Annotated in this window: 43 protein-coding genes and 5 pseudogenes (2 of these 48 running past the window's edge); 22 read left to right on the forward strand and 26 right to left on the reverse strand. The window is 71.4% G+C overall.

The genetic code is table 11. The features are described 5' to 3' along the window. Window positions 1-156, forward strand: partial view of a thioesterase II family protein gene (locus ACSMX9_RS19400; protein ID WP_445395545.1) — the 3' portion only. Its footprint begins 519 nt before the window's first position; the window shows 156 of its 675 coding nt (coding positions 520-675); its start codon lies beyond the left edge, outside the window; it ends in the stop codon at window positions 154-156. 105 nt (window positions 157-261) lie between these two features. Here ACSMX9_RS19400 and ACSMX9_RS19405 read toward each other — a convergent pair whose 3' ends face one another. From ACSMX9_RS19405 to ACSMX9_RS19440, 8 genes are all read right to left on the reverse strand, one after another. Further along, window positions 262-1440, reverse strand: a complete 1179-nt coding sequence (locus ACSMX9_RS19405) for an acyl-CoA dehydrogenase (protein ID WP_445395547.1) — start codon at window positions 1438-1440, stop codon at window positions 262-264. A gap of 231 nt (window positions 1441-1671) precedes the next feature. Next, window positions 1672-2832, reverse strand: a complete 1161-nt coding sequence (locus ACSMX9_RS19410; protein WP_445395549.1) for a GNAT family N-acetyltransferase — start codon at window positions 2830-2832, stop codon at window positions 1672-1674. 103 nt (window positions 2833-2935) lie between these two features. Beyond that, window positions 2936-4165, reverse strand: a complete 1230-nt coding sequence (locus tag ACSMX9_RS19415) for an MFS transporter (protein ID WP_445395551.1) — start codon at window positions 4163-4165, stop codon at window positions 2936-2938. A gap of 496 nt (window positions 4166-4661) precedes the next feature. Further along, on the reverse strand, window positions 4662-5891 hold the full coding sequence (locus ACSMX9_RS19420; protein WP_445395553.1) for a DegT/DnrJ/EryC1/StrS family aminotransferase: 1230 nt from the start codon (window positions 5889-5891) through the stop codon (window positions 4662-4664). A gap of 14 nt (window positions 5892-5905) precedes the next feature. Then, window positions 5906-6511, reverse strand: coding sequence for an HAD family hydrolase (locus tag ACSMX9_RS19425; protein ID WP_445395555.1), 606 nt, complete (start codon window positions 6509-6511; stop codon window positions 5906-5908). Window positions 6512-6528: 17 nt separating this feature from the next. After that, complete coding sequence (locus ACSMX9_RS19430) at window positions 6529-8061, reverse strand: GMC family oxidoreductase (protein ID WP_445395557.1); 1533 nt, start codon at window positions 8059-8061, stop codon at window positions 6529-6531. A 25-nt stretch (window positions 8062-8086) separates the two neighbouring features. Next, the gene (locus ACSMX9_RS19435; protein WP_445395559.1) at window positions 8087-8881 is read right to left on the reverse strand and encodes an SDR family NAD(P)-dependent oxidoreductase; all 795 of its coding nucleotides are present in this window, start codon (window positions 8879-8881) and stop codon (window positions 8087-8089) included. Then, complete coding sequence (locus ACSMX9_RS19440) at window positions 8878-10041, reverse strand: sedoheptulose 7-phosphate cyclase (protein ID WP_445395561.1); 1164 nt, start codon at window positions 10039-10041, stop codon at window positions 8878-8880. The genes ACSMX9_RS19435 and ACSMX9_RS19440 overlap by 4 nt, the downstream gene beginning before the upstream one ends. Window positions 10042-10895: 854 nt before the next feature. Here ACSMX9_RS19440 and ACSMX9_RS19445 point away from each other — a divergent pair. The 4 genes and pseudogenes from ACSMX9_RS19445 to ACSMX9_RS19460 all read left to right on the forward strand — a co-directional run. After that, window positions 10896-12140, forward strand: coding sequence for an ROK family transcriptional regulator (locus ACSMX9_RS19445; protein WP_445395563.1), 1245 nt, complete (start codon window positions 10896-10898; stop codon window positions 12138-12140). Window positions 12141-12312: 172 nt separating this feature from the next. After that, the gene (locus tag ACSMX9_RS19450; RefSeq protein ID WP_445395565.1) at window positions 12313-12498 is read left to right on the forward strand and encodes a type I-E CRISPR-associated protein Cas5/CasD; all 186 of its coding nucleotides are present in this window, start codon (window positions 12313-12315) and stop codon (window positions 12496-12498) included. 96 nt (window positions 12499-12594) lie between these two features. Further along, window positions 12595-12885, forward strand: a complete 291-nt coding sequence (locus ACSMX9_RS19455) for a hypothetical protein (protein WP_445395567.1) — start codon at window positions 12595-12597, stop codon at window positions 12883-12885. Window positions 12886-13122: 237 nt separating this feature from the next. Next, window positions 13123-13281: pseudogene (locus ACSMX9_RS19460) on the forward strand (DUF255 domain-containing protein); the annotation flags it as partial. Between the two features lie 33 nt (window positions 13282-13314). On the opposite strand, the gene ACSMX9_RS19465 reads toward ACSMX9_RS19460, so the two are convergent. Both ACSMX9_RS19465 and ACSMX9_RS19470 read right to left on the reverse strand, forming a co-directional pair. Continuing rightward, a complete protein-coding gene (locus ACSMX9_RS19465; protein ID WP_445395569.1) occupies window positions 13315-13722 on the reverse strand; it encodes a type II toxin-antitoxin system VapC family toxin in 408 nt (135 codons plus the stop codon). Further along, entirely contained in the window at window positions 13719-13991 is a 273-nt protein-coding gene (locus ACSMX9_RS19470) for a hypothetical protein (RefSeq protein ID WP_445395571.1), read from the reverse strand. The genes ACSMX9_RS19465 and ACSMX9_RS19470 overlap by 4 nt, the downstream gene beginning before the upstream one ends. A 319-nt stretch (window positions 13992-14310) precedes the next feature. On the opposite strand from ACSMX9_RS19470, the gene ACSMX9_RS19475 reads away from it, so the two are divergent. The 4 genes and pseudogenes from ACSMX9_RS19475 (at window position 14311) to ACSMX9_RS19490 (ending at window position 19092) form a co-directional block, all read left to right on the forward strand. Then, the gene (locus tag ACSMX9_RS19475; RefSeq protein WP_445395573.1) at window positions 14311-14793 is read left to right on the forward strand and encodes a hypothetical protein; all 483 of its coding nucleotides are present in this window, start codon (window positions 14311-14313) and stop codon (window positions 14791-14793) included. A gap of 122 nt (window positions 14794-14915) precedes the next feature. After that, a pseudogene (locus ACSMX9_RS19480) lies at window positions 14916-15074 on the forward strand (DUF255 domain-containing protein); the annotation flags it as partial. A gap of 872 nt (window positions 15075-15946) precedes the next feature. Then, window positions 15947-16858: a hypothetical protein gene (locus tag ACSMX9_RS19485; RefSeq protein ID WP_445395575.1), complete on the forward strand. Its 912-nt coding sequence runs from the start codon at window positions 15947-15949 to the stop codon at window positions 16856-16858. Between the two features lie 161 nt (window positions 16859-17019). Further along, window positions 17020-19092 carry a UvrD-helicase domain-containing protein gene (locus ACSMX9_RS19490; protein ID WP_445395577.1) on the forward strand — a complete coding sequence of 691 codons (2073 nt, stop codon included), beginning with the start codon at window positions 17020-17022 and terminating at the stop codon, window positions 19090-19092. 161 nt (window positions 19093-19253) lie between these two features. Here ACSMX9_RS19490 and ACSMX9_RS19495 read toward each other — a convergent pair. Next, a pseudogene (locus ACSMX9_RS19495) lies at window positions 19254-19439 on the reverse strand (transposase); the annotation flags it as partial. A gap of 122 nt (window positions 19440-19561) precedes the next feature. On the opposite strand from ACSMX9_RS19495, the gene ACSMX9_RS19500 reads away from it, so the two are divergent. Beyond that, window positions 19562-20938, forward strand: a complete 1377-nt coding sequence (locus tag ACSMX9_RS19500) for an IS1380 family transposase (protein ID WP_445395579.1) — start codon at window positions 19562-19564, stop codon at window positions 20936-20938. A gap of 239 nt (window positions 20939-21177) precedes the next feature. Here ACSMX9_RS19500 and ACSMX9_RS19505 read toward each other — a convergent pair whose 3' ends face one another. Next, entirely contained in the window at window positions 21178-21744 is a 567-nt protein-coding gene (locus tag ACSMX9_RS19505; protein ID WP_445395581.1) for a Uma2 family endonuclease, read from the reverse strand. 230 nt (window positions 21745-21974) lie between these two features. On the opposite strand from ACSMX9_RS19505, the gene ACSMX9_RS19510 reads away from it, so the two are divergent. The 4 genes and pseudogenes from ACSMX9_RS19510 to ACSMX9_RS19525 all read left to right on the forward strand — a co-directional run bounded on the left by ACSMX9_RS19510 (window position 21975) and on the right by ACSMX9_RS19525 (window position 29937). Further along, window positions 21975-24107 carry a thioredoxin domain-containing protein gene (locus ACSMX9_RS19510; protein ID WP_445395583.1) on the forward strand — a complete coding sequence of 711 codons (2133 nt, stop codon included), beginning with the start codon at window positions 21975-21977 and terminating at the stop codon, window positions 24105-24107. Window positions 24108-24347: 240 nt separating this feature from the next. After that, the gene (locus tag ACSMX9_RS19515) at window positions 24348-25661 is read left to right on the forward strand and encodes a glycosyltransferase (RefSeq protein WP_445395585.1); all 1314 of its coding nucleotides are present in this window, start codon (window positions 24348-24350) and stop codon (window positions 25659-25661) included. After that, window positions 25658-27295 carry an ArnT family glycosyltransferase gene (locus tag ACSMX9_RS19520; protein ID WP_445395587.1) on the forward strand — a complete coding sequence of 546 codons (1638 nt, stop codon included), beginning with the start codon at window positions 25658-25660 and terminating at the stop codon, window positions 27293-27295. The genes ACSMX9_RS19515 and ACSMX9_RS19520 overlap by 4 nt, the downstream gene beginning before the upstream one ends. Before the next feature lie 109 nt (window positions 27296-27404). Next, window positions 27405-29937: pseudogene (locus ACSMX9_RS19525) on the forward strand (galactose oxidase-like domain-containing protein). Window positions 29938-29978: 41 nt separating this feature from the next. Here ACSMX9_RS19525 and ACSMX9_RS19530 read toward each other — a convergent pair. Next, window positions 29979-30728 (reverse strand): Mut7-C RNAse domain-containing protein, encoded by a 750-nt coding sequence (locus ACSMX9_RS19530; RefSeq protein WP_445395589.1) that lies wholly within the window; start codon window positions 30726-30728, stop codon window positions 29979-29981. Window positions 30729-31007: 279 nt separating this feature from the next. Between ACSMX9_RS19530 and cas6 the strand changes: the two genes are divergently transcribed. Continuing rightward, entirely contained in the window at window positions 31008-31697 is a 690-nt protein-coding gene (gene cas6, locus ACSMX9_RS19535; RefSeq protein WP_445395591.1) for a CRISPR-associated endoribonuclease Cas6, read from the forward strand. Window positions 31698-31848: 151 nt separating this feature from the next. Here the strand turns inward: cas6 and trhA are convergent, their stop codons facing one another. After that, entirely contained in the window at window positions 31849-32640 is a 792-nt protein-coding gene (gene trhA, locus ACSMX9_RS19540) for a PAQR family membrane homeostasis protein TrhA (RefSeq protein WP_445395593.1), read from the reverse strand. Between the two features lie 411 nt (window positions 32641-33051). Between trhA and ACSMX9_RS19545 the strand changes: the two genes are divergently transcribed. Further along, on the forward strand, window positions 33052-34902 hold the full coding sequence (locus tag ACSMX9_RS19545; protein ID WP_445395595.1) for a phosphoenolpyruvate carboxykinase (GTP): 1851 nt from the start codon (window positions 33052-33054) through the stop codon (window positions 34900-34902). Window positions 34903-35173: 271 nt separating this feature from the next. Here the strand turns inward: ACSMX9_RS19545 and ACSMX9_RS19550 are convergent. From ACSMX9_RS19550 to ACSMX9_RS19565, 4 genes and pseudogenes are all read right to left on the reverse strand, one after another. After that, window positions 35174-35563, reverse strand: a pseudogene (locus tag ACSMX9_RS19550) (SCO4983 family protein); the annotation flags it as partial. A gap of 106 nt (window positions 35564-35669) precedes the next feature. Further along, window positions 35670-36431 carry a L,D-transpeptidase gene (locus tag ACSMX9_RS19555; RefSeq protein WP_445395597.1) on the reverse strand — a complete coding sequence of 254 codons (762 nt, stop codon included), beginning with the start codon at window positions 36429-36431 and terminating at the stop codon, window positions 35670-35672. A gap of 143 nt (window positions 36432-36574) precedes the next feature. Then, window positions 36575-41065, reverse strand: a complete 4491-nt coding sequence (locus ACSMX9_RS19560) for a SpaA isopeptide-forming pilin-related protein (RefSeq protein ID WP_445395599.1) — start codon at window positions 41063-41065, stop codon at window positions 36575-36577. Between the two features lie 113 nt (window positions 41066-41178). Next, window positions 41179-42390: a pyridoxal phosphate-dependent aminotransferase gene (locus ACSMX9_RS19565; RefSeq protein ID WP_445395601.1), complete on the reverse strand. Its 1212-nt coding sequence runs from the start codon at window positions 42388-42390 to the stop codon at window positions 41179-41181. 125 nt (window positions 42391-42515) lie between these two features. Between ACSMX9_RS19565 and ACSMX9_RS19570 the strand changes: the two genes are divergently transcribed. Continuing rightward, a complete protein-coding gene (locus ACSMX9_RS19570; protein ID WP_445395603.1) occupies window positions 42516-43181 on the forward strand; it encodes an alpha-ketoglutarate-dependent dioxygenase AlkB in 666 nt (221 codons plus the stop codon). Between the two features lie 19 nt (window positions 43182-43200). Here the strand turns inward: ACSMX9_RS19570 and ACSMX9_RS19575 are convergent, their stop codons facing one another. From ACSMX9_RS19575 to ACSMX9_RS19600, 6 genes are all read right to left on the reverse strand, one after another. Beyond that, a complete protein-coding gene (locus tag ACSMX9_RS19575) occupies window positions 43201-43455 on the reverse strand; it encodes a hypothetical protein (RefSeq protein ID WP_351240022.1) in 255 nt (84 codons plus the stop codon). Between the two features lie 263 nt (window positions 43456-43718). Continuing rightward, the gene (locus ACSMX9_RS19580; RefSeq protein WP_445395605.1) at window positions 43719-44414 is read right to left on the reverse strand and encodes an HNH endonuclease; all 696 of its coding nucleotides are present in this window, start codon (window positions 44412-44414) and stop codon (window positions 43719-43721) included. Window positions 44415-44577: 163 nt separating this feature from the next. After that, window positions 44578-47124, reverse strand: coding sequence for a TerD family protein (locus tag ACSMX9_RS19585; RefSeq protein ID WP_445403035.1), 2547 nt, complete (start codon window positions 47122-47124; stop codon window positions 44578-44580). A gap of 186 nt (window positions 47125-47310) precedes the next feature. Next, window positions 47311-47718: a hypothetical protein gene (locus tag ACSMX9_RS19590; protein ID WP_445395607.1), complete on the reverse strand. Its 408-nt coding sequence runs from the start codon at window positions 47716-47718 to the stop codon at window positions 47311-47313. 76 nt (window positions 47719-47794) lie between these two features. After that, window positions 47795-49423, reverse strand: coding sequence for an N-acyl-D-amino-acid deacylase family protein (locus tag ACSMX9_RS19595; protein ID WP_445395609.1), 1629 nt, complete (start codon window positions 49421-49423; stop codon window positions 47795-47797). Between the two features lie 76 nt (window positions 49424-49499). Further along, entirely contained in the window at window positions 49500-50807 is a 1308-nt protein-coding gene (locus tag ACSMX9_RS19600; protein ID WP_445395611.1) for an alanine racemase, read from the reverse strand. 216 nt (window positions 50808-51023) lie between these two features. Between ACSMX9_RS19600 and ACSMX9_RS19605 the strand changes: the two genes are divergently transcribed. The 5 genes from ACSMX9_RS19605 (at window position 51024) to ACSMX9_RS19625 (ending at window position 55807) form a co-directional block, all read left to right on the forward strand. Next, the gene (locus ACSMX9_RS19605; protein ID WP_445395613.1) at window positions 51024-52154 is read left to right on the forward strand and encodes a sugar kinase; all 1131 of its coding nucleotides are present in this window, start codon (window positions 51024-51026) and stop codon (window positions 52152-52154) included. After that, window positions 52151-52999, forward strand: a complete 849-nt coding sequence (locus ACSMX9_RS19610; RefSeq protein WP_445395615.1) for an IclR family transcriptional regulator — start codon at window positions 52151-52153, stop codon at window positions 52997-52999. The genes ACSMX9_RS19605 and ACSMX9_RS19610 overlap by 4 nt, the downstream gene beginning before the upstream one ends. Then, window positions 52996-53406: a RidA family protein gene (locus ACSMX9_RS19615; RefSeq protein ID WP_351249840.1), complete on the forward strand. Its 411-nt coding sequence runs from the start codon at window positions 52996-52998 to the stop codon at window positions 53404-53406. Before ACSMX9_RS19610 ends, ACSMX9_RS19615 begins: the two co-directional genes overlap by 4 nt. Before the next feature lie 316 nt (window positions 53407-53722). Further along, window positions 53723-54346 carry a hypothetical protein gene (locus ACSMX9_RS19620; RefSeq protein ID WP_445395617.1) on the forward strand — a complete coding sequence of 208 codons (624 nt, stop codon included), beginning with the start codon at window positions 53723-53725 and terminating at the stop codon, window positions 54344-54346. Between the two features lie 129 nt (window positions 54347-54475). After that, entirely contained in the window at window positions 54476-55807 is a 1332-nt protein-coding gene (locus ACSMX9_RS19625) for an Nramp family divalent metal transporter (protein ID WP_445395619.1), read from the forward strand. A gap of 61 nt (window positions 55808-55868) precedes the next feature. Here ACSMX9_RS19625 and ACSMX9_RS19630 read toward each other — a convergent pair whose 3' ends face one another. Continuing rightward, entirely contained in the window at window positions 55869-57194 is a 1326-nt protein-coding gene (locus tag ACSMX9_RS19630) for a hypothetical protein (RefSeq protein WP_445395621.1), read from the reverse strand. Between the two features lie 83 nt (window positions 57195-57277). After that, window positions 57278-57671, reverse strand: the 3' portion of a protein-coding gene (locus ACSMX9_RS19635) for a carbon-nitrogen hydrolase family protein (protein WP_445395623.1). 317 nt of this gene lie beyond the right edge of the window; only the last 394 of its 711 coding nucleotides appear in the window; its start codon lies beyond the right edge, outside the window; the stop codon is at window positions 57278-57280.

Genomic DNA, 57671 nt, shown 5'->3' on the forward strand with positions numbered 1-57671 from the left:
GAGAACGACCGGTTGACCTCAACGAAGGGAATCCTGGAGTGGAGCGAACTGACCACCGGGGGGTGCGCCCACCGGGTGTTCCCCGGCGGGCACTCCGACCTCCTGGGCACACCGGAGTTCGCCCGCTGGGCACGCGCCGGGCACGACCGGCCGTGACAACCGCTGGTGGCGAGGACCGGAAGCGGTACCGGAGGGGCGATCCCCCGGCCGACGCGTGCGACGAGGGCACCGGGTCGGGCGTCCCGCCGTCCGCCCCCGCGGTCAGACCAGGTCGAGGAAGCTCCACCGGGCGTCCGGGCGGGCGCCGCTCAGCCACCTGCCGCAGTTCTGGAGCACGACCGGGCTCGACGTGATGTGCTGCGCGCCCGTGCCGAGGTCGCGCAGGAAGCGGTCGATCGGGCCGCGGCGGATCGCCGCCGAACCGGCCCAGCGGTGCACGGTCCGGCCCACCCCGGACACGGTCGAGGTCGTGTGGTTGAGCACGAGCCGGATCAAGGTGTCCTGTTCCGTGCTCGGCAACTCGCCGCTGTCCAAGGTCTGTTCGACGTCCTGCCAGACCTCGTTCGCCCAGGCCCGGGCGGCCCGCAGCCCCGCTTCCGCCGCCGCGTACTCGGCGTGGAACTGCGAGGTGTCGACCGCGGCGCCCCGCGAGCCGGTCCGTGCCGCGGCGACCCGCTTCATCTCGTCCAGCAGCCGCCGCCCCACCCCGAGGGTCCATCCCGTGTGCCCGATCGCGGACATGTTGACCAGGCCGAGCCGGTAGAGGGCGCCGCCGTTGCGCGGGGTGTCCGTGGTCGCGACATAGGTGTACTCGTGCGGGACGTAGGCATCGGTGCAGTGGTAGTCGATGCTGTGGGTGGCGCGCAGCCCGAGCACGTCCCAGTTGCCGTCCAGGCTGACCTGCGACTTCGGCATGGCGAGGACCCGCAACTCATCGGTGCCCTCGACCAGGATCGCGCTGTGGACGTGGGTGGCGTGCGCCATCCCGGAGGCGAACTGCCACTGACCGCTGACCCGGTAACCGCCCTCCACCGGCACCGCCCGGCCGGGGCGGGTGCCGTGCCCGGACAGCAGTGCGTGCTTCCCGTTCGACACGTCGGGGAACAGCTCGGCCGTCGCCTCCCCGCCGAGGTACGCCGCGGTGGTCCCGGTCATCATCTGCAAGGCGATCGCGGTCCATCCGGCCGCGGCGTCGTGGTAGCTCACCCGCTCCGCCGCCTCGATCAGTTGCCGCGGCGCGAACTCGTACCCGCCCAGGCTCAGCGGCAGTTCGGCCCGCACGATTCCGGTGGCGAACAGGGCCCGCGCGGTGTCCTCCGGAAGCCGTCCCGACTCCTCTGCCGCATCCGCCCGTTCGTCGAGGACCCCGCCGAGCGCGTCGATCCGTTCCAGCACCGTCGCCAGTTCCCCACTGACGTGCAACTGCCCCTGGTCACCCATGGGTTACCCCTTCTCGTGGCCTGTTCCCGATCCTCTCACGCAGGCTCCGAGCCGCCCCCGTCCCGAGTTCACCGCGCTCCCCCCGACCTGCGATCGGCCGAGGCCGGCGCGGCGCCGCCGCCCGCGCCCGGTCGGGCCCGTGCGCCGCTGCCGTGCCGACCGGCCTCCCGGACGGCACGTCCGGGAGGCACGAGTGGCGTGGCACGGAATCCCCGCTTCGCCCGGGGCGGTTCAGAACAGGTCGGGGAGCCAGGTGTGGTGCGAACCGGACATGGCGGTGAGGAGCTGACGGTCCTCCTCGGTGACGCCGTCCGCCTCGCCCCACTGCAGGAGGTGTTCCGTGCTGGCGGATCCGGCGTACCACGAGGTGAACAGGCCGGTGGGGAGGGTGACGCGCGGGTTCCGGCCGGTCACGGCCGTTGCCTTCCCCGATGCGATGTCGAAGGAGAGGTGTTCCTCGGCCCCGGAGGGCCCGAGGAGACGGAGGTCGAGGTGCCCCGTCGCGGCCTCCGGCCACGGTCGTTGTTCGATCGCCCCCGCAGGATCGAGCAGCTTCAGCATCCAGGGGTGCCATACCTGCTGGGTCGTCGTGTACTGGTCGGTCGTCCACAGGTGGGGAGCCAGCAGCGGTTGAGTGCCGGGCTGGAACCGGACCGTGGCTGCCTGGCTGCGCTGGTCGCTGATGAACGCGTTCGCGAGGCCGGCCGCCTCCGGGTCCCCTGCCCAGTAGTCGGTGATCTCCAGTTCGTGTCCCCAGGGTCCCGTCCGGGTGCGGGAGCAGCCGACGAGCGCACGGGCCCGACCCTCGGGATCGCTGATCTCGTACAGTCGCGGCCCCGTGGTCGTGTCCGGGTACTTCCACGTCCACCACCACGCGGGTCGGTCGACGGGGCCGTGCCAGGTGCGGGCGAGGCTGCGCTGGAGGGGATGCCCGGCCGACTCCGTGACGTCCGCGACCCGGTAGCCGTGCCGGACGGGGGGTGCGAAGGCGTCGATGGGCAGCTGACCGGTCGTCGCCGAGCCGGCCAGTTCCCACCCCCAGCGGCGGTACAACCCCAGCGAGGGGGTCCACAGGCTGCTGATGACCGCCCCGGCCGCCCGCTGCTCGGCCGTCACGTGTTCCAGCAGTCGGCGGGCGACGCCCCGGCCGCGTTGGTCGACGGCGACGCACACGGTGGAGATGCAGCAACTGGAGAGGGCCGCTCCGGCGAAGAACTGTCCGACGGGCAGAGCGGTGACTCCACCGATGACCCGTTGCCCGTCGAGGGCCAGCCGGACCGCGCCGTGGGTGTGGAGGACTTCGAGGTCGGTGAGTTCGGTGGCGAAGGCGCGATGGGCGAGCCTCGCGTACTCGGCCAGGTCGGCCTCGTGCCTGGGGGCGGTGATCTCCATCTGGTCGTCCTCCCGGTCCTCGTGCTGGCATGGGTCCGCCCTGCGAGTGGTCGCCCGTGGGCCGCGCAGGGTGAGGGGTGAGCGTGATGATGCGGGTGTTCCGTCAGGAACGGGGTGCGTCGACGGGCTGGTCGGTGGCGGCGAGCTTGAGGGCCAGGACCAACGCCGCGGCGAGCAGGGCGGGGCCGGCGAGGAAGGCGAGATGGATTCCGCTGACCGCGGCGACGGCGCTCAGCGTGAAGGGACCGAGGCCGGCGGCCAGCCCCTGGCCGAGTGCGAACAACGACATGGCGCGGTCCGTGCTCCCCTCGGCTGCTGCCAGGCCCCGGGAGACGGCGAGGGGGAAGTGCAAGGACATGCCCAGCCCGCAGACGAAGATCCCGGCCAGGGCACCGGGGCCGGTCAGCAACCAGAAGCCGGCGAACCCGGTCAGGGCCAGTGCCAGACTGCACACCAGCAGCCTTCCGGTCGGCCACCGCTGTGCGAGCCGGGTGCCGTAGAGCCGACCTGCGACCATGCCGATGAGCATCAGGGTGATGCCCATCGTGGCGGTGGACTGCGACAGTCGGGCGTGCACGCGCAGTTCCTCCGAGGCCCACACGACCATGCACATCTCGAAGCAGGAACAGGCCAGGAACAGGGCCCAGGCGGACCAGAACTCGGTGGAGAACCTCCGGCCGCGGGTGCCCGGGGCGCGGGGGGCGGGCGAGGCCGGGGGCAACTTCTGGCGTCTGCACACCCACCATGTGCCGATGGCCAGCGGAACGTTCAGCCAGAGGCCGAGGCGCCATCCTCCCGGCAACAGCGTGGCGGCGCCCAGAACGAGTGGGGCGAGCATGCCGACCCCGGCGCTGATCCCGTTCGCCTCGCTCATCGCGGCCGGGGCGAACGGGCCGTGGTGGTCGGACAGCGCCGCGGCGGTGATGTTCACGATGACGTTGCCGGCCCCTCCGATCACCACCGCGGCGAGGAGGGTGCTCCACAGCCACGGGCCGGTGCAGTACGCCGCGACGGCACCGGCCAGGGTGAGCAGGGCCGCGGCCTGCACCCGGGTCCGCCCCCAGCGCACCGCGGTCCTCGCCGTGGTCCAGCCCGCCGCCATGGCGCCGACGGCCAGCCCCGTGCTGTGAAGCGCTGCAACTGCATCGGCTAAGTTCCGGTCGTCGGCCAGCAAGGGGATGGACGGGCTGAATCCGTACATCGTGAAACCGAAGACGCACAGTTGCAGGTACAGCACAACGGTGAGCCGGTCGCGCTGGAGGCGTGGTGCCCGGGAAGCAGAGCGGGGGTCCGGAGACGCGGTGGTGGACTCGCGGTCGGTCGGTCCCGTCATGGAGTGCTGCTCCCTCCTTCCGGAACTCCGTGAGCGGCCGTCCGATCCCGTGCGGCCGTCGAGCGATCAGCCTGAAAGGCCCTGCGTGGTGCGAAGGGGGTGAGGTGCCGCCCGGCGATGCGCACGCCGGGACGGGCCCGCGTGCGGAGCGGGGATATACTTAAGTGTATTTCTTTTTTATATCCGCCGCCACATGTTCCGCACGGCTCCCCGTAGTTGAGGACTGCGCGACGTCCGCCCGGCCTCCGTGCGGCACGTCTCAGGTCCACCGGCCCGACCTGCGGCACGGACGGCCCGTCCGGTTCCGTGCCTCCGCGTCCGCCTGCGCAGCCGGGTGAGGAACTGCCGCCCGGCGGGCTCGCGCCCAGAGCCGTCGGGGAGTTCCCGGTGCACGGGCGGGACCGTCGGCCGGTCGTCCGGCCGACGGCCTTCCGGGAGCCACGGGGACTCGGGCCGTCCGCCGGCGTCGCCGCCGGATCGGGGGCCCCGCCACCCGTCAGCCCAGTACGGCGTCCACGGTCGCGGTGAACTGGTCGGCGGCCCGTTCGATGTCGGGCTCGGTGGCCTGGACGGTGACGCCGTAGCCCGCGCCGAGGTAGCTGTCCGAGACCCCGATGGAGATGGCCACGGCCCGGGCGAGGACGTCATCGGTGCGGGGAAGGCTGCCGCGACGGTAGTCGTGCTGGGATTCGGACCCCGGCCGGCGGAACGGGGCGGGCGACGTCCCGCCCTCGGTGAGGGCCGCGAGTTGGGACATGTTGCCGTAGTAGTGGCGTCCGGAGCCCAGCATGGTCTTCGTCCCGAGGGCGTCGGCGACCGCAGCGGCCTCGGCGGCACCGTCGAAGACGTGCACGAGGAGCGTTCCGCATTCGCCTTCGGGGTCGTGGAGCGTGCGTCGCTGCAGTCCGTCCCGGGTCGGAATCCGCGAAGCGACCGCCTGCTTCACCGCTCGGGTGGCCTTCAGGACCCCGTCGAGCTTGTCGAGTTGGGCGCAGGCGACCGCACCCGAGAGTTCGGGCATGCGCAGGTTGAGGCCGAACAGGATGTCGCCGTCCCCGGTGTCGGTGCGCTGGGGGAACCAGCCCTGGTCCTGGAACGAGTAGGCGCGCTGGTACAGGTGCGCGTCCGAGGTCAGGACGAATCCCCCCTCCCCGCTGGTGATCACCTTGAACGGGTTCAGCGAGAAGGCGCCGGCCGCGCCGTGCGTCCCCAGCCGCCGACCGCGGTACGAGCCGCCGCACGCCTGCGCCACGTCCTCGACGAGGGCCAGCCCGTGCCGCTGTGCGATCTCGCCGAGGGCGGCCAGGTCGCACGGTGCGCCCAGCATGTGCACGGCCATGATCGCCTTGGTGCGGGGGGTGATCTTGGCTTCGACGTCCTCGGGTGAGAGGGTCAGGGACTCGTCGATCTCCGCGAGGACGGGCGTGGCCCCGCTGTAGACGATGCTGCCGATCGAGGCGATGAAGGTGTATCCGGGCACGATGACCTCGTCGCCGGGGCCGACGCCGAGCGCCGCGAGGGCGGTGATCAACGCGGAGGTGCCGCTGTTCACGCCGATGGCGTGCGGAACGTCGAACATCGACTGCACGGCCTGCTCGAAGCGGGCCACGAACGACGTGGTCTCGGGCACGTCGTACGAGTATCGCGTCAGGTGCCAGTCCTTGAGCACTGCCTCGACGTTCGCGGCTTCTTCGGCTCCGAGGAACGCGTATCCGGGTCCGGGCATGGTGATGATCCCTCTCAGGCGTGGTGGAGCTTGCGTCGGATGTCGATCACTGTCATCGAGGCCCTGTCGGCCGCGGTGATGCCGGCCTCGCTGTCCTCAAGGACGATGCACCGGGCGGGCGGAACGCCGAGAGCCGCAGCAGCGGCCAGGAAGATGTCCGGCTCGGGCTTTCCCCGGCGGACGTCCTCCCGGGCCACCACGGCGTCGAAGAGCTCGTCGAGAGCCAGGTGCTTCATCGTGGCTTCGATGCTCCGGCGGCGTCCCCCCGATGCCACCGCCATCGGCACGCGCCCGTGGTTCGCGCGTGCGATGTCGGCCACCGCGGTGATCTCGCGAACCTGGTCGAGTTGGTCCAGGTACGCCGTCTGGCACCGGTCGACCAGCTCCGCGAGGGGAAGCGGGAGTTCGACGTCCTGGTCACGGGAGAGCCACAGAATCGCTTCGTCCGTCGACATGCCCGTGGCGGTCGCGTACCAGTCCGCGTCGACCGTGAGGCCGTACGGGGACAGGACCGTGCTCATCGCCGCGTAGTGCGCGGCGAGGGTGTCGGCGAGGGTGCCGTCCCAGTCGAAGACCAGGGCGTCGAAGCCGTCGGCGGGTAGCTGGTGGATGGTCGGCATCTGCTGGTTTCCTTCTGTCAGGCGGGTACGGACGGCACGTCCGCGGGCAGCGGCGCCGAATCCCGACCGACGATCTTGGCGGCGGCCTTCTCGGCGATGGCGAAGACCGGCGCGGAGATGTTCCCGGTCGTCACCGCGGGCATGACCGACGCGTCGACGACGCGCAGTCCTTCGCAGCCGCGTACCAGCAGGTCGCTGTCGACCACGGCGTCCGTGTCGGTGCCGAGCCGGCAACTGCCCACCGGATGGAACTGCGTCTGGGCGTTGCTGCGGCAGAAGTCGACGAGGTCGGCGGGCGCGCGCCGGTCCTGGGTCAGGTCGCGGAACCGGCGCAGGCTGCGGGTGTCGGCCAGCCGGTGGGCCAGCCGCACTCCTTCGACGAGGGTGTCGACGTCCGCCTGTTGCGAGAGGTAGTCGGGATCGATCGCCGGGGGCTGCCACGGGTCGGCGGACTGCAAGGTCAGCCTGCCCCTGCTCACCGGACGGGTGACGGCAGGGCCGATGGTGAAGCCCCGACCGAAGCCCGAGGCGTCGTTCAGGTCGATCATGGGGGCGAAGGACAGTTGGATGTCGGGAGCGGGCAGCCCCGGCGTGCTGCTGACGAAGCCGCCCGCCTCGCCCAGGTTGGAGGCGTCCGCGACGGGGAGGGTGCGGTCGGCGGGGAAGCTCACGGAGACCTGTACGTGGTCGTGGAGGTTTCCTCCGACACCCGGCACGTCGCACGCCACCGCAATGCCGTGGGCCCTCAGGTGGTCGGCGGGACCGATGCCGGAGAGCATCAGCAGGTGCGGTGTCGCCACCGCGCCGGCGGAGAGGACCACTTCGCGTTCGGCGCGGAGGGTGACGAGCCGGCCCGCCCGCCGCACCTGGACGCCGGTCGCCGTCGTCTCGTCGAGGAGCAACCGCATCACCCGGGTGCCGGCGAGCACGGTGAGGTTGGCGCGGGAGACGGCCGGTGCCAGGTAGGCGTCGGCCGAGCCGCATCGCCGTCCTGCCCGGCGCATCACCCGGTACAGGCCGATCCCTTCCTGCTGGCCGCTGTTGAAGTCGGGGTTCACGGCGAGCCCGATCTCCTCGCCCGCGCTGACGAACGCCTCCGCGAAGGGGTGGGGCCGTGACGGGGACTCCACCGAGAGCAGGGCGCGATCGTCCGCGGTGCCCGCCACCCGGGCCAACCAGGGGAGCATGCCCCGGCTGCCCCATTCCGTTCCGCCGTGCACCGCCCAGACGTCGTAGTCGCTGGCGTGGCCCTCGACGTACACCATGGCGTGCATGGCACTGGAGCCGCCGACGAGACGCCCGCGCGGCCAGCTCAACCGGCGCCCGTTGAGGTGGCGTTGGGGAACCGTGAGGTAGGACCAGTCGAGTTCGCTGCCCATGAGCTGGGGCCACCGGGACGGCTGGGTCACCCGTGGATCCGCCGTGGCGTCGGGGCCCGCCTCGACCAGGGCGACGGTGACGTCCGGGTCGGCGGAGAGGCGGTGGGCGAGCACGCAGCCGGCGAGGCCCGCGCCCACGATGACGTAGTCGTATCGCAGTTGGTGGGACAAGAGTCAGCCCTCACAGAGGATGGGTTCAGGAGGCCAGGAAGCCGCCGTCGACCCCCAGGACCTGGCCGTTGACGTAGGAGGCGGCATCGGAGAGCAGGAACAGGACCACGGCGCTGACTTCGGACGGTTCCCCCACCCGGCCCGCCGGTATCAGGCGGTCCCAGTTCGCGGCTCCCTCATCGACGGTGATCGAGTTCAGGTACATGTCGGTCGCTATGGGACCCGGGGCGATGCCGTTGACGCGCACGCCGAACTCCGCGTACTCGACCGAGGCCGACTTGGTCAGTGCCACCGCCGCGTTCTTGGAGGCCGCATAGGCGCCGACGCCGGGGAAGACGGTGCGGAAGCCGTGGACGGAAATGTTGTTGACGATGGCTCCGGCACCCGCCTCGGCCATCCTGCGCAGCTCGTGCTTCATGCACAGCCACAGGCCGCGGGTGTTGACCGCCATGGCGCCGTCGAAGGCGTCCTCCGTCAGGTCCGCGACCCGTCCGGGTGCCGACGCGCCCGCGTTGTTGAACGCGCAGTCGAGGCGGCCGTAGGTGCGCACGACGGAGTCCACCGCGTGGGCCACCTGTCGGGCACTGGTGACGTCGGCCGACACGTACGTCGCCTGACCCCCGCGGTCCCTGATCTCGTCGACCACGGCCTGCCCCTCCTTCGCGCGCCGCGCCGCGATGGCCACCTTCATGCCGCACTCCGCAGCGGCGAAGGCGGTGCTGCGGCCTATCCCGGAGTTCCCGCCGGTGATCAGGACGACCCGGTCGGCGAGGCGGGCCGGCAGGTCCAGGAGGTCCCGGACGGGGGAGGACGAGGTCACCGGTTCGTCCCGCGCCGGACCAGTTCGGACTCCTGGTGCTCGCCCAGACGCTTCATGCGGTGTGCGGCGTCCGCGATCTCCTCGGCACTCACGTCGTTGAGGAAGGTGGCGCGGCCGATGCTCTCCACGACGGGCAGGTTCTGGTTGCCGTTGCGGTGGCGCATCGTGTCGGCCAGGGCCTGCATCAGGAGGTCGATGTCGGCGAAGCCCGGATGCCAGGTCGGAAGGCCCAGGCCGGTGGCGGTCGCGGCGATCCTGTCGACCTCGTGGTGGTTGAGGTATCCGCGGCCGTGGGCGATGAACGCGGACAGGAGGCAGTCCAGGGCCACGGCCTCCCCGTGCAGGAGCTGCTCGACGTGACGCATCTCGACGAGCGGGCTGAACGAATGCCCGTAGTCCACCGCCCGCCGGAGGTCCTTCTCCCAGAGATTGTTCCGCAGTTCGTCGATCATGCCGGCGATCGCCCGCCTGATCGCCTCGGCGCCCTCCGGCGACTGGAACTTGTTCGCCACCAGCGCCGGGCCGCCGTTCTCCAGGAGCGCGAAGAGGGCGGGGTCCTTGATGAGGCCCATCTTGAAGATCTCGCCGCCGCCGTTGCTGATCTGCCGGGTGGACACGGTGCTCAGGAAGGCGGGATCGACCAGGGTGAGCGGAGGCGGACTGTAGGAGCCGATCCGGTTGCGGAAGCCCTGGAAGTTCACCCCCGTCTTGGCGGCGACGCTGACGTCGACCAGGGAGAGCAGGGTCGTCGGCACACGCGTGTGCGGGATGCCGCGACGGTACAGACTTGCGGCGAGGCCCACGACGTCGAGGACGACGCCGCCCCCGATGGCCACGGGCGCGTCGCTCGCCCGCAGGGTGCCGACCTCGTTGAGGGCGCTGATGACCTGGAGCACCTGGCCCATGGTCTTGCGTCCCTCGTCACCGAGGAGTTCGAGCAGCCGGTGGGGGACGTTGTACTCCTTGAGGTAGCGCTCTAAGCGGGCGCCGTACAGGCGGGCGACCGCGCGGTCCACGATGACCAGCTTGGTGCCGCCCTGCGAGTCGCTGGTGAGGACGTCGGCCAGCGTGGGGTTGTCCAGGTCGAGGAGGGAGGGCGTCTCGCGTATCTCGTAGCTGACGTCGAGTTGGGTGCTGATCGTCCAACTGTCCGTGGACATGGTGGGTTTCCTCTCCGTTGCTTCCGGTACGGGGGTGTCGGCCACGGTCGGCCGACGCACGGCAGATGTCGGGGGAGTCGGGAGTCGGGGGAGTCGGAGGAGGGGCGCACGCGGCGGGGACGCCGGTTCAGGTGCGGGGGCTCGACAACAGGCCGAGCGTGGCGCGGCGGAGCGGCGCGGGGATCGTCGGTGAGGTGAGACGGGTGACCGCCGCATCGGCGGAGGAACTCAGGAGCTGCGGGATTCCGGCGGCGAAGCCTTCGCCCCGGCCGATGCGCGCCGTCGCCCGGTCGGGCCGCTCGTGGGAGGTTCCGACGGCCCGGGAGGGGGCGCGGGGGTATTGCCGGGCATGCCCGAGCCGTAGTTCGTCAGTCCGGACGGGGCGAACCGGGAGATGGTCGTGCATCCGACGGTCGTGGTGGTCCGACGGGGCGGTAGCTGCGGCGACGACAACGTTGCCAGAGTGCCCCGGCGATGCCCGTTCCGCAGAGGGCCGGTGCGCGTGAGGCGCTCTCCCGGGAGGCGACGGTGCGGAGGGCGAGCACGTCGGGCGCCGTCCGCCGGGAGGTCCCGCATCCGTCGACGAGCAGAGGACGGGAAGGGTCGACGCCGTTGGGCACGCATCCGAAGGCGGACGGCTCCGCGAGCTGCGCCCGGACCACGCGGTTGCGGTGGGCACAGTACGTCGTCTGCAAAGAAGGGTCTGGCTGTTCAGGCTTGGCCGCGGACTCCATCCGGTGCTCCCTCGCGCTTGCGCGTGGTGGGGGACGAGTGACTTTGTTGCAGCGTGAGCACTTTATTAAGTGCCTTACATTTATATTGTCGCCCAAGCTACTGTCAAGGGGGTCTTGGTCATGCCAGGCTTGAACAACGGGCAAGGTCTCACGCCTGCGGATCTCCGGCGCGCCAACGCCAACGAGGTCGTCAGGCTGTTGCGGGTCGCCGGCCCTCTGCGCATCAGTGACATCTCCAACCGGACCGGCATCTCGCGCCCCACGGTCACTCAACTCGTCGCGTCACTGGAGGCCGACGCCCTCGTCGAGTACGTCGACGAACCCGCTGCCCAGGCGGACTACCCCCGTCTGGGCCGTCCGGCGCGGCTGGTGCGCTACCGCGCCGAGAACGGCTACGTCCTGGGTGCGGAGGTGGGCCCCAGCCGTCTGCTCCTCGTCGTGACGGACCTGGCCGGCGAGGTCGTCGCGCGCCACGAAGGGCACCCGGACTCGGCGCGGAGCATGGACGAGCTGATGACCGAACTGGAGTCGCAGATCGAGACGGTGCTGAAGGCGGAAGGAGTGGCGCACGGCACGGTCAGGAGCCTGGTGGTGGGGGTACCCGGCCTGGTCGATCACCGGGCCCGTTCCTTGGCGCAGGGGCCGTGCCTGGCCCAGTGGGACAGCGAGGGCCACCGCGCCAGGCTCCAGCGCCGGTTCGACTGTCCGGTGCACTTCGAGAACGACGTCAATCTCGCGGTGATCGGCGAGTCGCGGCGCGGTGCCGCACAGGGGTTCGCCACGGTGGCCTACGTCCATTGGGGAACCCGTGTCGGAGCGGGCATCCTCGTGTCCGGCAACCTCCACGCCGGAGCCTCGTCGGCGGCGGGCGAGATCGGCCACCTCGTCCTCGGTTCCGCCCACGGTCCCTCGGGCCGGGGCACCTTCGAGCAGGCGGTGGGCGCACCGGCCATCGCGGCACGCGGCCGGGCGGCCGCCCGGCGCCCCGAGGGCCGGGCGCTGCGCGAACTCGCCGGCGGAGACGCCGCATCGGTCCAGGCCACCACCGTCTTCGCCGCGGCCCAGGCCCAAGACCCGGTGGCCCGGGCGATCGCCGAAGACTTCATCACCGGCTTCGCCAGGGGACTGGCACCGCTGGTCCTCGTCCTCGACCCCGACATCGTGGTGTTGGGGGGGCGCGTCGCCCAGGCCGGCCCGTGGGCGCTCGACACCCTGCGCCAGAAACTCGTCCCCCACACCCTCCTGCCCCCGCCCCTGGTCCTGTCCTCGCTGCACAACCAGGCCGCCGCGATCGGAGGCGCCTGCATGGCGCTGGAAGCCATCGAACCGCACCTGCTTTCCGCCCCTTCGCTCCACCACCGGTGAGACGAGGCGGACCGCCCCGGGCGTGGTCCGCACCGCGGATCGACGAGCCGGGATGCTGCGAGCCCGGTGACCGGCTCCGCCGAACCCGGTCGCCCGCCGTACCTGGGAGGCGATGCACGGGGCCAAGCAGCGCGACGTACGACGATCGCGTGCGGGACTCGTCGTACTGTCGATGGGCGTTCGGGTGGACCGGGAAGGCGAGTTGGAGCGCGACTTCCACACCGTTTCCAACGTGCCCAACACCGCAGAAGGTGCGGGAGCCACCGTCGTCAGCGAGCGGTCCTACCTGTCGGGGGCGCTCTTCCTCGTGGCTCTCGAAGGAGCGGACGAGGAGGTGCGTGGCCTGTACCGGGCCTGAGACGTCCTCGATGGCCCCTCTTCCTCAGCCGCAAGGCGTTCCCGCCCGGTACTCCCGTCGTACACCCGGACCAGGGCCGCGGTACACGACGGCCACGTGGACGACGTGCTGGAAAGCCATCCGTGGTTGGAGACGCGTCCGGCGCGGCTGCGCCGGGCACGCGAGCGTTTGGACGCGGGTACACCGCTGCATCTGCGGACCGTGCGTGACACCGTGCCCGTGTTCCTGGGAGCCGAGTTGCGCCACGACCACCCGATCTCGTTCTCGGCACGGCGGCGAGGCCACGGAACGCGCGCGGTGCGTGTCGATCACGTCCCTGTGACCGCTCCGATGCTCCCACGACAGCCGGAGGCCACCTCGAAGTTCGAACAAGTGGGAACAGCATGAGCCTCTGGCTGGCCCGGTTGACCCCCGACCTGCATAGAAGGGACGTGTGGGGCAACCTGAACGACGCCTACTTGATGCACCGCCGCGTCATGTCCCTCTTCCCCGACTGCCCCTCTGGCACCCCCGGTCCGGCAGTCCGCCAACGAGCCCGCTCTCCACGGACGTGCCTCCGTCTGACCGCGGCACGCCGTTCATGACTGGCGGGTGGGGCGAGGAGGGCGGGCATAGGTTGGGGGGATGCCGAATCGACTCGCGGGTGAGACGTCGCCCTATCTGTTGCAGCACGCCGACACCCCGGTGGATTGGTGGCCCTGGTCGCCGGAGGCGTTTGAGGAGGCGTGGTGGCGGGACGTACCCGTACTGCTCAGCGTGGGGTACAGCTCCTGCCACTGGTGCCAGTGAATGCACAGGCCCAGTAGTCGATGGTGCTTACACGTCTCTGATGATGACGCGCTTGCCGCAGAGCTTCGACCAGTCGTCCCGGTCGGAGGTCAGGACGATCACGGGGGCCGGGACGCGGAGCGCGAGCGCGGCGACGAGAGCGTCGATCGCGTACTTGTGTCCGTGCAGACCGCCTGCGTCCTGGAGCAGCTTCACCGCTGTCAGGGAGTCATCCTGGCTGACCGGTTCCACCCGTAGCCGGGAGAGCACCCACTTCAAGCGCGCCAGATCGGTCTTCCCGTGTACGGCTTCAACAATGGTCAGCGCGGACAGGAGGACGGGAACCCCGGCCTGCCGGGACGCCTCGATGCGAGCCGCCATACCGCGGTCGTTGCGCAGGAGCAGGGAGAGCGCCTCCGAGTCGAGCACCAGCGAGCGGGCCGACTGCTCCTTCACGCGGCGCCCCGCTCGACATCCTCGGCGTTCACGTCTCCGAACAGCTCCCGACGAGCGGCTTCGATCTCCTGCTCCGTGAGCGCACCGTGCTCCTCCTCGTGGGACGCCACGATCTCGGCGAGTCCGTCCATGGCGAGCTGGTGTCGGACGGCCTCGGTGATGTAACTGGACAGGCCGCGGCGGCCGGCTCGGGAGCGGAGCTCGCTGACCAGTTCGGCGGGCATGGAGACGGAGATGTTCTCGGTGTTCCCGGCTCGGGTCGGCTTCATGTCCAGAGTGTACGACAACCTTTATTACATCGCGAGGGCTGAAGAATCGATCCGCGGGCGCCGCCAGTACTTCCGCGATCCGGATCGCGGAAGTCGACAGCTTTCCGAAGCAAACCGACCGGGCTCTCCCCGTACCCTGAGGGTGAAGTGATGGGACAGGCCTCTCGGCTCGCCGCGAGGACGGCAGGCGGGGGTGGCCGCGACATGATGATCGACTACAACGTCAGCGATCAGGCCCCCGGACACGCCGGGCTGGTTGAAGTCCCTCGTCTCGTCCCTTGACCGGCGCCACGGCGGAAGCACCGTTCTGCCCCTGACCGTGATCGTGGACGAGGTCCTGGAATGGCTGGAGCTCGCCAGCGGAGTCGACGCCTGGAAGAACTCGGCCAACCGTGCATCGTTGCGCAGCGATCTGGAGGGGTCCTTGCGGGCACTCGGTCCCGCGCTCCGGGCCCACATCGCCACACCGCTCGCCGACTTCCAAGACTTCCAAGGCGCCTTCGGGCGGCTCGTCAGCAGTCCCGGAGCTGTCTTGAAGCAGCCGCCGGGCACCCGCACCGATGCGGTCTGGACCGATCTCGCAACGGCCGGGAAGAACCTGCTCGCCGCGCTCGAATCCGACGAAGGTGCCTGCGTCGGCTGGGACGACCTGGCGGCCACGCCGCGGGACCGCACTCTGGCGGGTCGGGAGTACCGCCCGATCGCCGACCTGCTCTTCGACCAGTTGCGCAGACGCGGCCTCAACGCGGAGGGGATCTTCAGGGGGGCTTGTCTCCGTGATGGCGCTCGGCCGGGACCCTGACGACCCTCGGGCTGGCGAGAGGGCGGTGTGGGCGCGAGCGACGACGGCCGAGGCATACCCCGCAACCCCGGTTGCCTGTGGCGCACGGGCAGTGCTCGGGTTGGGTGCGCGAGGATGGGGGCATGTCCAATCGACTCGCGCACGCCACGTCCCCGTACCTGCTCCAGCACGCGGACAACCCGGTCGACTGGTGGCCGTGGGGGCCGGAGGCGTTCGAGGAAGCCCGACGCCGCGACGTACCCGTACTGCTATCGGTTGGCTACTCCGCGTGCCACTGGTGCCAATGACTTAACACAACCAGGTAGTCCTGAACTGGGGTGTTTCCAGAGGGTAGCCATATGGACACGCGTGATGAGGGGCAGGGTAGGAGCATAGACGCTTGGGTGGAGGCCGAACTGGCCGCTTCACCCGAGTGCGGCCCTAGAAGTACGCCAGCCTTCGTCGGCGCTTGGAGGACAGCGAACCCGCTGCCGCCGCCGAGGAGTAGGGGTACGGAGTCGCGGACTGCGGCTCAAGTGACAGTGCCGTGCGAGAGGACCGAGTGGTCCTCTCGCACGGCACTGTCCGTAACCGTGAAGATGATCGGCGAACCCAGCCCAGCCGGGCCGTCTGCTCTTTCGCGCACCACTGGCCGACGGCCGCGTACGAGCGCGCCGGTGACCATCGCCCAGGCGGCAACCAGAAACACCGCCACGGACGGGCGATGCACCCCTCGACGCCGACGCGGATCCGGCAGCATCCATAACTGCCCCACCAGTGGCAATCCCGCCGCACTGGCCAGCGCGGGCGACTTGGTCAGGCAGACGGAGGCAGTCTGGCGGCACATCGAAGCTCGGGCGGTTCAGGGCGCCTTGGCAAGGTCGCCCGGTTCAACCGGAGCCTCGATGGGTGTGTGTGACGGTCCGATTCGGATACCTGCATCGCCATGACCTGCGGACTCACGAGCTCACCAGGACTTTGAAACGATCCTGCGCTGCACTACAAGACTGAACAACGGTGCAGCACCACAGGCCGAGTCAACAGCACCACTGTCCTGAGCCATGGGCGCCGCCCTCAATAGATCAGAGCCCAGACCTCGCTGACTATATGTTAGTAGTGATGGGCTGCGCCGTCTGCAGGGCCCGAGACGCCCGACGGTTGTACCATCTTGTCTGTGACTGAAGCCACACTCGACTCATTCAGCGAGCACGTGCCCGATCTTGCAGCCGACTTGGTGGGAATCGAACAAGGCGACGTGTTGGAGTTTCTCTCCAGCGAGAAATTTCCAGACGGTTGGGATGCCGTGGTCGGAGTAGTGGTCACGGCCAACTGCGATCTCGCCTTGGGTAAGCACTGGGGAATGATCACCTACGTGCCGGCGATCCCAGTCGATTCCTATGTCCGAGGTTTCATAGCACCAAAATATCTGAAGGCCGAGGCCGCGAAGTCAGAAAGGCAAATCGCAGAAATCCTGAGAGCGTCAAGCGGGGAAGCCGCATTTGATAGAGCTCTATCAATGATAGATCTAGGCTATTCGCAGGATGATCTCAACCTTCTACTCGGAGATTCTCCAGCCCCCAAGACGAAGCTTAGATTCGAAAAAGAATGCCTGAGCTTGCGAGAGTCGAGCGGCACCTTCGAGCGGCTAGCCAAGTCTGAAAGATCAGAAGACTTTTGGTCTGTGATTCTCAGCCACATGAATGCTATAGACGCCCATCAGAGCCTTTCCGCTGGGGCGAGCATTGATAAGTTCAAGAAGAGCATCAAGAGCTCTCTCAAGAGCCTCCCTGGGGATGTCTTTTACCTCTCCGCTCCAAGTCCACTCCATCGGACAGGATATGTAGTCGTCCTTCGCTTCATTCGAAGCATCGAAGAGTCTGCGGTGGCACTCCGAAGCGTGGACGAGATCCGCAACCGGACGCAGTACAGGGCCCGGAGGGTGGCGCGACTCGACACTCTCTATTCCCATCGAGTCGTCCAACAAATGGCCAGCGTATTCACTGATATTGGACTGCCGAATGAATACGAGCAGGCGAGAGACGGTCGATTTGATGGATATATCGAGAAGCTTGGAGACGCAGAATGATCGTATTTACGCGCAATAGCCTTCCGCGATTCATCGAGAATGGCCGGGAGAACTCTTTCGGCGAGATTCGCAACCCAGAGTTGCTCCCGGGAGACATTTGCCTAGTTGTTGACAATGGAAACGCTTTCCTAATCCATTCCGATGACACGGAAGAAAGCAAGATGATCTTGCTTGCGGATGACAATTGGAATATAATTACAGGAAACCGGCACGAGGTCGCATCTAGATTCTTCGAGCGAATCAACAGGGCTGCGCGAGCAATGGCCCACCCGCCCGTTTCACTGCCAACTGCATGGAGCAAATTCTCGAATGAGAACTTGCTTGCATTTTTTGCATTGCCGCGCCATATGAACTATGGAACATTTCGCTGGATCGCCGAGTCGCTCCCGGATGGGAACGTCTGCTTCTGGACGATGACCGACAGTGATAGCTGGATTCCTCTTCAGCGGTTCAAGCCGAACCGGACGCTCGCCGAAGACGCTATTGAGCGCTTTCCCTTTGCGATGGAAAGCGCTGCAGAAGAATTTAAGAAACGCTCTCCAAGGCCGAAGCTGCTCCAGGCCTCTGTTGACCTCGAAAGAGTAGGTGGAGGGGCCGTCGTAAAGGGTAACACCTATACGGAGTGGCTCTCGATGCTCACCAGCTCTCAAACTGAGGCCCTTGCCAACGGGCTGAGTCGGCCGCTAAAGATCCGCGGGATCGCGGGCACCGGCAAGACATTGACATTGCAGCTCAAGGCGTTGCATGAGCTGTATCAAGAGGTCGATTCCATCGACCCGTCTTCCCCGGCTGAGTATCCGAGAGTGCTCTTTCTTACGCACAGCTGGGCCATGGCCAAGCAGGTCGAGGATTCCCTCCAGGTCTTGGATGAGCGGGGGCTCGCCGAACATATCGAAGTAATGCCATTGATCTACCTTCGAGAATGGCTTCAGGGGAGCCTTCCGGACAACGTGGAAGTGTTGGGAGATGACGGACTCGACGGCAAGTATCGGCAGGTGCAGCTCGTAGAGGAAGCCTTGGGGCATATCCAAGAGAGCACATGGGATACCTATCGGTCGCATGTTAGCCAGTGGGTAAGGGGCGCGGTTGAGTCATCTCAGGGTTCCGAGGACAGGCTTCGGCTTTGCTGGGCGCTTATGCGCGAATTTGCCGAGGTTTTCGACTCTCACGAAATCAAACCCGGCATGAACTCGCTTCGAAAGTATCTCGGGTTGACCCGCGAGAGCTGGATGGTTCCCCTGTCGGAAAATGCTGATCGGGAACTCGCGTTTGCCGTTTACACCCACTATGTTCGGCGGCTGGTTGAGGAAGGCCAGCTTACGACAGATCAGCTAGTTGACGACTTTCGGAGGTACCTCGAAACGTACATCTGGAACTCAGAGCGAACCGCCAAGGGATATGACCTTATCCTAGTCGACGAATTTCATCTCTTTAGTAACACTGAACGCTACCTGCTGCACCTACTGACGAGGGATGTGGAGGCAGTACCCCGGCTAGTCATGGCTATGGACCCAAGCCAGTCCGCATTCACGCTATTGACCGGATTGGCTGAGGGGGAGCTCAGTCGGGGTTCGGGGGCGCTACATCAAGGCGGTGAGAGTGCGGCCATCGACCTCACTGTCACTCACAGATTCACTGCCCCAATTTTTGAATTCGTTCAGTACCTCCATAGTGCCATGCCTAATCTCGTAGAGCTCGGCCACGACTGGGTCTACGATTCTCTCCCCTCGTCTGCTGGCAAGACCGATGGCGGGATTCCGATGGTGCAATTTCATGCACAGGGAGGCCTGGCAAGTACGGCGGTCGAGGCGGCTTTTGAGAAGCGTCAGTTGTCTGGCGCCGACGCGCGAGTGGCTCTGATAGGGGTCGGGAAGGCTGACCTCGAGGCGATCAAGCGAGGTCTTCGCGAATCAGAGCATCCTACAAGCTCTTTCGTCGTTATTGAGGGCCGGGACGACATCGAGCTTCTTAGGTATTCCAGGCGTGCCCTGGTCGCCACCACTGCCGAGTACGCGGCGGGCCTTCAGTTCTCTCACGTAGTTCTCGTGAGCGGAGCTAGTGGCTCGTTCGAGTATGGACATGGTGCCAGCGGGAAGAGAGCTGCCTACTCGCAATTCTACCTAGCTGCAAGTCGAGCTCAGGAGGATCTCCTCATCTTCGCCCACCAGGACGGCGAATTCGGTGAGGTCCTCAGTCGGGGTATCTTGAATGGTCTCGCTGGAGAAAGGGCCTAGCCTCGATCTTTCGTGACGGTCTGTCGGTTTCTTCGGCGGGCCGTTTCGGTTGTTCGGGCTGGTAGTGGTCAGGCTGATGGCCCGGCTGTCGCGTCGGGTGGGCGCCGGGTTCCACGCCTCCGGCTGGAGTGGTTCTGCTCGTAGGGTCGGGAACGTGCTGGTCAGCCGGGGTTCGGGAGAGCTTCGAGTCGGGCGATGGCGTCGGTGATCATGTCGGTCCAGGGCCAGTGGCGTGCGAATCTGAGGTGCCGGCGGCGGGCGGTGGTGACGATCTGGGCGGCGGTGGAGAAGAGGCGGATCCGGAGACGGCGGGGCTCCCACCTGCGGGTTTTGCCGTTCAGGGCTAGCCTCGCGCTTTCACGAAGTGGGCTGTCCAGCAGGTGATCAGGACAGCAGAAAGTGCCTCTGACCAGCGAGAATGAGGATTGTCTAGGCCCTTGTTCCCGCCGCTGTCGGAGGCACTTTCCAGGTGAAGAAGCGTATCGGGTCGTACCCGCGTATCCGCGCTGGGGGCGGCGGTCGCGGGGTGGTCTCGCAGGCCGGGGCCGTGCTGCTGGTGGAAACGGTCCGCAAGTGCGGTCTGGATCAGGCGATATCGACGGCACTGGCGCCCTGGCGGAAGTCCCGCGCGGTGCACGATCCGGGCAAGACGGTGCTGGATCTCGCGCTTGCAGTAGCGCTCGGCGGCGACTGCCTCGCCGATGTCGCCATGCTGCGGGCCGAGCCCGGCGTGTTCGGGCCGGTGGCCTCAGATCCGACGGTCTCCCGGCTCATCGACACTCTCGCCGCCGGTGGGAACCGTGCGCTGACCGCGATCCGCCAGGCGCGAGCTCACGTCCGCGAACACGTCTGGCAACTGGCCGGCGACGCGGCGCCGGACGCCCGCGGGAAGGTGACCGTTGACCTGGACGGCGTCCTGGTGATCTCCCACTCCGACAAGGAGGACGCGGCCCCCACCTGGAAGAAGACCTTCGGACACCACCCGCTGATGGGATTCGTCGACCACGGCACCGGCGGGTCCGGCGAGCCGGTGGCCGCTGTGCTGCGGCCCGGAAACGCAGGCAGCAACACCGCCACCGACCACATCACCGCGGCCCAACTCGCCCTGGCCCAGCTACCGAAGGGCTACCGGCGAGGCCGGCAGACGCTGATCCGTGCCGACTCCGGCGGCGGCACCCACGAGTTCGTCGCCTGGCTCGCCCGGCGCGGCCGATGGTTGTCGTACTCGGTCGGCATGACCATCACCGAGCAGATTCACCAGGCCGCCCTCAAGGTCCCCGCCACGGCCTGGACGGCAGCGATCGATCCCGGCGGCGAGATCCGGGACGGGGCCTGGGTTGCTGAGATCACCGGAGACTGCCTCAAGGGCTGGCCGAAGGGTATGCGGCTGATCGTCCGCAAGGAACGCCCGCACCCCGGCGCCCAGTTGCGTATCACCGACGCCGACGGACTGCGGCTGACCTGCTTCGCCACCAACACCACCGTCATACCGATCGCGGCACTGGAGCTCCGTCACCGCCAGCGGGCACGGGCCGAGGATCGCATCCGAGCCGCCCGAGCCACCGGCCTACGCAACCTGCCCCTGCACGACACCGCACAGAACCAGGTCTGGCTGGAGATCGTCCAGATCGCCCTCGACCTCCTCGCATGGATGCCCATGCTCGCCCTGACTGGCGAGACCCCCAGGTGGGAGCCCCGTCGTCTCCGGATCCGCCTCTTCTCCGCCGCCGCCCAACTCGTCACCACCGCCCGTCGCCGGCACCTGAGGTTCGCCCGCCACTGGCCCTGGACCGACGTGATCACCGACGCCCTGGCACGGCTCGAAGCCCTCCCGAACCCCGGTTGACCAGCACGTTCCCGTCCCTGCGAGCAGCACCACCCCGACCGGAGCAGTGGAACCCGGCGCCCACCCGACGCGACAGCCAGGCCATCAGCGTGCCCACCACCGGCCCGAACAACCGAAACGGCCCGCCGAAGAAACCGACGGACCGTCACGAAAGATCGAGGCTAGAGGCCCCCGGTTGCGGACATGTCTCAGCCCACAGGGCGTCGGAGGCGCCGAGGACGCGGGCGGTTCCTAGTTGCTCACAGGGCCGCAAGGTCGACCGTGACAGGGAATGGCGCGGTGGCCTTCACGGCGCCGGTGAACACCTCACCGTCCCGGTAGGCCCTGCTGGCTGGGTCGAGGACGTAGGTGTAGACGATCGGAACGCCGGTGGCGGACTGCTCGATGCGCCAGTAGAAGGGGATGCCGGCCTTGGCGTACTGGTCCACCTTCACGACCCGGTCGGTTGTTTCCGACCCGGGCGATACGACCTCGACGACCAGGAGCACGTGCTCGGGGCGCGTGGGCGTGAGGTCGATCGTCTCCGCCCGGTACACGATGACGTCGGGACGGCGGTTGGTGAGCGGAACGTCCTGCAATCGGACGTCGAAGTCCGTGTCGGCGTTCCAGTCCGGGCCTGCGGCGGCATCCAGGGCATTGGCCAGGGTGCGGGCCAGCCGGTTGTGCCGCTTCGAGGCGCTCGGGCTCACGATGACCATCCCGTCCACGATCTCGATGCCTGCGCACTGCTCCTCGGACCAGGAGTCGTACTGCTCCGCGCTGATCTGCGTGTGCATCCACGCAGGCGCCACCATCTCGGCGGTCATGAAGTACCTCCTTCGAGGATGCGGTGCTCGACTCAGCGTACTGCCCGCCTCCAGTCGGGCACCGGCTTTGGGGTCGGGGTGGAATCTCCAGCGTCCGCAGGGGTGAAATGCGCATAAAAGGGGCGATTCGCATTCACCATGTGATGGCGCATGAGTGCAAATCGGCCAAGCGGGGCGGGGGCTTGCGGGCCGAACCGGCAGGGCCGCGTCGGCGTGAGAGGCTGGGTCTCATGAACCGGCTGGCTGGTGTGACCTCGCCTTATCTGCTTCAGCACGCTGACAATCCGGTCGACTGGTGGCCGTGGGGGCCCGAGGCCTTCGAAGAGGCGAGACGGCGCGATGTGCCCGTTCTGTTGTCGGTCGGATACTCTGCGTGTCACTGGTGCCACGTCATGGCGCACGAGTCGTTCGAGGACGAGGCCACCGCGGCGGTCCTCAACGAGCACTTCGTGAGCGTGAAGGTCGACCGCGAGGAGCGGCCGGACGTCGACGCGGTGTACATGGAGGCGGTGCAGGCGGCGACCGGGCAGGGCGGCTGGCCGATGACGGTGTTCCTGACGCCGGATGCTGAGCCGTTCTACTTCGGGACGTACTTCCCGCCCGAGCCCCGGCACGGGACGCCCTCGTTCCGGCAGGTGCTGGCGGGGGTCGAGCAGGCGTGGCGGGAGCGTCGGGGCGAGGTCGGGGAGGTCGCCGCGAGGATCACCCGGGACCTGGGGGAGCGCCGGTTGGGGCACGGGGCGGGCGTCCTGCCGGGGGAGGAGGTGCCGGCCCGGGCGCTGCTGGAGCTGACCCGGGAGTACGACGCCCGGCACGGGGGCTTCGGCGGGGCGCCCAAGTTCCCGCCGTCCATGGTGCTGGAGTTCCTGCTGCGCCACCACGCCCGAACGGGGTCCGAGGGTGCGCTCCAGATGGTCGTGGACACCTGTGAGCGGATGGCCCGGGGCGGGATCTACGACCAACTGGGCGGCGGGTTCGCGCGCTACGCGGTGGACCGGGAGTGGGTGGTGCCCCACTTCGAGAAGATGCTGTACGACAACGCCCTGATGTGCCGGGTGTACGCGCACCTGTGGCGGGTCAACGGTTCGCAGTCCGCGCTCCGGGTCGCGGTGGAGACCGCCGAGTTCATGGTGCGGGAACTGCGCACCGAGCAGGGGGCGTTCGCGTCCGCGCTGGACGCCGACAGCATCGGTCCCGACGGCCGTTCCCACGAGGGGGCCTACTACGTGTGGACCCGGGAGCAGCTGCGGGAGGTGCTCGGGGAGCGGGACGCCGAACTGGCCGCCGCCCACTACGGGGTGAGCGAGGAGGGCACCTTCCCGGAGGGTGGCGCCGGGGTTTCGGTGCTGCAACTTCCGCAGGAAGAAGGGGTGTTCGATGCCGAACGGGTGGCTTCGGTGCGGGAGCGGTTGTTCGCCGCCCGGGCCGGGCGGCCCGCGCCGGAGCGGGACGACAAGGTGGTGGCGGCCTGGAACGGGTTGGCGATCGCCGCGCTGGCGGAGGTCGGCGCGTATGCGGACCGGCCCGACCTGGTCGAGGCCGCGGTGTGCGCGGCCGATCTGTTGGTGCGGGTGCACCTCGATGGCGCGGCCCGGCTCAGCCGTACCTCCCGGGACGGTCACGCCGGCGCGAACGCCGGCGTGCTGGAGGACTACGGGGACGTGGCGGAGGGCTTCCTCACGCTGGCGTCGGTGACCGGGGAGGGGGTGTGGCTGGATTTCGCGGGGTTGTTGCTGGATCACGTGCTGGTGCGGTTCACCGACGGGGACGGTTCGCTGTACGACACCGCCTCGGACGCCGAGCGATTGATCCGGCGCCCCCAGGACCCCACCGACAACGCCGCTCCGTCCGGCTGGACGGCCGCGGCCGGGGCACTGCTGTCGTACGCGGCGCAGACGGGGTCCGCGCCGCACCGGGAGGCGGCCGAGCGCGCCCTCGGGGTGGTCGCGGCCCTGGGGGCGCGGGTGCCGCGGTTCATCGGCTGGGGGCTCGCCGTCACCGAGGCGGCGTTGGACGGGCCGCGCGAGGTGGCGGTGGTCGGGGCGGACGACGACCCGGTGCGACGGACCTTCCACCGGGCGGCGCTGCTCGGCACCGCGCCCGGGGCGGTCGTCGCGGTGGGTGCTCCGGCACGACGCGACGCCGGGGCGGAGGGTGGGGACGGCGGCTCGGGGGTGGAACTCCCGTTGCTCGCGGACCGTTCGCCGCAGGGCGGGCGGACCACCGCCTACGTCTGCCGGAACTTCACCTGCGACGCCCCGACCACGGACCTGGAGCGGCTGCGGACGGCCCTCGGGGTGCGGGTCGATGTCGACGGCGGCCGCGGAGGAGACGTCAACGGGGCTGATATCAAGCCAACTTGAGCGATCATGATGACGCACTCGCAACCCGCCGAACGGCGGGTTACGAGTGCGTTTTCTTTCGGGGAATGACCCGGAACGAACGCTTCCGTGCCCGAAAGATCGCCATACAGAGCCCCGCTATGCGAAACAGGCCATTTATCGACCGCGTGCCGTGACGTCCGCTGATGCTCCTACTCTCTCCCTGTCGGTGGGGGGCGCGACGAGGTGTCGTGCGCCGGCGGGGTCCATGGGGGGATCTGGTTGCTCACGTCGGTCTTCGTCGCCGCGGTGTCGCTGGCGCTGTTCTGGATGGCGGCGTTCACGCTCTGGTGGCAGATGCACGCCTGGCGCACCCCCGAGGTGCTGGCCTCGACCCGGTTCGCCAGCCCGGAGGGCGGCGGCGCCCTGTCGTTCTCCCTGCTGCTGCCGGCCCGCCACGAGCAGGCCGTCCTCGACCACACCGTCCGACGGCTGCTGGAGTCCACGCACCCGGACTTCGAGGTCATCGTCATCGTGGGCCACGACGACCCGGAGACCGCCGAGGTCGCCCGGCTCGCCGAGTCCCGTGACCGACGGGTCAGGGTCGTCGTCGACACTCACGAGGCCAAGAACAAGCCCAAGGCCCTCAACACCGCCCTCCCGCACTGCCGGGGCGAGGTCGTCGGGGTCTTCGACGCCGAGGACCAGGTCCACCCCGCACTGCTCGCCCACGTCGACCACGCCTTCCGCTCCACCGGCGCCGACGTCGTCCAGGGCGGGGTGCAACTCATCAACTTCCACTCCAGCTGGTACAGCCTGCGCAACTGCCTGGAGTACTTCTTCTGGTTCCGCTCCCGACTGCACCTGCATGCGCAGAAAGGATTCATCCCACTCGGCGGCAACACCGTCTTCGTCCGCACCGAGGTGCTGCGCGAGGCCGACGGCTGGGACCCGCAGTGCCTCGCCGAGGACTGCGACCTCGGGGTCCGGCTGTCCAGCGTCGGCAAGAAGGTCGTCGTCGCCTACGACTCCGACATGGTCACCCGCGAGGAGACCCCCGGCAGCCTGCTGTCCCTGTTGAAGCAGCGCACCCGCTGGAACCAGGGCTTCCTCCAGGTGTACCGCAAGAAGGACTGGAAGCGGCTGCCGACCGCGGGACAGCGGTTGCTCGCCCGCTACACCCTGATGACCCCCTTCCTCCAGGCGTTCACCGGGGTGGTCATCCCCCTCAACGTGGTGGTGGCCCTCCTCCTCGACGTCCCCGTGGCCGTCACCTTCGTCACCTTCCTGCCCGCCGTCACCGCCGTGATGACCTTCGTGTTCGAAGTGGTCGGACTGCACGACTTCGGCAAGCAGTACGGACTGCGGGTCCGCCTCGCCCACTACGGGAAGCTGGTGCTCGGCGGACCCTTCTACCAGGTGCTGCTCGCCGGCGCCGCGATCCGCGCCGTGTGGCGCGAACAACGCGGCCGGCACGACTGGGAGTTGACCAGCCACACCGGCGCCCACCTCGCCACCGTCCCGGCCGCCGCCGTCCCGGCCGCCGCCGGATCGGGCGCCCGCCCCGCAGACCTCCGAGAGGACGCCCCCGCGTGAGAGCCACCCTTCCCGCGGCGGACGCTCCTCCCGTCCCCGCGCGACGCCCCCGTGCCGCCCGCCGCCCGGTCCTCACCCGCCGGCCCGTGGTCCGGTTCCGCACCTCCCCCGTGGACCTGGCGCTCTGCACCGTCCTGGTGGCCGTGATCGTCGCCGTCCAGGGCTGGAACATCGGCGCCTACCCCACCTTCAGCGACGACGAGGGCACCTACCTCGCCCAGGCCTGGGCCGTCCAGCAGGGCGAGGGGCTCGCCCACTACACCTACTGGTACGACCACCCGCCCGTGGGCTGGCTCCAACTCGCCGCCCTGACGTGGCTGCCCGCCCAACTCGCCCCGGAGACGATGACCGTGGGCACCATGCGGCTGGCCATGCTGGTGATCGTCGCGATCAGCGCCGTCCTGGTCTACGTCCTCGCCCGCCGCCTGTGGCTGCCGCGCTGGTCCGCCGCGCTGGCCACGGCGCTGTTCGGACTCTCCCCGCTGGCCGTCAACCTCCAGCGGCAGATCTTCCTCGACAACATCGCCGTGCTCTGGATGCTCCTCGCGTTCTGCCTCGCGGCCTCGCCCCACCGTCACCTGTGGCACCACTTCGCCGCCGGGATCGCCGCCGCGATCGGCGTCCTCAGCAAGGAGACGATGCTGCTGGTGCTGCCCGCGCTGCTGTTCACCATGTGGCGCTTCAGCCACCGTGACACGCGCAAGTTCGCCTTCACCGGGGCCATCACCTCCTGCGCCCTGGTCGGCTTCACCTACCCGCTGTTCGCCGCCCTCAAGGGCGAACTCCTGCCCGGCGACGACCACGTGTCCCTGTGGGACGGCGCCGCCTACCAGATGAGCCGCCCCGGCTCCGGCTTCGTCCTCGACCCCTCCTCCGCCGCCCACCAGGTCCTCCAGGACTGGCTGTACTACGACCGGGTCCTGCCGCTGGGCGGACTCGCCGCCGCCCTCGTCCTGCTCGCCGCCTACCGCTGGTCGGTCACCGCCCGCGCGCTGGCCGGCCCCGCCGTCACCGTCGCCCTCCTCGCCCTCGTCGCGCTGCGCCCCGACGGCTACCTGCCGGCCATGTACGTGGTCCAGGCCCTCCCCTTCCTCGCCCTCGTCCTCGCCGGCGCCGCGGCCAGCGCCAGTCACGCCCTGCTCCGCCGCCGGCGCCGACCCGACGAGTCCCGCCTGGTCCGCGGGGTGCGCATAGGGCTCCTCACCGCGCTCGCCCTCGCCGCCGCGGCCCACACCGTGCCCCGCTGGTACGACGCCAACCGGGACGCCCTCGCCGCCGACGAGAGCGCCCCGCACCGGCAGGCCGCCGCCTGGATGGCCCGCGAGGTGCCCGACCCCGCCCGCACCCGGGTCCTCACCGACGACGCCCTCTGGCTGGACCTCGTGCACGCCGGGTACCGCCCCGGCGACGGCGCCATCTGGTTCTACAAGGTCGACCTCGACCCCGAGGTCAGCCGGACCCTGCCCCGCGGCTGGCGCGACGTCGACTACGTCGTCTCCTCCCGCACCGTCCGCCGCGACGCCGTCGACCTGCCCACCGTCAAGGCGGCCCTCGACCACTCCCGCCCCGTCGTCACCTTCGGCCAGGGCGCCGCACGAGTGGAGATCCGCGAGGTCACGGGGGACCGGGGATGACCCGCGCCGACCGTGCGGCCACCGGATCGGACGGCCGACCGACGCCGCTCGCCACCCCGACGGCCCCCGCACCCCGAGGGCCGCAGCCGCAACCGTTGAGGAGTACCGCATGACCCTCGTCCCGCGGCGCGCCCGCTCCGCAGCCCGCACCCGCGCCACCGCGCGGCGGAGAACCGCCCTCCTGGGCGTGACCGCGCTGGTCGCCGGAGGGCTGCTCGCCACCCCGCAGACCGCGACCGCCGCCAACCTGCTCAGCAACCCCGGCTTCGAGACCCCCGGCCCCGGCGGCGCCGCGATGCCCCACTGCTGGTCCCGGGCCGGCTGGGGCGACAACGACGTCAGCTACGAGACGGTCGCCGACGCCCGGACCGGCACCGCCGCCATGAAGGTGGCTCTGGCCCGCCGGGTCAGCGGCGACCGCAAGGCCATGCTCACCGAGAACCCGAGCTGTGCCCCGCGGGTGCAGCCGGGCACCCAGTACGACCTTGGCTTCTGGTACAAGTCGACCACCCCGGACGCCGCCGTCACCCTCTTCCGCCGCGACACCACCGGCGGCTGGCAGTACTGGACGGACCTGCGCACCCTGCCGGTGGCCCCGGGCTACCAGCAGGTCGAGGTGCGCACCCCGCCGATCCCGCCCGGCACCGACCAGATCACCTGGGGCGTCTCCGTCTACGGGGTCGGCTCGGTCACCACCGACGACTACGCCATGCACGCCGTCGCCGTCGAACCGCCCGACCCCACCTGCACCGGCGCCTCCGCCGTGGAGTGCCGGGACGGACGCTGGGACGTGCTGCCCACCGAGAACCCCGTCCGCTCCTCGCACGCCGTCGTCCTCCACAACGGCAAGGTGCTGCTGATCGCCGGCTCCGGCAACAGCGAGGGGGCCTTCGCCGCCGGCACCTTCACCTCCGCGATCTACGACCCCGCGGACGGCTCCTACCGGATCGTCCCCACCCCGAAGGACATGTTCTGCGGGGGCCACGTCCAACTCCGGGACGGGAAGTTCCTGGTGATGGGGGGCAACCTCGCCTACCCGGCCGCCGACGGCTCCCACGGGTACAAGGGGTACCGCGACTCGTACCTCTTCGATCCGGACACCGAGACGTACACCAAGACCACCAGCAGCATGAACGACGGCCACTGGTACCCCTCCGCCACCCTCATGGGCAACGGCGACGTGCTCTCCTTCGGCGGTCTGCGCGAGGACTCCACCGGCTCGGTCACCGCCGACCGCTGGTCCGCCGCCGAGAACCGCTGGCTGCCCACGGACCGGGTCAACCAGACCTGGAGCTACTGGGGCCTCTACCCGGCCATGGTCCTGTTGCAGGACGGCCGCCTCTTCTACTCCGGCAGCCACGTCTTCGGCAACGGCACCCCCGGCACCGGCGCCTCCCTCTACGACTACGAGGCCAACACCGTCACCGACGTGCCCGGACTCCAGCGCAAGGACGAGCGCGACCAGTCGGCCAGCGTGCTGCTGCCCCCGGCCCAGGACCAGAAGGTGCTCACCCTCGGCGGCGGCAACATCGAGACCAACCCCGACGCCAACCGCCTCACCGACGTCATCGACCTCAAGGACCCGAGCCCCCGCTACACCGCAGGCCCGTCGATCCCGCAGGGCACCGTCGACCGCGGCGCCGGCCCGGTCCCGCAGTCCGGCGACGAGGGCAAGATGTACGTCTCCGCCGTCCTGCTGCCGGACGGCAAGGTGCTGGAGACGGGCGGCGCCCTCCACAACCGCGCCGACCCGGTCTTCTCCTCCTCCCTCTTCGACCCCGTCACGCGCACCTTCGACAAGGTCGCCACCGACCCCGAGCCCCGCGGCTACCACTCCACCTCGTTCCTGCTCCCGGACGGCCGGGTGATGTCCACCGGCGACAACCCGGGCAGCAACACCTGGAACCACCACGTCTCCGTCTACACCCCGCCCTACCTGCTGAAGGGCCCGCGCCCGACGATCACCTCCCTCGCCCGGACCGAGTGGCAGTACGGCTCCACCCAGCGGATCACCGTGGACCGCCCGATCGTCAAGGCCCACCTCATCCGCCCCTCGGCCGTCACCCACTCCTCGGACCCCAACCAGCTTCGTCGACCTGCCCCTCACCGTCAACGGGAACACCATCGACCTCAACGTCACCAGCAACCCCAACATCGCCCCGCCCGGTTGGTACATGCTCTTCGCCACCGACGCGGCCGGCGTGCCCTCCGTCGCCCGGTGGGTCCGCGTCGACGGCCCCGCCGCCCTGAGCCCCACCACCGCCGACCCCGGTGGGGCCCACGCCCACCACGGCGGGGCGCCGAGCGCCGCACCGGAGGGTGCGAAGGCGCCGGCCCCGCACGTGCACGACTTCGCGGGCGCCCCGGCCGCCGAACCGAGGGCACCGCTGGAGGAGCGAGCCTCCCAGAAGGTCAGCCCGACCCTCTCCGGCTGCGACCGCCACTACGGCGCCGCCGGGGTCTGCGTCCCGACCGACTACCCGCCCGGCGTCAAGGCGACCACCGCGGCCCGCTGCACCTGGCTCGCCCGGCACGACTACGGCCCCCTGAGGGTCAACGGCGAGTCCGACCCGCAAGGCCTCGACCCCGACGGCGACGGCACCGCCTGCGGCAAGGGCGACCTGCGGCGCGGCCGCCGCTGACCGACGGGCCGGGGGAACACAGCGGCCACGGCGCTGCGGGACTACGGGGTCACGGGGCCGAACTCCGCGACGGCGTCCGCCACCATCCGCTCCAACTGGTCGTGGTGGGCGCCGCGCCAGTACACCCCCTCGCACGCGGTGCACCGCGCGAACACGTCGTAGGTGCGCCGGGTGCCGTCCTCGATCCGGTCGGCCACCTCGTCCCCGGTCGCCGTCACCAGGGTCCCGTTGCACGCGGTGCAGCGCGTCCAGGGCCGCAGCTCGGGCGCGAACCGCCCCAACACGTCGCGCAGTTGTTCGTCCGGCCGGTCGCTGTAGACGTACGCCCCCGCCCACAGCTCCCGCCGTCGCAGCAGTCCCCGGTCCCGGCTGAGCATGACGCGTCGCTCCTGGGCCGACCGGGCGGCCAGCGCCGGGTCGCCGATGTCCACCGCCTCGTAGGCGGTGTCGATCCCGAGCACCCGCATCCGCCGCGCCAAGGTCCCCAGGTGCACGTCCAGCAGGAACCGCAACGGGGCTCCCGGCACCTGCTGAGGACGCACCACCGCCCCCACCCGCACCACGTCCCCGTCCACCGGCACGTACCCGAACGGCGCCGGCCGCCCGTGCACGTTCACCCCGCCCACCTCGGTCAACGGCACGCCCAGGGACTCGACCACGTGCCCGAGGCTGGACGTTCCGTCGACCCGCAGCGCGGTGGGCCCGCCCCGCCGCTTGTGCGGCACGAAGAGCCCCAGTTCGGGGGCGACTTCCAGGGTGATCTGCGGGCCGGTGGTGTGCTCGTCCTTCATGGGGCTCAGGATGTCATTCGGGGCAGGGCGGGACCTACGGGTTTCCACGGCGCTCCACCGGTCACTCCCCACCCAACCGGTCCGACGCCCCCTATCAGACCCAAGGCGTCCCACATAGGACTTCGTGGGAAATTGCCCCCGAACACCAGGTCGTCGTTAGGGTGAGCCCACAGAGAGTAGCGACGGCGGGCCGCCGCCCCGCGTCAGGCGCCGGGTGCCGTGCCGTCCGTCGTGGTGAACCGGATCGAGAAGAGGGCCCCGTAGCGGGGTTGGGGGAGCATGCGGGTCAGGGTTGACGTCGAGGCAGACGTGCGGTCGTTGTCGTGGAGCGATGTGCACGGACCCGCCCGGGGCGTGGTGTACGGGCTGCTCAGCAGCCATGACGCGGACCTCGCGCGGAGGTTGCACGACGAGGGGTGGAACGGGCAGTCGCTCAAGCCGCTGGGCATGACGAGCCCCCAGTTCCGGGGCGCGCGGCGGGTGAAGGGCGTGTACACGACGTCGGCGGACGGCTCGGTGTGGTTCGGGTCGCCCGCGCCCGAACTGGCGGCGGCGCTGGTCTCGTCCCTGTCCAAGCGCACCGAGATCCGCTGGGGTGCGGCTCGGCTGCGGGTCCGGGGCGTGGCACTGGACGTGACGACGCCCTCGCATTCCGGGCCGGTCGAGCTGGCGACGCTCACGCCCGTGATCGTGAAGGGCGAGAACGGGTACCTGTTGCCCGAGGACGAGCCGTACCTCGATCGACTCCGGCACAACCTCGTCCACAAGGCCAGCGTCCTCGGACTGCCCGCGCCGACCGGGGTGCGGGTGCTGGAGGCGGGGCCCCGGCGCAAGTTCACCGTGCGGGGAGCGCCGCGGATCGGTGCGCTGGTGCGGGTGTCGATGGACGCGGACGGACGGTTCGTGGACGCCCTGCGGTCCTGGGGCCTCGGGCTGGACACCATGCAGGGCTTCGGCTGGATCAAGTAGGACGTCGACGGCGCCCCGTCGGCCCCATTCGGTCCCGTCTGCGGCCCGCGCCGCCCGTGTCGTCCTCGGCCCGGGACGTTCCCCCGCCCTCGTCGTTCCGGCGGGGGCCCCGACCGGCCGGGGCCCCCGCCGGCCGGCCCGCCCCCCGCCCTCAGCCGTGCTGGTACGCGACCAGCGAGATGCCCACGTAGTGGACGACGAAGGCGGCCAGGGTGAAGGAGTGGAACACCTCGTGGAAGCCGAACCAGCGGGGGGACGGGTTGGGGCGCTTGATGCCGTAGACGACCCCGCCGGCGCTGTAGAGGAGGCCGCCGACGATCACCAGGACGAGGACGGCGATGCCGCCGGTCCGCAGGAAGTCGGGGAGGAAGAAGACGGCGGCCCAGCCCATGGCGATGTAGCACGGGGTGTAGAGCCAGCGGGGGGCGCCGACCCAGAAGACCCGGAAGACGATGCCGGCCGCCGCGGCGGCCCACACGCTCCACAGCAGCCACTGCCCCTTGGCGTCGGGCAGCAGGAGCAGGGTCAGGGGGGTGTAGGTGCCGGCGATGATCAGGAAGATGTTGGCGTGGTCGAGGCGGCGCAGCACTCCGCTCGCGCGGGGGCCCCAGTTCCCCCGGTGGTAGAGGGCGCTGACGCCGAACAGCAGGCAGGCGGTGAGGACGTAGATGCCGCAGGCGATGCGGCCCCGGGTGGAGTCGGCGAGCGCGGTGAGGAACAGCCCGGAGACCAGGACGGCCGGGAACATGCCCGCGTGGAGCCAGCCGCGCAGTTTCGGCTTCACCTCGGCGACGGCGGGCTCGTGCACCTGTTCGAGGGTCGTGGTGTCGGCTTGGCGGGGGACCGCGAGGGCCGGTGGCGCGCCCTCCGCTCCCGGGTCTCGGACGTCCTGGGGACCGGGTGAATCCGGGAGTGCGGGCACGGGCGCAGTCATGTTCGGCATCGTACCTACGCTTCCGTAGGTGCAGCAGCCGCCCTCGACTGTCCAGCTCCTCGGTCCGGCGGCACCCGGATGGTGGGTGCCCGGCACCCGGACGGTCGGTGTCGCGGTGGACCGGACGGCGGAGCCGGGTGAGGGGGGCCTCCCCGGCGCGCGCCGAACGGTGACGGGTGGGGGGTGAGGTGCGCGTGACGTTCCGTGCGCCGGTGTGCTGCGCCGGAGGCGTGTCGTGGTGAGGCTCACGCCGCTCACTTGTGAGCCCCTCTGGACATCTGCGCATTTGCGGCGGATGATCAAATGAGTGCGGTCGGCACCGGATGAGCGCCGAGGCGGGGGGTGGACCCTGCCGTGAAGCATCCGGGTCGCAGCCCCCAAGGGGCGGAACAACGTCAAACCCTCATTTAGGAGCAAATCGTGGCGCGCGATAACGCGGCTCCCGGCACCACCGGCGACACCCTCACCCCGCCCACCACCCACCAGGGGCTCATCGCCTGGGTGAACGAGATCGCCGAGCTGACCCAGCCGGACCGCGTGGTCTGGTGCGACGGATCGGAGGCCGAGTACGAGCGGCTGGCCGAGGAACTCGTCGCCAAGGGCACCTTCCGCAAACTGGACCCGGTCAAGCGCCCGAACTCCTACTACGCCGCCTCCGACCCCACCGACGTGGCGCGCGTCGAGGACCGCACCTTCATCTGCTCCGAGAAGGAGGAGGACGCCGGCCCCACCAACCACTGGCGGGCGCCCGCCGAGATGCGCGAGGTGTTCCGGGGCGTCGACGGCCGGGGCGGCATCTTCCGCGGTGCGATGCGCGGCCGGACCATGTACGTCGTCCCGTTCTGCATGGGCCCGCTCGGCTCGCCGCTCTCCGCGCTCGGCGTGGAGATCACCGACTCCGCCTACGTCGCCGTCGCCATGCGCACCATGACCCGGATGGGCAAGGCGGTCCTGGACGAGCTGGGCTCCGACGGCTTCTTCGTGAAGGCCGTGCACACCCTGGGCGCCCCGCTCGCCGAGGGCGAGGCGGACGTGCCGTGGCCGTGCAACGCCACCAAGTACATCTCCCACTTCCCCGAGGACCGCGAGATCTGGTCCTACGGCTCCGGCTACGGCGGCAACGCCCTGCTCGGCAAGAAGTGCTACGCCCTGCGCATCGCCTCGGTGATGGCCCGCGACGAGGGCTGGCTCGCCGAGCACATGCTGATCCTCAAGCTGACCCCGCCCAGCGGTGAGGCCCGGTACGTCGCCGCCGCCTTCCCCTCGGCCTGCGGCAAGACCAACCTGGCGATGCTGGAGCCCACCGTCAAGGGCTGGACCGTCGAGACCATCGGCGACGACATCGCCTGGATGCGCTTCGGCGAGGACGGCCGGCTGTACGCCATCAACCCGGAGGCCGGCTTCTTCGGCGTGGCCCCCGGCACCGGCGAGCACACCAACGCCAACGCCATGAAGACGCTCTGGGGCAACTCCGTCTTCACCAACGTCGCGCTCACCGACGACGGCGACGTGTGGTGGGAGGGCATGACCGAGGACACCCCCGCCCACCTGACCGACTGGAAGGGCAACGACTGGACCCCGGAGTCCGCCGCCCCGGCCGCGCACCCCAACGCCCGGTTCACCGTGCCCGCCGCGCAGTGCCCGACCATCGCCCCCGAGTGGGAGGACCCGAAGGGCGTGCCGATCTCGGCGATCCTCTTCGGCGGTCGCCGCGCCAGCGCCGTCCCGCTGGTGACCGAGTCCTTCGACTGGAACCACGGCGTGTTCCTGGGCGCCAACGTGGCCTCCGAGAAGACCGCCGCCGCCGAGGGCAAGGTGGGCGAGCTGCGCCGCGACCCGTTCGCGATGCTGCCGTTCTGCGGCTACAACATGGGCGACTACATGGCCCACTGGGTGAACGTGGCCAAGGACAAGGACCCGGCCAAGCTGCCGCGGATCTACTACGTCAACTGGTTCCGCAAGGACGACGGCGGCCGGTTCGTGTGGCCGGGCTTCGGCGAGAACAGCCGGGTCCTCAAGTGGATCGTGGAGCGCCTCGACGGCACCGCCGAGGGCGTGGAGAGCCCGATCGGCGTGCTCCCGGCGCAGGGCTCCCTGGACACCGAGGGGTTGGACCTCTCCGACGCCGACCTCGACTTCCTGCTGACGGTCGACAAGGAGGTGTGGCGCGAGGAGGCCGCCCTGGTCCCCGAGCACCTCAACACCTTCGGCGACCACACCCCCACGGAGCTGTGGGACGAGTACCGCTCCCTGGTGCGCCGCCTCGGCTGAGGCCGCTGCGGCACCCGCGGTGCCACGGCCCGCCGGTCCTTCCCCTGACCGGCCGGGCCCCTCCGCGCCGGCCCCCTCCCGGGCCCGTGCGGAGACCCGACGAGCCCCCGGAGGTCACAACGGTCCTCCGGGGGCTCGTCCTCGTGCGCGGTCAGCGGGCGGCGGCCAGCTTCCGGCGGCGCTCGCCGCGCCGTGCCCGGTACCCGGTGTCCTCGGGGGCGTGGTGGGCGACGCGGCGCGGTGCGGGCGCCGGCGGGACGGCGTCCTCGGGGGCGGCGTGCACGTCCATCCGTTCCGCAGCGAGGATCGCGACCGTGGTGTCCGCGCGGGAGGCGGCCACCACCAGGGCGCGGCCCGCGAGGGCGTGCGCACGGTGGTGCAGTCCGAGCGAACGGGCCCGACCGGGGCCGGGCACCGCGGGCTCGGGGACCCCGCGGACCGGGGCGGCACCGCGGAGCCGGGCGATCTGGCCGGCGATCCGGTCGGCGGCACGGGCGAGGTCGGGGGTGGGGGTGAGGGCCCGCAGCTCGTCGGTGACGGCGAGCAGGGCGGAGAGGTGTCCGGCGAGCTGGATGTCCAGCTCCTCCTCGCGCGAGCGGTGCGGGTAGTCACCCTGGTCGGCCACCGTGTGGACCGACTTGGTGCGGATCGGTTCGTACATGGAACGGGCCTTCCTGTGCTGTGACGAACCCATCCTAGCTTGGATCGAGTCTAAAACTAAGCGGAGTCCCGTATTCAGCCCCTTCCGGCGGGACAGCCGTCCGCACTCAGTCGGCCGTCCCCGGCTTGACCCCCCAGACGTACACCGCGTCGTCGACGTCCAGCAGCTCCCACAGCACCTCCGCGTCCCCCAGTCGGAGGTTCACGCACCCCGCCGACCCGCCCCCGTCGAACAGGCTGTCCAGCCGGCCGTGCAGGGCCTGCCCCCCGTCGAAGAACTGCGCGTACGGCATGGGGGTGTCGTACAGGGTCGACACGTGGTCCTTGCTGCGCCAGTAGATCGCGTGCCAGCCGGTGCGGGTCTCCTCGCCGTCCCGCCCGCTGCGGATCGGCACCGGGTCGAAGACCACGTCCTGGCCGCGCTGCACCCACAGCAGCTGCCGGTCCAGGTCCACGCAGGTCACCGGGTACGAGCGGGCCGGGCACAGCCGGTCCGCGTTGGGGTCGGCCCGGGCCCGGACCGCGGTCATCACCCGGTAGGTGAGCAGATTGGCGTAGCCGTCCGCGGGGTCGACGGCCTGGGCCTCCTGGAAGCCGCGGATCGCCGCGCAGTCCTCCGGCGACTGCGCCCCGTCCACCGGCCGCCCCAGGTACTCCTCCATCGGCCGCTGGTAGGGGCCGGTGGAAGCGGTGCACTCCTCGTCGACCACCACGGGCCCGGCGGCGGCCCTCGGAGCGGTGGCGACGCCCGCCGCGGCCCCCAGCACGGTCGCGGCGAGCACGAGCAGCGCACCGCCCCGGTACCGGGAACGCCCCGCGGGTCCGCCCCCGGGCACCGCAGCCGCTATGCCGTCGTCAGCAGGGGTCATGACGGTGCCTCCGTCCGCTCGGGTCCCACCACAGCTACCAGCCGTCCCCGCCCACCGCCCCGGGAGAGGGGCCGAAACGGTGAGGCCGGGGACCGCGGTGGCGGTCCCCGGCCTTCGCCGGTCGGCGGTTCAGCGGGTGGGCGTCACTTGCCCTTGCCCGGCTCCTCGCGCTTGTTGGCGACGTTGACCGTCACGGTCTCACCGGCGTTCTCCTCGGTGATCTCGATCGGGCCCCGGACGGGGTTGTCCGGCAGCACGTAGCCCTCGGGCACCGCCGTCTCGCGCACGTAGTACGTGCCGAGCGGCAGTTCGTCGAAGACGCAGAGCCCGGCGGCGTCCGTGGAGCAACCGGTGCCCTCGCGGGTGTCCGCGGGGGTGGAGCCGGAGGCGCTGGTCTGGAGGCCGGGCACGCCGTTGGACTCGGTCCACAGCTCGAAGACGGCCCCGGCGAGCGGGCGACCGTTCTTCTTGTCCGTCTTCACGACCTCGATGACGCTCTCCTCGGCCGGGGTCCGGGTGTTCCCCGCCTCGACGCCGACGCCCTCGGCCGCGTTCTCCTCGGTGAGGACCAGCGGGCCGAACACCGGGTTCGCCGGCAGTTCGTACCCGTCCGGGGCCTGCGTCTCGCGCCAGTAGTACGTGCCCGGGTCGACGGTGCGGGTGCACTCGCCGTTCGCCGGGGTGGTGCAGGTGCCGCCGACCTGGGTGTCGGGGTCGGCGCCGGTGGTCTGGAGACCGGGGATGCCGTTGGTCTCCTCCCACAGCTGGAACACCGCGCCGGTGAGCGGGTCGCCGGTCTCCTCGTCCACCTTCACGACCGACACCTCACCGGTGACGGGCGTGCGGGTGTTGTTCGCGGTGACCGTCACGCCCCGCGGGGCGTTCTCCGCGGTGATGACCAGCGGGCCGAAGACCGGGTTGGCCGGCAGTTCGTACCCGGGCGGGGCCTGGGTCTCGTACCAGTAGTAGGTGCCCTCCTCGACGGTGCGGGTGCAGGCTCCGTTCGCCGGAGTGGTGCAGGCGGCGCCGACCTGGGTGTCGGGGTCGGCACCGGTGGTCTGGAGACCCGGGATGCCGTTGGACTCCTCCCAGAGCTGGAACACCGCGCCGGCCAGGTTCGCCCCGCTGCTCGCGTCCTTCTTCACCACCGTGACGTCACCGGTGACCGGCGCCGTCTCGGTGTTGTTCGCGGTGACCGTGACGCCCTGCTCGACGTTGTCCTCGGTCAGGTGCAGCGGGCCGAAGACCGGGTTGGCCGGGAGGTCGTACCCGGGAGGCGCCTGGGTCTCGCGCCAGTAGTACGTGCCCGGCTCCTCGACCCGGGTGCACGCGCCGTTCGCCCCGGTGGTGCAGTCGGCGCCCACCTGGGTGTCCGGCACCGCGCCGGTGGTCTGGAGACCGAGCTGGCCGTTGGTCTCCTCCCAGAGCTGGAACACGGCACCGGCGAGGTTCGCCCCGGTCTCCGCGTCCTTCTTGACGACCGTGACCGCGCCGGTGACCGGGGCCGTCTCGGTGTTCTCCGCATCGACGCTGACGCCCTGCTCGGCGTTGGCCTCGGTGAGGGTGAGCGGCCCGAAGACCGGGTCGGCGGGGAGGTCGTAGCCGGGAGGCGCCTGGGTCTCGCGCCAGTAGTACGTGCCGATCTCGACGGTCCGGGTGCACTGCCCGTTGGCCCCCGTGGTGCAGGGGCTGCCGATCAGGGTGTCCGGAGTGGCGCCGGTGGTCTGGAGGCCGGGGACGCCGTTGGTCTCCTCCCAGAGCTGGAACACGGCACCGGCGAGGTTCGCCCCGGTCTCCGCGTCCTGCTTGACCACCGTGACCGCGCCGGTGACCGGCTCCGTCTGGCTGTTGCTGGCGTTGACCGTGACGCCGGTGGAGGCGTTGTCGTCGGTCAGGGTCAGCGGGCCGAAGACCGGGTTGGACGGCAGCTCGTACCCGGGCGGGGCCTGGGTCTCGTACCAGTAGTAGGTGCCCTCCTCGACGGTGCGGGTGCAGGCTCCGTTCGCCGGAGTGGTGCAGTCGGCGCCCACCTGGGTGTCGGGGGTGGTGCCACCGGTCTGGAGCCCCGGCGCGCCGTTGGTCTCCTGCCAGAGCTGGAACACCGCGCCGGCCAGCGGGTCGCCGGTCTGCGAGTCCCGCTTGACCACGGTGACGTCACCGGTGACCGGGACCGTCTCGATGTTGTTCGCGGTGACGCTGACGCCCGTGCCCGCGTTCGCCGCGGTCAGCACCAGCGGCCCGAAGACCGGGTTGGCCGGCAGGTCGTAGCCGGGCGGGGGAGCGGTCTCGCGCCAGTAGTACGTGCCGAGCTCCACCGTCCGCGAACACTGTCCGTTCGCCGGGGTGGTGCAGTTGGCGCCCACCTGGGTGTCCGTGTTGGCGCCGGTGGTCTGGAGGCCGGGGATGCCGTTGGTCTCCATCCAGAGCTGGAACACCGCGCCGGCCAGCGGGGCCTGGGTGGCGGAGTCCTGCTTGAGGACGGTCACCGCGCCCGTGACGGGGGCGGTCGGGTTGTTGTTCGCGGTGACGGTGACGCCCGTGCCCGCGTTCTCGTCGGTGAGGACCAGCGGGCCGAAGACCGGGTTGGTCGGGAGGTCGTAGCCGGGAGGCGCCTGGGTCTCGCGCCAGTAGTAGGTGCCCTCCTCGACGGTGCGGGTGCACTCGCCGTCAGCACCGGTGGTGCAGTCGGCGCCGATCTGGGTGTCCGGGTTGGCCCCGGTGGTCTGGAGCCCCGGCGCGCCGTTGGTCTCCTCCCAGAGCTGGAACACCGCGCCCGCCAGCGGGTCACCGGTCTCCACGTCCTGCTTGACCACGGTGACGTCGCCGGTGACCGGCGCCGTCGCGGTGTTGTCCGCGGTGACGGTCACGCCCGTCGGTGCGTTCTGGTCGGTGAGGACCAGCGGGCCGAACACCGGGTTGGCCGGCAGGTCGTACCCGGGCGGCGCCTGGTTCTCCCGCCAGTAGTAGGTGCCGGTCTCGACGGTGCGGGTGCACTCGCCGTTCGCCCCGGTGGTGCAGGACGGGCCGATCTGGGTGTCGGGGTCGGCGCCGGTGGTCTGGAGACCGGGGATGCCGTTGGTCTCCTCCCAGAGCTGGAACACCGCGCCGGCCAGCGGGGCCTGCGTCACCGAGTCCCGCTTGAGCACGGTGACCGCGCCCGTCACCGGGATCCGGTTGTCGAGGGCGGTGATGCTCACCCCGTCCGGCAGGTCCGCCGAGGTCAGGTTCAGCGGCCCGAAGACCGGGTCGTCCGGCAGGTCGTACCCGGGCGGGGCCTGGACCTCGCGCCAGTAGTAGGTGCCCAGGTCGACGGTGCGGGTGCACGCGCCGTTGGCGTCGGTGACGCAGGTGGCGCCGACCTGGGTGTCCGGGTCGGCCCCGGTGGTCTGGAGGCCGGTCTGGCCGTTGGTCTCCTGCCACAGCTCGAACTCGGCGCCGGCCAGGTCGGCCTGCGTCTCCGCGTCCTTCTTCACGACCTGCACCGGGCCCTGGGTGGGTGCCACCGAACAGTCGGGGAGGTTGGTCGCGTTGAACGGGTAGGCGTGGAACTCCTGCCCGCCGCCGCCACCCGCGGGGCTGGTGTGGGTGATGGAACCCGTGCTGAAGAACCGACCGTTCGTGCCCGGCAGGGTGACCGTGGTCTCCGACGCCTGGTTCCCCACCAGCACGCTGCCCTGGAACTGGCCGGTACCGGCCAGGTTCACCGTGGTGGCGTCCGGGAAGTTCCACAGCAGCCGTGAACGGAGCTGGTTCAACGGGTCGGTGTCGAACGGGCTGCCGCTGTAGGTGCTGATGGTGCGGTTCGCGCCCAGCACGTTGACCAGCACGGTCGCGCCCGCCGGAATGTTCTGGAAGACGATGCCCTGCTGGCCGCCGCTCGCCGTCGTCATGTTGAAGTCGACGTTGAAGATCTGGAGCGCGGAGGTGTTGTCACCGGTGAAGACGGTCTGACCGCCCTGGTTCACCGCCGTGCCGGTCGCCGGCCGGGTGCCCTGCGCGTCCCGCGCGTAGCACTGGCTCGCCGTGGTCAGCTCGTCGCGCAGCCCGACGTAGGGGGCCGCGGCGTTCGGGTCCTGGACCACCGTGCCGGTGATGGTGCCGGTCGCGGTGCCCGCGTGGCGGACCACGCCGCCGTCGGCGAGCAGCGACTCCCCGGGGGCCACGGTGACGTCGCCGCCCGTGGTGAGGAAGTCGGCGCCGTTCGGCGGCGGGACCCGGGAGCCCACGCCCACGATGCCGATGTTGTAGATCGAGCTGAAGCCCGCGGCCTTGTCCTGGCTGAAGTCCCCGAGGACCACCAGGCGGCCCTCGGCCTCGGCGGCCCGCTCGCGGACCCGGAAGTCGCCGCCCGCGAAGATGTTGATGCCGTTGTCGCGGCCCGCGATCGGGCCGTTGCTGATCGGCGGGTAGGGGTTCGGGCAGTCGCCCGGCACGCAGGGGCCGAGGCCCCCCGGCAGGGGAGCGGCCACGGCCGGCGCGGCGGCCGTACCGAGGGCGATCAGCGGGGCGGAGGCGGCGGCCATGGCGTAGGCGGCGGCCAGGCTCCAGACGCGTCTGCGGCGCCCGGCCCGTGCGGTGCCGGGGCGCGGCCGTTGCCCGGCGCGCCCCGGTGACCTGGGAAGAAGTGGTCTCATGTGTGCCGTTGTCGCACGCGCGCGTGGACGGCGTGGCACGCCGACACTCCCACCGGGCCAATCGCGGTACGACGGATCACCCGCTTGCAGGGGCCGGGCCGGCTCCCGGGCCGTCAGTGCTGGCCGTAGCCGTCCAGGAAGGAGCCGATGCGGGTCACGGCGTCGGTGAGCTGGGCGGCCGTGGGCAGGGTGACCACCCGGAAGTGGTCGGGCTCGGGCCAGTTGAACCCGGTGCCCTGGACCACCATGATCTTCTCGCTCCGCAGCAGGTCCAGGACCATCTGTCGGTCGTCCTTGATCTTGTACACCTTCGGGTCCAGCCGGGGGAACAGGTACAGCGCCCCCTTGGGCTTCACGCAGGTCACCCCCGGGATGCGGGTGAGCAGCTCGTAGGCGGTGTCCCGCTGCTCCTTGAGCCGGCCGCCGGGCAGCACCAGGTCGGTGATGGTCTGTCGGCCGCTGAGCGCGGCGGCCACCCCGTGCTGGCCGGGCATGTTGGCGCACAGCCGCATGTTGGCGAGGACGGTCAGTCCCTCCAGGTACGAGTCGGCGTGCGCGCGGGGCCCGGAGACCGCCATCCAACCGACCCGGTACCCGGCGACCCGGTACGCCTTGGACATGCCGTTGAAGGTGAGCGTCAGCAGGTCGGGGGCGACGGCGGCGGTCGGGATGTGGGTGGCGCCGTCGTAGAGGATCTTGTCGTAGATCTCGTCCGAGCAGACCAGCAGCTGGTGGCGGCGGGCGATGTCGGTGAGCCCCCGCAGCACCTCTTCCCCGTAGACGGCGCCGGTCGGGTTGTTCGGGTTGATGATCACGATCGCCTTGGTGCGGTCGGTGACCTTCCGTTCGATGTCGGCGAGGTCCGGCATCCAGTCGGACTGCTCGTCGCACCGGTAGTGCACGGCGGTGCCGCCGGAGAGCGCCACGGCGGCCGTCCAGAGCGGGTAGTCCGGCGCGGGCACCAGGACCTCGTCGCCGTCGTTCAGCAGGCCCTGCATCGCCATCACGATCAGCTCGGAGACGCCGTTGCCGACGAAGACGTGCTCGACGTCCGTCTCGATGCCCAGGGTCTGGTTGTGCATGACGACCGCGCGACGGGCCGCGAGCAGCCCCTTGGCGTCGCCGTAGCCGTGGGCGTCGCCGAGGTTGCGGAGGATGTCCTCCAGGATCTCCGGGGGGCAGTCGAAGCCGAAGGCCGCCGGGTTGCCGGTGTTCAGCTTGAGGATGCGGTGGCCGGCCGCCTCCAGGCGCATGGCCTCTTCGAGAACCGGTCCCCGGATCTCGTAACAGACGTTGGCCAGCTTGGTCGACTGAATCACCTGCATGCGGGCCACCCTACGGCGCCGGTGCGGCGGCGGGGCTGTGTTTTGCGGCACGTGGGGGTGGTGGTGGGAGGACGTCCCTCCCCTTTCGTCGATTGTTTGTTCGATTCGTGTTCTAGGGTGGACGCATGACCCCCGCCCCCGTGCCGCCCCCGCTCCAGGGCTCCCTCTTCGACCAGCCGCCCGACCCCGGCACCGGTCCCGTGACGGTGTCCACCGGCCCGCTGGCCGGAGTGCGGCGCACCGCGCTCGCCGCCGGGGCCTGGGTGGACGTCCTCCCGGGCTGGCTGCGCGGGGCGGACGAACTGTTCGACCGGCTCGCGCGGGACGTGCCCTGGCGCGCGGAACGGCGCGCGATGTACGAGCGCACCGTGGACGTGCCCCGGCTGCTCTGCCACTACGGCACCGGCCGCCCCCTGCCCCACCCCGCGCTGGACGCCGCCCGGGCCGCACTGAACGCCCGCTACGGGCCCGAACTCGGTGAACCCTTCGTCACCGCCGGCCTCTGCTACTACCGCGACGGCCGGGACAGCGTCGCCTGGCACGGCGACCGCCTCGGCCGCGGGGCGCACCAGGACACCATGGTCGCCATCGTCTCCGTGGGCGCCCCGCGCGACCTGCTGCTCCGCCCCCGCGGCGGCGGTCCCGCCACCGTCCGCCACGCCCTCGGCCACGGGGACCTGATCGTCATGGGCGGCTCCTGCCAGCGCACCTGGGAGCACGCCGTGCCCAAGACCGCCCGGCCCGTCGGCCCCCGGATCAGCATCCAGTTCCGTCCCCGCGGGGTGCGCTGAGGGGGCCGCCGAGCGGGGGTCAGCCCACCGTGGAGGTGTCGCCGCCGAGGATCGAGGCGTGCTCCAGCACGTCCTCCATCGGGTCGTCGATCTGCCCGATGGAGATCACCGTGATCCGGTGGCCGTTGTGCGAGTCGGTGTGCGTCTCGTCCGCCACCGCCGCGCCCGAGGGCACCGCCGTCGCCAGCGCCGTCGCCCCCAGCGCGGTCAGCGCCCACCGGACCCTGGCGCGGGCACCGCCGCGGTGCGTGCGGCTGCCACCGGCTTCGCTCATGCTGTGCTCGCCTGCCCATCTCTCGTCGCCCCGGTTGCCCGAGTCGCCTCGTCGCCGGAGCGGGTCCGCCCCGACCCGCCCCGTCGAGGATGCCGGATCCGGTGTACCCGACTCATCCGCCCGGAGGGCCCCGGAGTCACGAAGGGCTGCCCGGTCGCGGGATATGCCCGGGATGGTCCACCCCTGAGGGGGACGGGTCGCACGGATGGGCGGAGGGTGAACCCTTGGCGCCGGGGTCGCCGGCACGCGCCCCCGGCACCGGCTCACTCCGCCGGGGTGTAGATCACCACGGTCTCCTCGCAGGCGTTGTCCGCGAACAGCTTCAGCGTCTCCAACTCGTCCTCGTCCACGCTCAGCGACCAACGGTGCTTGGTGGCGACCCACTCGCCGACGTAGCGGCAGAAGTCCTCGCCCTCCAACGGCAGCCAGTCCGCCACGTCCTGCTCGGCCTTCTCCTGCACCGTGCGCGTGGTCGCCACGGCCAGGGTGGCGGGGGCGTCCCGGTCGTTGGCGTACGCCTCGCGGCGGGCCGCGGTCCAGGAGGCGGCGCCCGAACCCCACGCCTCGGCCAACGGGACGAGGTGGTCCACGGTGAGCGATCCGGTGCCGCTCACCGTCTGGTCGTCGTAGTACGAGGTCCAGGTGCCGCCGTGGATCGTGCAGCCGGGGCCCACCACGGGGGCCTCCACCGCTTCCGCGATCAGCACCTCCCGACGGGTGTCGCAGCCGTCCGCCGGGTCCGTGCCCGCGTTCCAGTGCGGGAACGCCTCCGGCACGTAGCCCGTGCGGTCCTCCTCGGCGGTGGGGAGCGTGGAAAGGGCGTCCTCCAGTTGCATCACGACTGCGGCGTGCGCGGGCGGCGCCGGCGCCATCACCGCGGCGACCACCAGCGGGGCCAGCGGGAGCAGGGCGGCGCGGCGCACGCGCCGTCGTCGGGAGCGGGGAATGCGCGTCGTCATGCTCCCCTGGGTAGCGTGCGCCGGTGGCCCGGCGGGGGCTGTTGGGGACGGCCCACTCGGATGGGCGGCGGACACCGTGCCCCGCGGACGTCTCCGCGCGCCGGAGCACGAGCTCCGGCGCACGGTCAGACGGGTACGGCAGCCCGCCCGCGGCGCCCCGGCCTCAGTCCTCCTTCGCCAGGGGAAGGGAGGACGGATGGGCGGTCATCTTCCACGGGCCGTCGACGGAGCCCAGACCGAGCAGCAGCGGACCGGGGGGCAGCGGGACGACCGTGCTGAGCCGGCCGCCCTCGCTGATCAGCAACCGGTACTCGGGGAGTTCCACGGCCCCGTCGACCTCGTAGCAGACCAACTGGGTGTAGGCGCCCATCCGGGCCTTGACGTCGAAGTGCAGGTCGGCGGCGGGGCCGGTGTAGAGGAGGGCCTCCGGAGCCTCCCCGCAGAGGGTGTCGGCGCCGAGCGTCCGGGCGGCGGACAGCGGCAGGACACGCAGGGTCCACGTGCCGTCCGCCTCCACCCGCACGCGCAGGGGTCGGTGCCGGGGCGACACGGCGGGAGCGGTGATCCGCACCTGCGGGATGGATTCGCTGAAGAGGCGCTGCTCCTCGCGGTTCCACCTGCTGAGGGTGCAGGCCCCGACGTATCCGCTGCCGTCGTGGGTGAACTCCACCAGCACCGGACCGGCCGGGACGTTCCGGGCGGTGACGACCTGCTTGCCCACGCCGCGCTTCTCGAACACCGGGAAGGAGGGGCCGAAGGACCAGCCGGCCGCCGACCCGGGCGTTCCCGGGGCGGGTGCGCCGTGCCGGGTCCGCGCCACTGCCGTCCCGGCCGCAGGTGCGGTGCGCGGGGCGACGTGCTTCAGTTCCATCGTCCAGGGGCCCTCCGCCATGGAGAACTGGACGATGACGGGCCCCTCGGGCAGCGGGAGGGTCTCCTTGCGCTTGCCGATCTCGTTGAGGACCTTCCGATTGGTGGGGAGGTCCCGGTGGCCGCGCACCTGGTACACGTCGGCGATGAGGTTGCTGTCGCCCTTGTAGTGCACGGTCAGGTCGGCGGTCCCGGCCGTGTGCAGCAGCACCTCGGGGCCGTCGCCGCGGAGCGGTTCGCCGAGCCGCAGGCCGTGCGCCAGCGGGAGCACCCGCAGCCGCCAACGGCCCTCCGCACGCACCTTGAGGCGGAGCGGGCCGTCCTCGGGAACCTCGGTCAGCAGCCGTCCGCGGAAGTTCGGGTGGGTGCTGTTGACCAACGTGTCACGTTCGTTGTTGCGGCGGTCGAGGACGAACAGCCCCGTGTACCCCCTCCCCTCCACGGCGAGCTCCACGATCACCGGGCCGGTTGGGACGCCCTCCGCGGTGACCACGCCACCGTCGTGTCCGGTCTCCTCGTACGGGGTGAAGACCGGGCCGAAGTCCCACTCCGCAGCCGCCGGTTCACCGCCTCCGGGAGGTGCCGCGCCCATCGGTGCGGCGGGCGGTCCGGGCACCTTGCGGACCGGGGGAGCCGTGTCGACGGGGGCCGGCGCCGGGAGCGGTGCGGGCAGCGGGGCGCCGTCGACGGGCGCCAGCGCCATGCTCCAGTGGCCGTCCGCCATCTCCAACTGGACCAGCAGCGGGCCCGGTGGCAGCGGGACGGTCTCGGTGCGGCGGCCGATCTCGTTCAACAGGTTCTCGTCCTCGGGGAGTCCGGTGCGCCCGGCCACCTCGAAGGTGTTGAGGATCAGGTTCTCGCCGCCGGAGTAGCGCACGGTCAGGTCAGCGGTGCCGGCCGTGTGCAGCAGCACCTCGGGGCCGTACCCCTCCAGGGGTTCCCCGAGCCGACGGGCGTGGGTCAGCGGCAGCACCCGCACCTGCCAGCGCCCCTCGGCCTCCAGGCGCAGCCGGAGCGGGCGTTCCTCAGGCGCCACCGCGAGCAGTCGCCCGCGGTAGTCGGGCTGGGTGCTGTTGACGAGGTTGTCCCCGTTGCCGTTGCGCGCGTCGAGCACGTCCAGGCAGGTGTAGCCCTCGCCCTCGACGGAGAGCTCCACGATCACCGGGCCGGCCGGGACCGGTGCCGTGACGACCCCGTTGTCCCGGCCCGACTGCTCGTACGGCTCGAAGTCCGGGCCGAACGTCCAGGGGGCGGGGGCGTGCGGAGCCGGGGACGGTGCCACGGGGGGCGGCTCCGCAACCGGTCCGGCCGCGGCGGGCGTCGGCCTCGGGTCCCGCGACGCCGGCGGGGCGTCCTCCTCGGCGACGTCCACGCCGTGGTCCCGGGCCAGGCCCGCGAGGCCGTCGAGGTACCCCTGGCCCACCGCGCGGAACTTCCAGCCGCCCGCCCTGCGGTACAACTCCGCGAAGACCAGGGCGGTTTCGCCCGCCGGGCGGGCCACCTCGTACCGCACCACGGAGGTGCCGTCCGGCGCGAACGCCTCCACCGACGGCTCCCGGACGTCCCGCAGGCTCCCGACCTCGGTCGAGCCGATCACCAGCACCCGGGCGACCTCCGGCTCCAGCCCCGGCAGGTCCACCTCCAGCCACTCGGTCCCCTCGTCCCCGTCGGTCAGTCGGACCGCTCCGCAGGGGTGTGCCGGCTGGCCGTGGAACACGATGTCCCCGTCCCCCCGGACGCTTCCCCCGTCGTCCAGCAGCAGCGCGGTCGCGTCCAGCCCGTGCCGTACGGCGATCCGCAACGGCACCGACGGCACGAAGGTGTTGCCGCCCTTGACCATGTCCCCCACAGGTTCACCCGTCCCTCACGCGTCTTCGTTCACGATCGCCTCCCAGGATGCCGTCTGCCGGCGGCCGTGGGGAGCGCCGGGGCGCCGGCGTGCGAGAGGGGCGCGTGCGCGGGGCGGCGGAAGGCTGTCGAGGCCGGGCCCCTGGAGGGTGGGGGAGGGCCCGGCGGGTGGTGCGGGTCAGTCCCAGACGACCGACCAGATGACGGTGCCGTCCGGGACCTTGGGGACCTCGGAGTAGGAGTCGGCGAGACCGAGGAACACGTCCGCCTCGAAGCCCAGCACCCACTGGGTGCAGACCTCCTCCTCGGCGTACGTGCACACGGCTATGCCCTCCGCCGTGAGGGCCGCGTCCGGGGCCTCCACCGTTTCGGGGTGGAGCTGGACGCGGACCCAGACGACGTCCTCGCGCTGGTCGATCTCCCGCAGGCGGGCCGCGAGTTCGGCGATCGGCGGGCGGCCGTAGCCCCACTGGTTGGGGCCGATGCACTCTTCGTCGGTGTTGCCCTCGAAGAACTCGTCCAGCGTCAGCAGCGGCATCGGACCGGTCTCGCCCGTGCGTCTCATGACTTCGCTCGCGGTGATCATGGGACGGGATGGTTGCACGTGCGGTGCCCTCTTGGGGAGGGGTCGATGGTCACTTGGCGATCTGTTGCCGATCCGTTCACGGTCGGTGAGCGGAGCCCCTGACGGTGCGTCCGGCGATGACGTCGGTGCGCGCGCCGTGGTGCATCACGAACTCGCCGCCGATGAGGACGTGCGGGATGCCCACGGGACGGGTGCGGGGCTCCGCGTAGGTGGACCCGGCGGCGACGGTGTCCGCGTCGAAGAGGACGAGGTCCGCCCGGTAGCCCTCGCGGACCAGCCCGCGGTCGGCGAGGCGCAGCCGGGCGGCGGGGCGGGCGGTGAGGTGGGCGACGCACTCCTCCAGGGACAGCACGCCCAGTTCGCGCACGTACTTGCCGAGGTACTCGGGGAAGGTCCCGTAGGCGCGGGGGTGGGGCTTGGCGCCCTGGAGGATGCCGTCGGAGCCGCCGGTGTGCACCCGGTGGCGCATGATCGTCTGGACGTTCTCCTCGTGGCCCACGTGTTGCAGGATCGTGGCCCCGAGCTCGTCGTCCAGCAGCAGTCGGCGGGCGGTCTCCCAGGGGGTGCGGCCGGTGGCCCGGGCGGTCTCCAGGACGGTGCGGCCCACGTGGTGGCTGTTGGCCCGGTGGGTGACGCCGGAGATCTCGATGGTCTCCCACTCGACGGGCACGCCGTGGCAGCCGTCCGAGCCGAGTTCCTCCAGGTGGTGGCGGATGCGTTCGGCGGTGGCGTCGTCGCGCAGCCGGGCCAGGGTCCGTCCGGGGCCGCCCTCGCTGGCCCAACTGGGGAGCACGGCCGCGAGGGTGGTGGAGCCGGGGGTGTAGGGGTAGGTGTCGAGGGTGATGTCGGCGCCCGCGTCCAGCGCCTCGTCCAGGAGGGCCAACAGGTCGTCCGCACGACCCTTGTTGACGCCGAAGTTCATGGTGGCGTGCGCCAGGTGCAGCGGGCAGTCGGCCTCCCGGGCGAGCGCCACCATCTCCGCGTACGCCTCCAGCGCGCCCGCCCCGTAACTGCGGTGGTGGGGGCAGTAGAAGCCGCCGTGTTCGGCGACCACCCGGCACAACGCGGTGAGTTCGGCGTCCTTCGCGTACATGCCGGGGGTGTAGGTGAGGCCGGAGGACATGCCCACCGCGCCCTCCCGCATGGCCTTCGCGGTCTCCCGGCGCATCAGGTCGAGCTCGTCGGGGGTGGGCTCGCGGTCCTCCCAGCCCAGCGCCAGCATCCGCAGGGTGCCCTGGGGGAGGAGGTAGGCGGCGTTCAGGGCGATGCCGCGGTTGCCGTACGGGTCGGTGTGGGCGCGGTCGAGCCGGTCCAGGTACTCCCCGACGCTGCGCCAGTCGAAGTCGATGTCGGAGCCGTCGCCGTTCCAGCCGGCGACGGTCCGGCGGATCTGGGCCAGGGTGGTGTCGTCGACCGGGGCGTAGGAGATGCCGTCCTGGCCGATGACCTCCAGGGTGACGCCCTGGGCGACCTTCGCGGTGTGCGCGGGGTCGCGCAGCAGGGCGAGGTCGGTGTGGGCGTGCATGTCGATGAAGCCGGGGGCCAGGGTGAGGCCGTGGGCGTCCAGGGTGCGCCCGGTGGTGGTCGGTGGCGGTCCGCCGCGGTGGATCTCCGCGATGCGGCCCCCGCGCAGGGCGAGGTGGGCCGGGTAGGCGGGGGCGCCGGTTCCGTCGGCCACGCGGGCGTTCTTGATCACCAGGTCCATGCGGTTCCTTCCGGTCCTTCCGGAGTGCTCCGGCCCACCGGGCGCGGGGGCGTGCGCCCCCGGCGCGGGAGCGGGGTCAGAAGTGGGTGCGGATGAAGTCGGTGACGGTGCCGTTCGCCTCGACGACGGGGATGAGCTGCCACTTGTCGAAGGCGGTGCACGGGTGGGAGAGCGCGAGGGAGAGCCAGTCGCCGACCTCCAGGTCGGCGTCCGGGGTGGTGACGAGCCAGCCGTGCTGGTCGGACAGGGCGGTGAGGGTCACCCCGGTCGCGGGGTGCTCGGCGCCGTCGCGGTGGACGGTGCGGGGCACCGGGAGGTCCAGGTCGTGGGCGGCGTCCCGCTTGCCGGCGTTGACGAACGCCTGCTCGGGGGAGGGGCGGGAGACCACCTGGGACCACAGGCGCAGCGCGGGGTGCAGGGCACCCTCCTCGGGGACCCGGTTGAAGGGGGTGACGTGCTTGTAGTGGCCCTCGTCGTGCGAGACGTACGCGCCGGAGCGCAGCAGCTTGAGCGCCGGCGCGGAGAGTGCGGGCAGTTCGGCGAAGACCTCGGCGACGGCGTCGAACCAGGCGCTGCCGCCGGCACTGACGACGATCTCGGGGAGGTCCGCGAAGCGGCCGTCCGCGTCGAAGGCGACGGCGAGCGCGGTGAGGCGGCGCAGCCAGGCCCGCACCCGCTCGGGGTCGGCGTCCGGCACCTCGCCCTCGTAGCCGGCGACCCCGACGAGGCGGAGGGTGTCGGTGGCGGCGACGGCGTCGGCGAGGGCGGCGCACTCGGCTTCGGTGCGGGCGCCGGTGCGCGCGCCCGCGCCCGCACCCAGTTCCACGACGACGTCGAGCCGGCGCGTCGAGCCGGTCAGGGCGCGGTCCATCAGCTCGACGCCGCGCGGCGAGTCGACGTAGCAGAGGAAGGCGAAGTCCGGGTCGGCGGCCAGTTCGACGGCGATCCAGCGCAGGGCGGCCGGGTCGACGAGCTCGTTGGCGAGGAAGATCCGCTGCACGCCGAAGGCGCGGGCCACCCGGACCTGGTGGGGGAGGGCCAGGGTGACGCCCCAGGCGCCGCGCTCGATCTGCCGGGCGAAGAGCTGGGGGGCCATGGAGGTCTTGCCGTGCGGCGCGAAGGCGAGGCCGTGCCGGGCGGTGTACGACTCCATGAGCGCCAGGTTGTGCTCCAGCCGCTCGGCGGAGAGCGTGAGCACGGGGGTGGTGAAGCCGCCGGTGAACAGGTTGCGCCGCTGGTTCGCCAGCTCACCGACGGTGAGCCCCTGGGCGTCCGGGGGAAGGCCCTTGAAGCGGTGGTCCACGCGCTCGTCGGCGAGGGCCGCGAGGGCGGCGGCGGGCTGCGGGGTCGCGGTCCGTGCGTCGTCGTTGACGGCGGCGGCCATGGGAGCCTCCCGGGGTCGGGGCGGTGGAGCCTTCTGGTGCGGTTCACCAGTGTGCGTGTTGCGACATTTGCAACGCTCATTGCGTATGTCGCACGTAGCTGTCTAACATCCCACCGAACGCCGGGTCAACGGAGCCCGCCGGCCGATCTCCCCGCCCCCCGACCGGTCTCCGGTCGGCCGACCCGCGCCGACGGACCAGTGAGGAGCCCCACCGCCGTGACCGCCCCCGGAGCCGCCCCGCCCGCCCCCGCCCCCGACGCCTCCCGGGAGCACACCGGCGCGCCGCACGGCGGCCGACCGGACGCCGTCACCCTCGGGGAGTCCATGGTCACCTTCCTGCCCTCCGCGCCCGGCCCCCTCGAAGACGTCCCCTCCTTCGCCCGCGGCATCGGCGGCGCCGAGTCCAACGTCGCCTGTTCCCTCGCCCGCGCCGGCCACCGCGTCCGCTGGCTCAGCCGGGTCGGCGAGGACGGCTTCGGCACCCACCTGGTCCGCGCCATCGGCGACCACGGCGTCGACACCAGCGGCGTCCGCCGCGACGAGCACCGGCCCACCGGCATCTACTTCCGCACCGCCGGCGAACGGGCCGTGCGCAAGGGCGAAGGCCCCGGCGCCGACGGCACCCCGCTCGCCGAGGTCGTCTACTACCGCGCCGGCTCCGCCGCCTCCGCCATGTCCCCCGCCACCATGGACGTGCCCGCCCTGCTCGCCGGCCGCGTGCTCCACCTCTCCGGGATCACCGCCGCCCTCTCCGCGGACTGCCTGGCCCTGCTCGAAGAGCTCACCGCGCCCCGCCCAGACCGCCCCCTGCTCTCCTTCGACGTCAACTACCGCGTCAACCTGTGGCGCGACCACGCCCGCGCCGGACGGGTGCTGCTCTCCCTGGCCCGCGCCTGCGACCTCGTCTTCGTGGGCGCCGACGAGGCCGCCGTCGCCTGGGGCGTCACCGGCGGCCCCGAAGCCGTCCGGGCGGCCCTGCCCGGACCCGAGCTGGTCGTCGTCAAGCAGGGCGCCCACGGCGCCGAAGCGCTCGCCGCGGACGGCACCCGCACCTTCGTGCCCGCCCTGAAGGTCGACGTGGTGGCCCCGGTCGGCGCCGGCGACGCCTTCGCCGCGGGGTTCCTCTCCGCCACCCTGCGCGGACTGCCCGTCCGCGACCGGCTGCGCCACGGCCACCTCATGGCCGCCGCCGCCCTCACCGTCCCCGGTGACCTCGCGGTCCCCCCGACCCGCGCGCACGCCGACCACCTGGCCGCCCTCGACGACGCCGCGTGGGGGAGACTGCGCCTTGGCCCCGGCTGGACCGACGTCGGCCCCCGGGCCGAGGAGGAGGTACCCACCAGATGAGCCAGACCGTCGACCGCGCGCTGTCCATCCTGCCGCTGCTCGCCGAAGGCCCCGCCGACCTGGGCAAGGTCGCCGACCGGCTCGGCGTCCACAAGTCCACCGCCCTGCGGCTGCTGCGCACCCTGCACGAACACGGACTGGTCTACCGGCAGTCCGACCAGCGCTACCGGCTCGGCGCCCGGCTCTTCGCCCTCGCACAGGAGGCCGTGGAGAACCTCGACGTCCGCGAGATCGCCCACCCGCACCTCGTCGCCCTCAACGAGAAGGTCGGCCACACCGTCCACCTCGCCGTCTACGAGGAGAACGAGGTGCTCTACATCGACAAGGTCGAGAGCCGCTACCCGGTCCGGATGTACTCGCGGATCGGCAAGCCCGTCGCGATCACCGTCGCCGCGGTCGCCAAACTGCTGCTCGCCGACCTGCCGGAGGCCGAGCGGCGGGCCATCGCCGACAAGCTCGACTACCCGATGTACACGCCCCGTTCGACGCCCAGTGCCGCCGCCTTCCTCAAGGAACTGGCGACCGTGCGCGACCAGGGCTGGGCCACCGACCTCGGCGGCCACGAGGAGTCCATCAACTGCATCGGCGCCCCCGTCCGGGGCGCCGACGGGCGGGTCGTCGCCGCGATGTCGGTGTCCGCGCCGAACGTCGTCGTCACCGCCGAGGAACTCCTCACCCTGGTGCCCCTGGTGCGGCGCACCGCCGACGCCATCAGCCGCGAGTACTCCGGCGGCACCCCCCACCCGTCCGGCCCCGGCCCGTCCGGCGCCGTCACCCCGGGCGCCGCTGCCGGCGGCCCCGGTCCGTCCACCCACCGCACCACCCCGAGCGAGGATCGCCGATGACCCAGAAGACCGCCCTCACCCCCGCCACCCACACCACTCCGCCCGCGAAGTTCTCGCACGGCGTGCGCAAGGGCAACATCCTCCAGGTGGCCGGACAGGTCGGCTTCCTGCCCGCGGTGGAGGGCCAGGCCCCCACCCCCGCCGGCCCGACCCTGCGCGAGCAGACCCTCCAGACCTTCGCCAACGTCAAGGCGATCCTGGAGGAAGGCGGCGCGAGCTGGGACGACGCGATGATGATCCGCGTCTACCTCACCGACGTCGACCACTTCGCCGAGATGAACGGGATCTACAACGCCTACTTCGAGGAGCAGGGCCTCACCGCCCCGCCCGCCGCCCGCACCACCGTCTACGTGGGCCTGCCCAAGGGCCTGCTGATCGAGATCGACGTGCTGGCCGTCCTCGACTGAGCCGTCCCCCGACGGACGGGCCGTCCGTGAGTCCACGGCCCGCCCGCGGGGCGCCCGCCGCCGCGTGCGCCCCGGGTCCGGGCGCCCCCGTTCGCCACGGGGGCGCCCGGACGGTCGTCCCCCGTTCCGCGACACGCGGGGGCCCCCGACCGTCCCGGCCGGCGGCCCGACCGCCGGCCGGCTCCGCCGTGCCCACCGCACGCAGCGTCTTTGTCCGGCCTTTGCCGCCCCCGGAACCCCGCTTTACCGGACGCACCGGTCACGATCGGGCCCCCGCCCATGCACGGCACAGGAATCTCGGCCATACTGCGGGACCGTGGAGCAGCCCATAGGCAAGAACCCCTCACTCGTCGACGCCGCCGCCATCGACCCGGCGCACGTCCCCGGCATCGCGACGCCCGTCGCCGTCAGCAAGCCGGGTGCGGCCCGCCCGGACGGAGACGACCCGGACGGGGGCGAGCCCCCCGCACCGGGGGAGTCCGCCGTCGAGCCGGCGGACGTCGTCCCGTCCGAACCGGCACCCGGGGCCGGGGAGCCCGCGGCCGAGACCGGGTCCGCCGTGCCCGAGGGGCCGGCGTTCGAAGCGTCCGACCGGCGCGGGTCCATGGCCGTGGACGGCACCGGCGTCCGGTTCACCCTGGACGACCAGGCCGCCGAGTGGACCTGGGACGAGATCGGCGCCGTCGAGGTCACCACCGGCCGCTTCCCGCGCCGGCTGACCCTGTACGTCCACACCCCGGACCGCCGCTGGTACCCCAACGAGGTGCACGCCCGCTCCAAGGGCGAACTCGCCCGATGGGTCGAGGAACTCGACGCGGCGCTGGACGCCTGGTTCGACGAGGGCGCGGAGGACTCCGAGGGCAGCGCGGACGACGCGAAGACCGCGGAGGCGCCGGCCGAGGAGTCCACGGCGCAGAAGCCGGCCCGGGCGAAGGACTGAACCCGCGCGTGCGCCGTCCCCTTCGGGCCGGCGCACGCCGTCCGTCGCGCGCGCCCCCGTTCGAGGCGCCGCACCGAGTGCCCCCACGGGGGGGTTGTGCGACCGGGGGGTCTGCGCTTCCTTGGAGGGATGGCCGAGACGAGCGAGACCCCGGGCACCCCCGCAGCCGCACCGGATTCCTCCGACCCCCCGTCGCGCCGGTCGAGTTGGCGCCACATCGGACCCGGCATCGTCGTCGCGGCGACCGGCGTCGGCGCCGGCGACCTGGTGGCGACCCTGATCGCCGGCAGCAACTTCGGATACACCCTGTTGTGGGCGGCGGTGGTCGGCTGCCTGGTCAAGATATCCCTGGCCGAAGCGGCCGGCCGCTGGCACCTCGCCACCGGACGCACCCTGTTCGACGGATGGCACAGCCTGGGCCGGTGGACCACCGCGTTCTTCGCCGTGTACGTGGTCGTCTGGGGCTTCGTGTACGGGGCCGCCGCGATGGCCTCCAGCGCCCTCCCGCTCCAGGCCCTCTTCCCCGACGGCTGGTCCCTGGAGACCTGGGGCGTGCTGTGCGGGCTCGTCGGCCTGGCGTTCGTCTGGTTCAACCGCTACGCCGTGTTCGAGAAGGCGATGACGGTCCTGGTGGGCGTCATGTTCCTGGTGACGGTGTACCTCGCCGTGCGGGTGACCCCGAACCTCGCGGACGCCTTCGCCGGACTCCTCCCCGTCCTGCCCGACGAGAAGGACTCCGTCCTCAACACGCTCGGCCTGATCGGCGGCGTGGGCGGGACGATCACCCTGGCCGCCTACGGGTACTGGGTCAACGCCAAGGGCTGGACGGGTCCCGGCTGGATGGGGACCATGCGGCTGGACAACCGGGTGGCGTACGCCACCACCGGGGTGTTCGTGATCGCGATGCTGTTCGTGGGCGCGGAACTCCTGCACTCCTCGGGCGTTGCCATCGCCGGCGGGGAGCGCGGACTCCTCGACCTGTCGGAGGTGCTGGAGGACCGCTACGGCGGCGCCACCGCGAAGCTGTTCCTGATCGGCTTCTTCGCCACCTCGTTCACCTCGTTGATCGGCGTCTGGCACGGCGTCAGCCTGATGTTCGCCGACTTCGTCGCCCGGCTGCGCGGGGACGGGGCGGGGCGCGGCAGCGGCGAGTCGGTGGCCTCCGGCGAGCGGCAGCGGTCCCGGGCCTTCCGCGGCTACCTGCTGTGGCTGACCTTCCCGCCGATGGTGCTGCTGTTCCAGGGGCAGCCGTTCCGGCTGGTGATCCTGTACGGGGTGCTGGGCGCCGCCTTCCTGCCGTTCCTGGCGCTCACCCTCGTCTGGCTGCTCAACTCCGACCGCACGCCCCGCGAGTGGCGCAACGGCCCGCTCAGCAACCTGATGCTGTGCCTGGCCGGGCTGCTGTTCGTGGTGCTGTGCGTCAAGCAGGTGGCGGACCAGCCCTGGGGGGACTTCTTCTGAGGTCCCGGCGGCGTGCGGCCCCGTTCGCGGGGCGGGCGCGGTACCCCTCCCGGGCCGGCGGTCAGCGGAGCCCGGCCGCCCGCTCGGCGACGGCACGCAGTTTCGGGTCTGCGTCCGCCACCAGCACGAGGGCCGCGCGCAGGTCCTGCGCCCCGCCGCCCGCCGCCAGCAGTCGGAGCGCGGCCAGCCGCACGTGCCGGGACCGGTCGGGGCCCACCCGGTCCAGCAGCCACCCGGGGGGCAGGTCGCGGGCGCAGGACAGCAGGGACGTCGTCGTCTCCCGCACCACCGCCGGGGCGGGATCGTCGAGCAGGGGGCGCAACCGCTCCCGGTCCACCCGGTCCAGCAGCCGCAGTCCCTCCACCGCCCGGGCCCGTACGGCCGGCACCGGGTGCGCCACCAGCGGCCACAGCAGCGCGGCGTCCCGCGGGTCCCCGCACTCGGCGAGCCCCACCACTGCACCCGGCGGCGGGCCCGGGACAGCGTCCGAACCCCGGACGGCCTCCCGGTAGCGCACCGCCGGATCGCCCCCGGTCCGCCTGAGGACGTAGCGGGCGCAGGCCCGCACCAGGGGCGAGCGGTCGGCGAGGAAGGACTCCGCCCGGGCGCCCCAGCCGGCCCGCCGCAGGGCGGTCACCCCGGCCGCGCGGCAGCGCGGGTTGCGTGCCGACAACAGAGACTCCACCACCTCGTCGAACTCGCCCCCGTACCCCCCGGGCCCCTCCGGCAGCGCGGCCAGGGCGGCCGTCGCGCACAGGTCCTGGAGCACCGGATCCTCGGCCCGGCGGGCGGCGGTGCGGGCCAGTTGGAGGGGGGACAGTCGGCCCTCCGCCAGTGCCAGCCGGTGGACGAACCGTCGGGTCGCCCGGTCGGGGGCGTCGAGTTGGGCGGCCCACTGCTCCCGGTCCGCGCCGCGCAGCGCCTCGCTCAGCAACCCGACGGCGAAGCCGCCCCGTTCGCCCCGGGCGGCCAGCAGGATCAGGGGTGCCAGCTCACGGGCGTTCCCGGCGGTCAGGGCCCCGGCCAGCAGCCGCCGGGCCCGCTCCCGTACCGCCTCCACCCAGTCCGCGCAGCGGATCACCACCAGCGGCAGCAGCGCCGGGCGACCCCGCGCCGCCTCCAGGGCGGCTTCGCGGACGAACCCGTTGCGGTGGCACAGGGCGAGTGCAAGGCGGCCGTCGTCCAGCGTCGAGAGGTCGGCTGGGAGCGGGGCGACCCGCTCCCAGCCCGGGTCCGCGGACCCGTACGACGCGTACCGGCGCGCGCCGACGTCCAGGGCCAGCCAGCCCCGGGGGCCGGGGACGGGCAGGGCCTGCGGCAACGCCGCGCCCCCGGCCAGTCGTTCGGCGGCTGCCGCACCGCCCCGGAAGTCAACCTCGTCCGTCATGTCAGCCGCTCCTTCCCGACCCGTGCGTGTCGTTCCGGGGCGAGCGTAGGCGCTGGATGCGCGGCGGTGCGCGGGATTTTCGCTCAGGCGTCGACGTCCGCGGTCACCACGGCGGGGGTGCGGTCGTCGGCCTCGGCGAGCAGGGCGCCGTCCGGGCCCCACACCGCGGCGCCGCCGCAGCCGGTCCAGGGACCGGCGGGCCCGACGTGGTTGGCGAGGACGGTGAACAGGCCGGTGGTGCGGGCGATCTCCGGGTAGAGGGCGGCCCGTTCGGCGATCCCGCCGCCCGTGCCGTACAACGAACTTGCCAGGTGCACCCGGCAGCCGTCCGTCGCGCCCCGGGCGACCAGCGCGGGGTGGTGGTTGTCGAAGCAGGTGGCCAGGGCGAAGCGGACCCCGTCCAGGGCGAAGCGGCCGTCCGCGTCCCCGGCGGCGAACACCGCGCGCTCCTGCCGGTGCAGGTGCTGTTTGCGGTAG

The organism is Streptomyces sp. LE64, assembly GCF_052606915.1.

Bases quoted from the DNA above. Each gene is read 5' to 3' on its own strand.
- ACSMX9_RS19595 (WP_445395609.1), bottom strand. From the start codon at position 49,423: ATGGACCTGGTGATCAAGAACGCCCGCGTGGCCGACGGAACCGGCGCC.
- ACSMX9_RS19505 (WP_445395581.1), bottom strand. From the start codon at position 21,744: ATGACCGCCGAGATGGTGGCGCCTGCGTGGATGCACACGCAGATCAGC.
- ACSMX9_RS19445 (WP_445395563.1), top strand. From the start codon at position 10,896: ATGCCAGGCTTGAACAACGGGCAAGGTCTCACGCCTGCGGATCTCCGG.
- ACSMX9_RS19405 (WP_445395547.1), bottom strand. From the start codon at position 1,440: ATGGGTGACCAGGGGCAGTTGCACGTCAGTGGGGAACTGGCGACGGTG.
- ACSMX9_RS19565 (WP_445395601.1), bottom strand. From the start codon at position 42,390: ATGCAGGTGATTCAGTCGACCAAGCTGGCCAACGTCTGTTACGAGATC.
- ACSMX9_RS19425 (WP_445395555.1), bottom strand. From the start codon at position 6,511: ATGCCGACCATCCACCAGCTACCCGCCGACGGCTTCGACGCCCTGGTC.
- ACSMX9_RS19625 (WP_445395619.1), top strand. From the start codon at position 54,476: ATGGCCGAGACGAGCGAGACCCCGGGCACCCCCGCAGCCGCACCGGAT.
- ACSMX9_RS19450 (WP_445395565.1), top strand. From the start codon at position 12,313: ATGGGCGTTCGGGTGGACCGGGAAGGCGAGTTGGAGCGCGACTTCCAC.
- ACSMX9_RS19560 (WP_445395599.1), bottom strand. From the start codon at position 41,065: ATGAGACCACTTCTTCCCAGGTCACCGGGGCGCGCCGGGCAACGGCCG.
- cas6 (WP_445395591.1), top strand. From the start codon at position 31,008: ATGCGGGTCAGGGTTGACGTCGAGGCAGACGTGCGGTCGTTGTCGTGG.
- ACSMX9_RS19510 (WP_445395583.1), top strand. From the start codon at position 21,975: ATGAACCGGCTGGCTGGTGTGACCTCGCCTTATCTGCTTCAGCACGCT.
- ACSMX9_RS19440 (WP_445395561.1), bottom strand. From the start codon at position 10,041: ATGTCCACGGACAGTTGGACGATCAGCACCCAACTCGACGTCAGCTAC.
- ACSMX9_RS19470 (WP_445395571.1), bottom strand. From the start codon at position 13,991: ATGAAGCCGACCCGAGCCGGGAACACCGAGAACATCTCCGTCTCCATG.
- ACSMX9_RS19415 (WP_445395551.1), bottom strand. From the start codon at position 4,165: ATGACGGGACCGACCGACCGCGAGTCCACCACCGCGTCTCCGGACCCC.
- ACSMX9_RS19580 (WP_445395605.1), bottom strand. From the start codon at position 44,414: ATGACGACGCGCATTCCCCGCTCCCGACGACGGCGCGTGCGCCGCGCC.
- ACSMX9_RS19590 (WP_445395607.1), bottom strand. From the start codon at position 47,718: ATGATCACCGCGAGCGAAGTCATGAGACGCACGGGCGAGACCGGTCCG.
- ACSMX9_RS19570 (WP_445395603.1), top strand. From the start codon at position 42,516: ATGACCCCCGCCCCCGTGCCGCCCCCGCTCCAGGGCTCCCTCTTCGAC.
- ACSMX9_RS19600 (WP_445395611.1), bottom strand. From the start codon at position 50,807: ATGGCCGCCGCCGTCAACGACGACGCACGGACCGCGACCCCGCAGCCC.
- ACSMX9_RS19630 (WP_445395621.1), bottom strand. From the start codon at position 57,194: ATGACGGACGAGGTTGACTTCCGGGGCGGTGCGGCAGCCGCCGAACGA.
- ACSMX9_RS19410 (WP_445395549.1), bottom strand. From the start codon at position 2,832: ATGGAGATCACCGCCCCCAGGCACGAGGCCGACCTGGCCGAGTACGCG.
- ACSMX9_RS19420 (WP_445395553.1), bottom strand. From the start codon at position 5,891: ATGCCCGGACCCGGATACGCGTTCCTCGGAGCCGAAGAAGCCGCGAAC.
- trhA (WP_445395593.1), bottom strand. From the start codon at position 32,640: ATGCCGAACATGACTGCGCCCGTGCCCGCACTCCCGGATTCACCCGGT.
- ACSMX9_RS19575 (WP_351240022.1), bottom strand. From the start codon at position 43,455: ATGAGCGAAGCCGGTGGCAGCCGCACGCACCGCGGCGGTGCCCGCGCC.
- ACSMX9_RS19490 (WP_445395577.1), top strand. From the start codon at position 17,020: ATGATCTTGCTTGCGGATGACAATTGGAATATAATTACAGGAAACCGG.
- ACSMX9_RS19585 (WP_445403035.1), bottom strand. From the start codon at position 47,124: ATGGTCAAGGGCGGCAACACCTTCGTGCCGTCGGTGCCGTTGCGGATC.
- ACSMX9_RS19610 (WP_445395615.1), top strand. From the start codon at position 52,151: ATGAGCCAGACCGTCGACCGCGCGCTGTCCATCCTGCCGCTGCTCGCC.
- ACSMX9_RS19530 (WP_445395589.1), bottom strand. From the start codon at position 30,728: ATGAAGGACGAGCACACCACCGGCCCGCAGATCACCCTGGAAGTCGCC.
- ACSMX9_RS19615 (WP_351249840.1), top strand. From the start codon at position 52,996: ATGACCCAGAAGACCGCCCTCACCCCCGCCACCCACACCACTCCGCCC.
- ACSMX9_RS19555 (WP_445395597.1), bottom strand. From the start codon at position 36,431: ATGACCCCTGCTGACGACGGCATAGCGGCTGCGGTGCCCGGGGGCGGA.